Below are 57,671 nucleotides of genomic sequence, written 5' to 3' on the forward strand. Positions count from 1 at the left end.
ATCCGCGTCGGCAACGAACGCCACGACACGGTCGAGGCCAACAGCTACAGCGAATTCAAGGCCGAGGAACACCACACCGTGCACGCCGACCGCAAGGTCGAAGCCCGCGCCAGCGACCACCTCACCGTGGGCGTGAACCAGCACATCAAGATCGGTACTGGGCAGTTCATCGAGGCGGGGCAGGAAATACATTTCGACAGCGGGCTGAAAATCGTCCTCGAAGCCGGCAGTGAACTCACCCTCAAAGGCGGCGGCAGCTTCGTCAAGATCGATGCCAGTGGCGTGACCCTGAGCGGCCCGGTGGTAAACGTAAACTCCGGCGGCGCACCCGGTAGCGGCAGCGGAGCAGCGCCGTTGCGGCCTGGGCTGTTGCAGCAGGCGGATACGGATAAGGCCGGGCAATTGCTGATATCAGCGCAACGGCAGGCGTTGATGCAGAAGAAACCGATTTGTGCGATTTGCGAAGCCGCCAAACTGGCTGCACAGAAGGGCGAGAAATAACATGATCGAATTCCCTCCGCTTCCGATTGATCTACCGTGGAACCTACCCACCTATCTGCTGCTGGACGGTGTCAGCGTTCCCAATCTGGCCAAACACCTGCACAAATGGGATAACCCGGCCTACAACCTTTACCAGACCACGCGCTGGCAGGATCTTTCGGACATCTCACCCTATTTGATCGCTCTAAAAGGCGCAAACGATCCACTTCTGTCGTACTTCCGGGAACATGCGGCCCAAGAATGGGGCTATCTGTTATTCAGTAATGCCAATGTTCAGACGCTATGGGACCACTGGCGCCATCTGCTCACCGTGAAACACCCAAGTGACGTGGAGGTCATGCCACGAATTGCCGACCCAGCGGTAATGCATCAACTGTTCGGCCTTGCGGAACAAGCCAGTAGTGCCCGCTGGTTTGGCCCGTTTGCGCACGTTTGCCTACCTGATGGGGTGGAAACCACTTGGTGGCAACACAAGCGTCCCGATCCGGCCATTGCTGAACCAGAGACCTATCGACTGAGCGACCAGGAACTCACAGCCCTGGGGGAAGTCGAGTTTCGCAACTTCGTCTCAGGTTTGAGTGAGCACTTGCAAACATACTTCCCAGATTTCATGACAACTTTTACGGAGCCCGAACGTCGTCGGTATGCACAGAAGGTCGCGGATGATGCTTATCAACAAGGCTTTGCCTCTGAACAGGAAATCACTCTCTACGCGAATGTTTTCGGCTATCTGGCCGGGCAACCTGTGACGGAGCACCCCGACATCCTTCAACTGCTGACGTTATCGACGCCGGACGCTCCATTGAAGCGTGTGGAACGCGCCGCCGAACTGGCAGAAAGCCGTGCCGCTGATCGACAAGGAAGCCTACTGTGACTGCTCAACAACCGCCAAAAACCACTGCCAACACGGCAGCCATGGCTAAAAGCGCCAAGGGTACCCGCGTCCCCATGGGGACGTGTCAATTGATGAACAAGAAAGTGCAGTTGCTGCCGCTGCGTTATGGGCTGGTCCAGCACCTCGATCCGGCTTCAGAACTGCCCATGCCGTTCAAAACAAAAAGCCAGCCACTGGGTATCCGATTACTACGTGATGGCTACCTGTACATCATCAACGGCACCACCGGTTACCTACACGAATACCGCATCGAAAAAGGCCAAATCACCAAACTGCTGTGGAACAGTCAGGAGGTGTCGGGCGACACGCGAACCAACTCAGTTGGCGAGCCGCATCTGGTGTTCACACGCAAGCACACTTTGTATGCCAGCTACTCGGAAATTCAGTGGACGGCCCTCAAATGCTCGCAAGTACTCAAGTCCAGGGACGAACGCAAACGCTTGATGCAATCGGTCGATCTGGCCAGTGCCTGCCCGGAGAAAGGCGGCGAGAATTTACTGAGCAAACAACAAGCGGAAAACTGGCTGGCCGAAGTAGCGGAAAATGCTTCAAAACCGGACTCAGAAGGCGTCACCAATCTACCGCCGTCCAAAGCCTTTCCCGAGGGAGCCAATCCCGAAGAAGAAAAGGCATATCACTGGGAAGATCAGCCGCTATTTCTAGATACCGCGATTGAAACTCTGACCAGCAAAGTACAAGGCCCATACAAGGATGATTACCTGTTTCTGGTGCTACGCGACGATATTGGCGTCATGCGAGATCTGGCCAGAGCCCAACTGAAAGTGGCTGACTGGATCGAGCAATGGAGTGCGGATGACAAGTGCCAGGCACAGTATCTCAGCGGCTCTTACATCCAGTCTTTATACGACGTCAACAGCTCACGCCTGGAGGCCTTGAGCAAAACGGATCCGCAAGTTCAGGCACTGAAGAACGACACAAACGAGCAGCAACAATCGAAAATTTATGAGTTCCTGAAGGTTCGTCGCGACCATAAGGACCCCGGCATTTTTGGCCCTGAAGCGGATTGGCGACGAGCTGCAAAAGTGAATATCTATGCTCGGTCCTTCATGGACATGCAGGATTCTCTGGGAACAGAGCTTTATCAAAAGCACCGAAGCACCATCAACACGCTCAGCCTGCAGAGTTGGCAAACGCTGCATGGTAAGGAACTAGGGCAGCGCGGCATCGACGATCTGGTCAACCGGACAGAAATGGAGGCCTTTGTCCTGGATCAGCAAAATCTGCTGAGCCATTGGCACAGTCGACTGCAAAACATCCGCGAAGACCGCATAAATATGTTCACAGGCGGCCTCTTTCACCGTGCTGCCTGGTATTACGATTTCAAGCTCGATGCACAAATCAAACATCGCCTGGAAACCGAATTTGTCTGCGTGGCAGCCATGTGTGCGGATCAAAAAGCGGTTGAAAAACTGGCCGCGTACATGGAGGCAAACCTGCTGACTGTGGTGCCGGGACTTGATACTTTGACCCTGGCGGCACAAATCGATGTCGCGAAGAAACTGGCCGATCTGAGCAGCTTCACGATCAATGTGATCTCAGCCAAAGAAAACCTTGCCAATGTCAACGTGCTGACCAACCAGTTCCACAGCCTGATGACCGAACGCTTGCCGAACTACGCCAAGCTGAACACTCAGTTCATAGGCCTGCAAAGCATGCTGGACGAGGCCTACAATCCGGCACGTCAGCTGAGGGTGGCCGATCAACTGGACAGGGCACACCAAGCTTTCACGCACGCGCAACACATTGATCCCAACAACTACATCCGCAATATCGGAGCACCGGCGCGCCTGCAACTGCTTCGCGAATTCTCCCGTCAGGGGCTGACCTTGCGTGCGGCATCCGTCTCTGAAATCGCGGCATTCAACCTGGCCCGAGACCAGTCGCTGAACTTGCGCAGCCAGTTGAAGGAAACCTACAAACTGCGCAATCGGGAATTGATGCGGCAAGCCACAGGCTCTTCGGCAGCGGGTAGCGAAACGCTCCATAACCAACGTATCACCCAGCTGAAAAACGCATTGGTCCCGCTGGAAGATAAGCTCAGCGATGCCTTGACTGTCGGAGGGGACAGCCCGGCGAAAATTGGCACGGTGATCGATGGTCTGGACCCGCAGTTGCGCGCGGAGATGGGCAGAACCGCGCGCGATTTCCGGGCTACGGGGACGTTTAACAAGCCGCTGGCGGGTGTCCTGAAATCGAAGGGGGACGGAATTGCATTTGCGTTGTTTGTGATTCAGGGACAGAAGTTTATTGAGGCAATGAACAATCTTGCCAAAAAGCCTGATCGTTCTTTGTCAGATTGGGGCGCTGCCGGGGAGTCTCTCATCGGTATGTCGGCTGCCGGGTTTGCAGCGGTACAAGGATTATCAGTAACAATATTTCAAGCTCATATCGAGCAAATGGAAAGTGCTACTGGCAAACTAAATACTATAAGCCGTCTGGGGCGCTGGAGCGGAATTGCAGGATTTGGCGCTTTCATATTTGGTGGTATAGCCGCAACGGTCGACTTAGGCAAACACTCTCTCCAATGGGGAAAAGCCTTGGCTGAAGGCGATTACAAAGGATTGGGAGCCACGACTTTACAAATAAGTGGCGACGCAACACTTGTCGGCACTAATACCTGGGCAGCCAAGCACACAGGCTCTATCGTCAAGAACATCATGAAAACACCGACCGAGCTGCGCGCACTGGCATGGGCCGAGGCCAGCCCACGACTTTTGGCCATTGGTGCACGCGCCAACCTGATAGGCTTGATCGCCACCGCCCTGCAACTGGTGGGTGAAGGCCTGTACAACTATTTCAATCTGGACGATTTGCAAAAATGGATGGAGAGCAGTGTCTGGGGGAATAAGTCCAAGCAACGCAGCGTACAGGATGAGTGGAATGAACTGGCGAAAGTCGTGCAGAAACCGACTTGTGAACTGATCCACGATGACAAGAAAAAAACTTATCTGAAACTGATACTGCCCGGTATCAGCACACAGGAAATGGACAGCCGTAAATTACAGCTACAGGCCTATCAAAAAACCCGGGACAAGCCCATCTCACAAGCTTACAGCCCTGGCTTGCTTCCTCTGCGCTGGAAGGAATGCACTGCCACTTGGGCGACTCGTTTCATTGTCGTCAGCAAAGGCAAGGAAGCACTGACGCTCCACTTGCCGATCAGTGACTCTTTGCTCAACCCAGGTTTTGCCTTGGCTTTCAATATCGCCTATCAACTGGAAGCTGAACGCGATGTAATCCACCAAACCTGTTTTTTCCTGCGTGATCTGCACATCATCGATAGCTATGGCGTGCGCATTAAAACGCAAGGCACCTATAAACTCGAACCTGTTGACTCCTTGCCGACCGGCACAGGCAAGTCATCGTTCAGACTATTCAAAAAAGAAGACTTGGCGACTGTTGATGTTTAAGAAACTCTTCAAACGTAAAAACAAGACGGCGGCCACTGAACCTGCACCAGACATCCGCAGCCAGCGCCCCTCTGCCGGGGAAATCCGTGCCCAGGGGTTGAACGAGACCCTGTTCCTCTCGCCTTTGCCGGTTTATACAGGCCAGGCACAAGCATCGGGCCGTAACTTTTGGGAGATGAACGATACTTTTCTTGAGATGGGTGGAAACAATTGGGGGATGGTTGAACAAGGAAAAATATTAGCAGCAGGAATCTGGATGCTCCTATTTCTTGCTTTCATCGCACCGACTCTGATCGTCCTCTATGGGGTGATCTCCTATCCTGAAAATTTCCCCACTCCATTTAAAGATCTAGTGATGAGCATCCAGGTATTTTCTGGAGTTGCTCTTTTGGGTCTTCTACCAGTAGGTGCCTACATCTACGGAATGCTATCCAGCGTCTACGCCGCTGCAAAAACCTACCCCGTCCGTTTCAACCGTCAACGCCGCGAAGTCTGCTACGTCGACAGCAAAACCCATCGTGTCCTGATCGTGCCTTGGGAAAGTGTCGTAGCCTGGGTTGCCAACTCTCAAGGCGTTACCAGCTATGGCGCCACACGCCAATACACCTTGGGCATGGGCCTGGAAGATGAAGAGCAGGACAAGGTGCAGTTTCTGCTGCTGCCACAACCCAGCGATGCGCATGCACTGGGGATGTGGACATCGATACGCAACTACATGGAAGACGGCCAGTTAGTCGACACACCGAACCCGATGCTCAAGGCCTTGGGGCTGATCCCGACCGGGGATCGGTTGAAACCCTACGAAGGGCTGCACACCTTTGAAATCGAACGCGACGATGCTCGCGCCATGGGTTCTTTAGACGATGGCGGAGACGATTTGACCCCGCAGCAGCGCGAACTCTATGGCTACTCCAAGCGATCCCCATGGCCGCTGCGGCGCTGGTACATCTGGCGCGTGCTGAGCTTCTGGAAGATGCCTTACCTGCTCGCGGAATGGGGCCACCGCAAGGGACGCCCCACCCTCCCGGAACAAGTACAAGCCTGGTCACAACCTCTGCCGCCAGAGCAATGGGCAAAACCAAGCACTGCCTTGGTGAAAGCCAATCAGATGGTCAAAACCGCCATGGACAAGAAAGGCGCGACTTTTGTCGAAGCATGTAAAGCTGCTGGTTTGCATTGAGCGTCAAGCTTGGCAACTGGCGCGCCCGTTCTTAGCGACAAGCTGCGCTACGAGTACAACAAGCTCGGCCAGCTCAGCCACTGCCGCCTGCCGACGGCAGCAAGCTCGACTATCGCCATACCCCGGGCGGGCAACTGAGCAGTATCGACCTCAACGGCTCGCGCCTGACCAGCCACCAGTTCACTGCCAGCCGCGAACAGCAGCGTCAGCAAGGCCCTGCTGCTCAGTCAGTATCAGTACGACGAACAAGGCCGCCTACCGGCTCACAGCGTTAGCCAGCAGCGACACGGCCAACATAACCTCTACCGCCGAGCCTATGCCTATGACGCCAACGACAACCTCGCCGGCATCGACGACAGCCATAAGGGCAACCTGCGTTATCACTACGATCCGCTGGATCGCCTGATCAATGTGCGTGGCGCCACGCCAGAAAGCTTCGCCCACAACCCAGTTTATTGATAACGGACCAGTGCCGCTTAGTAGCGATAGGTAGCCTGCACTGAAAAGCCATGGGCACTATTTTCGTAGTCGGCGCTGTATTCCGGTTGAAGTCCGGAGTTGTTCGAATGCGCGACCGAGGCTTTTGAATCCCATAGGTAGCCATAGGCAAAGTCAAACGTCAGATCGTGGTTCGGCGAGTAGGCGCCGCCCAAGGTCACGGCCTGGCGATTCCCGACCGGGACGCGCACGCTGCGATCGGCATTTCCAACGGGCGCCTGATCGTAGGCATAGCCCGCGCGCAGCAACCATTGCGGGTTCAATTGATAGGAGGCGCCAACGGCGGTAGACCACGTGTCGTGCCAGTTCATTTCTTCGACCATGCGCCCCAGGCCAGCAGCCTGGCCCATGGCGGAAACACCGCTGTTGGTCGCTTCGATCTTCTGGATCCGGCTCCAGCGTGTCCAGGTCGCCCCCAGGTATCCGGTCCAGCGATTGTTGAATCGATGAGTGATGGAGGTATCCACTGATTCGGGCATCGTCAGTTCTATCTTGGCGTCATACCTTCCATCCAGCGGGATGACGCTCGGAGAGCCGGAAACTTCTGTATGGCCTTTGAGGTGATAGTCCACCTTCGAGTGATAGGTGATTCCCCACCGGGTTGCCTCGTTAAAGTCCACCAGGAGACCGATGTTGTAGCCAATCGCCGTGTCATCGCCCTTGAGGGTCACCAAGGTGTCCTGGCCATTGTTCAGGGCACCGGTTGCCATGTAGTTCTGAAGCTTTGCATTGAACCGATTCAGGGTTGGCCCGCCACCAATGGACACATAATCATTGATTCGATAGGCAATGGTGGGCTGGAGAGTTATCTCCTTGGTGGTGCTGTAGGAGCCATGGTAGCGGCCCTGGAAAGTGCTCTCGTAATCATTGATCAAACCACTTGGAGCATAAAGACCCAGGCCAATCGACAAGCGATCGTCCAGTGGCGTCGACATATAGGCGAAAGGGATACCCGCCAAAGGCACCGAGTCCCCTTTATTGGTTCCTGGGGCATTGCTCTGCGCATTGCTGATGTCGTCGCTTACCGAAATGACCGCTGCCCCGGCGGAAATCTCACTGCGTTGCAACTTGGTCAAGCCTGCGGGATTTCCATAGATGGTGCTGGCATCCAGCGCGGAAGACGATCTTCCCGCATAGGCAGTTCCCGCACTGCTCGCACTTTGTTCGTTTATGGCGATGCCGTTGGCGCTTGCCACGGTAGAGGCGCTGAGCAGTGCGATGACACTGCCGAATTCGATCCAGGCAGCACACTTACGCCGGCTAGAGAAACACGGGATCACACGGCTAATCAGTTTCATCATCCACCTCTCGTTTATTGTTTTTGTTGACTGCACGCAGGCAAGGCTTCGCCGTCCCGTGCTCTTTTCAGTGCCGGTTGGATTTGATCGAAGTTGCATAAATGGCCCTGGCTGAACAGCGCCAGGGCACGACTGCCGGGATTACGGATTGCGAATCGGAACTTAATTAACCCACTCGGTTTGAAAGCTATAACGCCCCAAGAGCGGAGCCAGGAATTCCTGGGCCGTGCCGGCCCGGATGCGGGCGACATGCCCACGGCGATTGTCCTGCACCACCTCAACAGCAATATCCGAAAGCCCCAGGCGCTCCACTTCCTGGCGGACTACCTTGGCAATCTCGCGCTGCTGCAAGGCGGGCTTGAATATCTTGCCCACGGCGGTCAGAGGCAATGCATCGAGGATCTCAATGCGCTTGGGAACGGCTGCCCGCTCGCTGATGTTGAAATGAGCGAACGCCTCAAGCTCCTTGGCGTTGCAGGTTTGCCCGGGGTGCAGTTGGACGTAGGCCACCGGCACCTCCCCCGAATAGGCGTCGGGGCTGCCGATTGCAGCGGCCAGGGCGACCGCAGGATGCGCCTGGAGAACCTCCTCGATCTGCTTGGGATCGATGTTGTGGCCGCCGCGAATGATCAATTCCTTCTTGCGCCCGGTCAGCCAGAAATAACCCTGCGCATCCTGGCGCCCCAGGTCCCCCGTATTCAGCCAGCGCTGGCCGTCGATATCGATCCAGAGGCCCTGGTTATGACGTTCTTCCAGATAGCCCTCGAAGAGGTTCGGTCCACTGATCGTGATGAGGCCGATCTCATCCACGTTGGCGTCGCGCAGGTATTCTCCCGAATCGTTGAGCAAGACCGCACGCATATTCTGATAAGCGATCCGTATCCCGATGGAGCCGATATGGCGCTCGCCATGGGGCGGATTGATTGAGGAGACGCAGGCGCCCTCAGTGAGGCCGTAACCTTCGAGGATTTTCACTCCGGTGCGGTTCTCGAACTCTCGGAAAAGCTCAGCCGGCATTGGTGCGGCGCCACACATGGCAAAGCGAAGACTGGACAGGTCACGGCCCTGCCATTCATTTTGCAGAAGTGCGGCATAGACAGTAGGCACGCCGGAAAAGAGGTTGATACCGAAGTGCTCGACCATTTCCCAGAATCGTGGGATCACCCCTTCGCCACGATACCCCTGGGGCGTCCCGAGGATCACATGGTCGCCTTGAGTCCAAGGCATCAGTCCGGTCACCAGTTGCCCATTGACATGAAATAGCGGCAGGCCACAAAAGATAATTTGGCCCCCACTGCGTGGCTGCAAGTGGGCGGCAACGGCCCATGCGTTGAAGACTTCAGAGCCATGGGTACGCGCGGCAATCTTGGGCAGTCCGGTGGTGCCCCCAGTACAAATGTAAGAAGAACACTCATCCTGGCGGATTTGACGATCGCTCTTGAGGTGTGTGTGCGGCTGAGCACTCATCAGCGATCGCCAATCGTGAATCGCGATACCGCTGTGTGAGTCTCGCTCCTTCAGTGCCGCGGCTTTCAGAGCCTCACGCACAGGTTCGGCGACATAGGGTTCCATGCTGACCCAGACGACAGACCTGACCGTGGGTAACTGATCCAGCTGCGAAGCCAGTTTGGGCCACAGATCGCTGCCTGGAGTCGGCGCGAGTGTCACCACCACGGATGCCTTCGCGGCATTCAACAAGCCCGCCATCTGCTTGGCTTCAAGCAGAGGATTGATTGCCATGACGATCCCCGCCGCCTCACCGCCCCATATCGTGAAATGGGTTTCCGGTAGGTTGGGAAGGATGAAGGCAATCACCTCGCCCGGTTTTATGCCCAGGTTATGGAAGGCATTTGCCGCGCGGGTGATATCCGCGAAGAGCTGGGAATAGTTCCACTCATGGGTGCGCTTGAAATCGGTGGCATCGGCGAAGAAGCTCAGCGCCGGGGCCTGAGGGCTGCGCTCGGCCGCCTGACGCAGCGCTTCATAGGTGCTGCAAGCCAGGCCGCGCTCCGACAAGGGGACTCGTTCGAGACTTTCGATGTCATTCAGGTTCTGCACGACCATCAGGCTTCCCCCACGACTCGGTTGCGTTGTACGCCGAGGTCGATCACACCATCGGCACTGCGAATACGCGCCTCGACCAGGTCACCTGGCTTGAGGTATTGCGTCCGGCCTTCCTGGGCCTTGAGGAAAAGCTTCCACTTGGTGGCTTCGGGCATCAGGGCCGCAAGACGCTGTTTGGCGGGCGAAGGTACCGTTAGCGCACAGCCGGCAGGCGTACCGGTGGCGATCAGGTCTCCCGCAGCGAGATCTTGCAGGGTGGAAAGTTCGCTCAGGGTTTCAGCGGGGCCATAAACCAGATTGGCGGTGCTGTCATCCTGTCGCACCTGGTCGTTGACCGTCAGGCGCAGCTGCAGCGCTTTCAAATAATGAATGTTGGTGGCATCCAGAAGGCAGAGGTATGGGCCGACCGGGCCGAATGTGCGAAAGCTCTTGCCCTTGTAGAACTGCATCTGGGGAATCTGAATGTCACGAGCCGAGTAGTCATTGACAATGACGGCGCCTGCAATGAACTCATGCAGATTGGCGTCGGTGACAGCGACAGCGCCGGTGATCGCGCGCTTCATCACAAGGCCCAGCTCGATCTCGTAGTCAAGGAAGCGCACGTGGCGCGGCTTGATCAGGTCGCTGTCAGCCGCCACCAGGCAACTCGTCGCCTTGGTGAAGATCATGTTGAATTTCTTCGCATCCGGGTCCATGCCCGACTCGATCATGTGCTGGCGGTAGTTGGCGCCCTGGCAGACAAACTGCTGGTTACGGGTCACCGGCGACAGCAGTTTCACTTCGCCCTCATCCAGCTCCTCGCCTGTCAGTCGCGCGAGGTCGTCGATACGGTTCTGGTCGATGAAATCACCGGTGGTTGCAAAAGTCCCCGGGACCACCGTGATACGGCCCCGGCGCAGCACGCCCCAGTGGATACCGTTCTGAAATTCGAAGCGGACTACATGTACAGCAGACATTGAAGGTACTCCTGGAGCGGCGTTTGCCCCGCGCTCGGCGGCGCGAGGACTGAGGTGTTGTTCTTCTAACAAGGGGCTGGCAAAGCGGTAGGCCAGCGAGCCGCCGGCGATCAACGCGCCGGCCTTGAGCACATGCCGACGGCCATAGCGGATTGGGGTATCCGACATGACGGCGTCACCCGAACAACCGCATGAGGGTTACCAACTTGCGGATGCTCAAGTCCGGGCTGCGTCGCAGGTTGAGCAATAGCGCATACAGATTGGCCAGGCTCATCTTGGGCTTGGTAAACCGCTTGGGCATGCGCTGCCCCCACTGCGCCATTGCCTCGGGGCTCACCAGATGAATGCCCGTAGGCTGTGCGGCGGTGAAGATATCCCCGTCGCAGTAATGCTCGTGCTTATCGCCCCAAGGGTCTTGCCAGTAATCGAAGATCTGGCTGCCCAGAATGTGTCGACCGATGCCCCACGAGTGCTTCCACCCCCGCTCCCGCAGGACGCGCTGTCCCATTCCCACGGCATCGGCATCCACGACTTCATAGGCGCTATGGCTATAGGTCGCCATGAACCCCTGCGCTATCGCGAGCGTATGGTGAGCCGCGGGAACGTCGCCGAGATCCAGGCGCATGAAGGTGACTATGGGTGTGCCATCGGGAAGCACTTGTACGTCGCTGGGAATGAACCCGAAATGCTTCGTATACCAGGCACAGGTTGCCTGGTAGTCCGCCACTTCGATGACGATATGCCCCAGCTTGAGGACCTCAGGCGGAGCAATCGGCGGACGCTGCGTGGCGTTGATGCGCGGCTGCTCCTGCGCCAGATTCCAGGACAGCGGAGCCCTGTGCTCACGCCGTTTACCGGGAGCCTGCTCACAGACGGCCTCCACAATAAAACCGGAAGGGTCGGTCAGCCTGACACAATACCCGCCACCGGGACGCTCCGACTTCTCGACCGGTGAGGCGCCTGGGATTCGCGCCAGCTTTTCCAATTCCCTGAGCGAATGGACTGCCAGTCCAAAGCCGATAAAACGTGCCTGTTCGGCAAGGTGGACGCGGTAGCAGTATGACGTGGCGTCGGTGGCGCGCAGGTAAAGCGTATCGGCTTCCTGCCGGGCTACCGTCAGGCCGAAGTCAGTCAAAAAACGCGCCGCCTCATTCAGGTCCGGCCGTTGAAAGATCAGGTGAGTCAGGTCCAGAGCCTTCACTGTCGGTTGCGGATGCCGGGCGGGCTGCGGTGTGGCTAGCCAGGGCAATACATTTGGGTCAGTCATTATTCTTGTTTCCCAGTTTTTTTAGGGTAAAGCCGTCCCCGCACCCCTGAAAATCCAGGGATGTCCGGTTGAATCGGCTAACTCACTCAGTCGATGGAAGGAAGTGCCGGCAACTCGGTGGTCGCCAGCGCACGCGCCTCCCCTGGAGATACACCCAATGCTCGCAGCACCAACTCGGCGGTGTCAGAGCCCGAATCGCGCCATGTTCTGTGGCCTTCCAGGACCAGGAAAATCGAGCCTAGGACGCTGCTCGATATCAGTGTCAGTACCGAGAGCAATTGCTCCTTTTCAAAGGTGTACCGGCCACTGGACAGCCCGCTCAGAAGATCCGTCGTCGCTTGGCTGCTAAACATTTCGCGCAACGAAGAATTGCTCATGGCGAACTTATGGATGAATGCCCCCCATTGGGAGTCTTCGTGCGCTCGGCGAATGAACAGTCGAATGCCATTGGCAAGACGCTGAGCCGGATCGGCAAGGGAATCAAAGCTCTTGCCGACGCGCTCATGCATCTCCTTCGCGAGACGGCTGGCAACCGCCTCGAACAGGGTTTCCATGCTCTCGATGTTGCTATAGACCGTTCCGCGCGCCACGCCTGCCTCTTGGGCGAGATCGAGAATGTTCACCTGTGAGGTGCCTCTCTCAGCGAACAGGCGAAAGGCGGCTTGATGGATGCGGCGCTGTGTTGGATTCAGGGATTCCACGGTTCTATCTCCAGAATTACCTCATGACTCAATTGAACACACATGTTCAATTTGCGTCAATACAGTTTTTCCGTAGCCGATGAAAAACCTGATTAATTTCGCTGAACAGCTGGATAACCTGCTAAATCATGGCAAAAGATGATTCTAAAGAGGCATTCACACCTCATGAAATTGAACAAACATGTTCATTTCAGCAAAATAATGCCACGCCGCTGATAGCCAGCGGCGGCGGGGATGAAAAAAGCAGGGTTGCGGAGCGTGGTGGGCGGCTCGATGTCGATCGTGGTTTGCCACCGCATTGGCCGACGGATCGAGGACGATGCCCGGGACTAAGGCAACGGCTTGGTCGCGATTTTCCTGGCTTTGGCAGGTGTTACGCCCAAAGCCTTGAGAATCATCTCGGCAACCTTCTGGTCGTGCGCCACCACCCCCCGCCCCTCGACCACCGAGCGCATGGCTCCGGTTGTGCAGGCCACGACCATGTCCAGGGCGATCCCTTCGTCCTCGTAAGCCAACGCCCCCGCGCGCAGCCCTTCGCGCAAGTCGTCCAGCACATGAGCCGCCAAGCGTGAGCGCATGGTTTGATCGGAATGGATGATGCGCAGCAGAGCATTGGCCCATTGATGCTCATACGCCGCCCGGTGGATGAACATGCGCACGCCAATCGAAAGCCGCTGCGCACCGCAGTGGACGTTCGAACTCAAGGCGGAAATGGCATCGGAGAATTCGCTCGCCATGGCGATGCCAACTGCCTCGAGGACTTCGTCGCGGGTTCGAAAATAGTTGTAGACAGTGCCGTTGGATACCGCGGCCTCTGAGGCGACATCGAGCAATGCAATCTCCCCCACCTCCTTACGGGCGACCAGACGCAAAGCCGCGTCCACCAGGCCGCGACGGGTGCGTTCACGCTTCTTGTGGCCTCGAGTGAGAGGTTCTTGCTCAGTTGCTGCTGAAGGAAAAGTGGGGGAAGGCATCTTCACGCTCTTAATCGAGGAGGCTCGTTGATGGTAATGGAAAGGTTGTCGGCAGTGGAATCTACGCTCCCCATCAGGATCAGGCAGTCTCGAACCAGGCGGCCCGCCTCGGTGCCCGGAGCGTGGTGCATGATGATGCGGTCGGGACGGATCGCGACGAGCGTGCCTTTGGCAGCCAGCGGCAGCAGGCCGTGGTTCAGGTCTTCGATAAAATCGCAGGCGCTGTCGGCGCGCTGACCGCAGGGCCCTATCTGCAGGAAGTGACCGCCCATTTTTATCCAGGAGAACACCTCGGCAGCGCTCAGCAGCGACAACGGGTTAACCCCGAACCCGACCAGGCTCAGGCTGTGTCCAAGCGCATCGTCGCTCAGCTGGATCTGCTGTTGCGTGTTGCGAACCCAGGCTTGGGGAAACAGGCTGCCTCGGACCAGCTTGTCGCCACGCTGATGGCGCACGAACAGACCGTTCTTGAAGATGTTTTTCGGCTTGATGTCCAGTTGCTCGAAGTACTTCCTGGTAGCGGGAGCCAGCGCCAGCAAGCGCATCAGGCCATGGATGAAGAAGGCCACGATCTTGTTCCTCGGCATTACCAGGCGGCCCATGAACTTTGCCAGGTCAATCATCGCCTGGGCATGGGGGCGGCGCTCTATGTCATAGGTGTCGAGTATTGAAGGCGCGGCTTGAGAGCGAAGGACCCAGGCCAGTTTCCAGGCAAGGTTGGCACCGTCTCGAAGCCCCGCTACGAGCCCCTGTCCGACAAAGGGCGGGGTAATGTGCGCCGCATCCCCCGCCAGGAAGACTCGCCCCTTGCTGAAACTGTTGCAGCAGCGGGCATGGAACCGATACACCGCCTTGCGCTCGACTTCCAGCTCCTGCGGATCGATCCATGATGCGATCAGCCGGGCGATGCTCTCAGGGCTTTCCAGCTCTTCCCGGGACTCCCCCGGGCGCAGCATGAACTCCCAGCGCTCCCTGCCGCCGGGAGCGGGCATGTGCGGCGTGGGGCGCCGCGGGTCGCAGATAAACTCAACGTGATCAATGGCCGATTGGTGCCGGTTCCTGGCGTCGACGATCAGCCAATCCTCTGCGTAGGTTTGCCCTTCGAACTCCTGGCCAATCAGGGCCCTGACCCTGGAGCTTGCACCATCCGCACCGACCAGATATCGGGCGCGAACCGAATGCAGGCGGCCGTCCTGGTCCCGCACGAAGGCGACGACAGCATCCGATTCCTCGACCAGATGCTCGAGTTCAAAACCACCCAGGCTGGTCACCGACTTCAGCCCGCAAACCTGGTTTCGCATCGCGTGTTCGAGGTCGGGTTGATAGAACGTCACCAGCTTGGGATGGCCGTCGATGCACCCCGCGGTATTGGCCCGGCTGAATTGCCCGAGGACCGGGGAATGCATCTTCACTTCAGGAATAACAATCTTCTCAAAAGCATCTTCCGACAATCCGGCGAGCTGCAGGATGCGAAGCGCCTCATTGTCCAGAGCAATGGCGCGAGGCATCAGCACGACCTCATGGACCTTGTCCAATACCAGCGTCTTTACCCCATAGCGGCCGAGCAGCGCCGCAATTGTCGCCCCTACCGGGCCGTTACCGACGACCAGCACATCGACGGCAGAGGGAGGCAGTTCGGTACCTTTCTTGTTGTTCATCTCGAGCCCTTGTTGTGATTGAAATCGTGAGACGTGGGAGATCAGGCAAGGTGAACTTAAGCAAAATTGAGACATTTTTCAATATTGATATTTTTGTCACTATCTCCAGAAAGGGATACCCTCCTCCGGATTGAGGCCAAATGTGCCGTGCCGAAGCGGTCAGGAAGGGCTTGCACAGTCGCAGCGCTTGATTGAATTGTCCCGCGCGGGGCAGCGCCCGCACCGATTTCCGACGGGCGAGGCCTGGCTGACGAGTGCCGTTGGGCGTTGTGACGGGAGTCATGACCCAGCGCTAGAACGCCTTATCAGGCTGCTGTGCGCTCGCTGGTAAAACTGCCAGAGTGGCACCGTTTGGGGAGGTCGATATGCACCGCTCCCACCCATTGACACCTTGATCGTGGAGAGTGAATGAAAAGACTAGTCCGTGGATGTTTCTTCGTAGTGTTGGCTGTTCTGGTCGGGTGTGCAAAAGCGGAACCGCGCTGTGAGGACGTCCTCGCGAAACTCAGCGATAAACCTGGATTTGTAGAGTTTCTAGAATGCACTCAAGACAACGAGATACAGGGCAAACCTTTTGTTGCTCGCTACCGCGTGAAAGGCTCGGATGCACTTGAAGCGGAACAGTTCATGAGCCAGAGCTTCGGCATGCCAAAACTTCAGCACATCTGCTGCGGCTGGGATTCAACACCTCATTTTTATCGCGATAAAAGAACACGCCTGGGATACAGGCTAGGCATGGGGTCCGAGGAAACACTCATCGATGAACGGAGTTCGTGGCCACGGATAAAGTTCTTCTACATTACTGCGTCCTTATTTACTGAGGATCCGTGAGTACGCGTTCGCCCAAGTCAAATACCACTATCAATAACGGAGAGAGTAATAAGCCTACTGCCTCCCTTATTAATGGGACTTTCCACAACACTTGGGACAGGTCATTGGACAACCACTGGTCTGAACTTAATTCTTTTACCAGAACTGGATCTTGACTTTACAAAAAACACCAAGCAGAGCAGAAAAACACTTACTTACCTCATGCGGGGCAACCGCTCATCCACTGCCTCCAAACCACTCAAGATTATTATTTGACTCCGCAATTGCTGGACCTATAGTCAATTTGCAAACTGCTTCACAAGAAGTAACTCATTGCTTATTGAGCCTCTATAGCCCAGACGAAGGAGAGTCATAATGGGAACTATCGTTGATGTACTTACCGTTGTAGACGTAGACACCATCATTCAGCATTACAGCGAGAAAGGACGCCCAGACATCAGTACCAACCGCAAGCAGCCGACAATGCTTAGTTATGAACTGGCGCAAAAAACAATCCATATGCTTGCCAAGTTCAGCAACGGCCTCCAACACCAAGGAACGGGCAATTTATATCTTCCGGTAAGCGCGGGTGACGTCATTCGGTGGCGCGCAACAGATATCTCGAAGAACCTTGGTAACGCGGTAATACTCGATCGCTTCAAGATCCTTGCTTCTAACCCTCAGGGCATCATTGATCATCCTAGACTACAGCCCGTCACTGATAACGTGTCCTCGCTCAATCCCAGCAATCCGGATGGACCACCGATCCCCCAGATGATTACTACCAATGCATGGGAAGCTACCGCGGGGGCCAGAGGCACCGTCACATATACCTGGTCTTTTATCATCGTCGACAGGCATAACAAAGTCATTGGATGCTGCGAGTGGGATCCGACACTCAACATCGATTAACTTGGAAAACCATTAGGTAGCAAGACTCTCGCCCAACATAAATCGGGCGAGAGTCACCGTGCCGTCATTGCCATGCTCGCCGCCGCCATCTGGCGAACAGAGGGCCTGCATGCACCACCCTTTCAAGCCCAAGACTGCCAGTTCTCATCAATGAAAATTGACAGCCTCTCTCTGCAAGAAGGGGAACAGGCTCCACATACAAAAAGCCCAGCACTCTGGCCGGGCTTTGATTATTTTCTACATGCCATCATCTTGTCGGCGAGAGTTTTGGCTCTTTCGATCAACAGGTTCTGCCTGTCTTCATGAGTGGCCTCTCCTACGACCGGTGCAGTCAGATTGCTTTCGGCAATCAACGCAGCGCAGAAATATTGATCCCAGACTCTTTGCTCCGACGCCTGTTTGCTTACTTGGTCGGCGATCATATGGGGGCTCCTTTTGACGAGGTAGCACCGCCATTTTACGCCTCAATCGCCAGCAACCCCTGGGTTAACGGATAGCCGGCAAACGGCGCGGGCCGGTTGGGCAGCGCAGGCTTGCGGCGTCGCCCGGCTGCTATCTCACGCCAATATCCTGGGCAAAACGAAGCAGATAACCATCAGGGTCCAGGACCAGGAAATTCTTTTGCCCGAACTGTCGGGCATGGCTGCGGTACCACCGTTCCTCGACGGGCCGCCTGATCGGGCAACCGGCGGCCTCGAGCGCCGAAACCAGGGCCTGTACATCCGGACATTCGATGGAAAGGTTCATGCCCCGGCCGTAGGGCGGTTCCAGCGGGCCGACGCACCAGGGCGAATCGTCATGCCAATCCTGCTCCAGCATGATCTGGCTGCGGCCAAAGGAGAGGAAGGCGAACTTGTCCTCCGGTCGGTCGTACTCGAGCTTGAAACCCAATACATCGCAATAGAAATAAAGACTCTGTTGCAGGTCCGAAACGATCAATTCCGGCACCAGGGCGTTCAACTTGAACATTGCGTTGCATCCATTCAATTCCGTGGCCGGCCACTGTAGCTGATTTGCAGTGATTGCCGGCCTGTGCAGCGCTCGGGCTCACCGGTTATTGAGCCTGCTGGTCATTGCCGATTTTCTTGGCCCGGTCGATGCCCCACTCAAAGGCGTCTTCCATGTCCAGGCCATCCGGCGCCAGGTCGTTGTCTTCGAGTACAACACTGCCGTCCGGCTTGTAGATCCCGATGAACATCTTGAGCGAGCCATCTCTGAGGATTTCCGATCTCACCTTGATCCTGCACCCATTTGAAAGCGTTTCGCTGTGATTCAAATGACGCTCAGTCATGGCCGTATCCCTCGGTAAATGAACCCCGAGTAAGGCACAGCCGGTTGATTCACGCCAGTCGACGGGCAGTGCCTCCAGGGGCCAGCGCCAGCAGGCCGGATTTTTCCACGGGCAATAAAAAGCCCCGCCCGGTGGCGAGGCCGTCCTGCCGTCGGTCAGGGCCTTATCCGATTGATTTAAGCCACGTCCGGGGGGCCATGACGTAACGCGACATCAGGTAGGCAACCAGGCCGCCCAACGCCGCGCCCGACGCGTCGGCCAGGAACATTGCCAGTTGAGAAGCCGAGTGCTGGTAGACCTTGCACATCTCCACCCAGGCATTTTCGGTAAAGCCGGTGACCCAGTCCCAGCCGCAGGGGTAGACCATCAGGAAAGCCAGCCCGGCGAAAGTTACCCAGGCGGACGCCCGGGACGGGGTCTGCGCGAAAACGAACCGGGCCATCTGGCACATGCCGACAAAAAGCCAGGCTGCCAGCAGGCTTCTCATGAACTGGTCGAACAACTCAAAAAAGGCCATGACAACGTACGCTCAAAAGATGATGAGCGATGATAGCCATTTGCTAACTTATAAAAAACCCGCCGCATTAGTCAGGTTTTTCCGTTGCGAACCCTGCGGCTGGTTCCATAAGCCCGGGCCGGCACCAGGCCCCGTTATCCGGCGGTGGCCTGGTGAGTGGTGGTGGCGCCCTGCTCCCCTGCTCCACCTGTGACCTGGACCAGGGCTTCCAGCAGGGCCTCGGTGTGGTTGATCGATTCCCGGATCTCATCAAAAGCATCTTCCAGATCGCGCACCCTCGCTGTCGCTGAAGCGCCGCACAGGGCTTCCTGGATCTGGAATTCATCCTGCTTGAATTGCAGGACATTGGCCCGCAGGCCTTCGATCCGAAGGGATAACTGTGTGATGTGGTTGCGGCGACGCTGAACCATTTCAGTACTCCTTTCAAACCCTCTTACTTATTCAGATCGTTGCACGCCAACAGATGTTCAGCTGTTCCTGACCAAAGGCATGGCGCCTTTTGCAAGCCAAATGGCCAACCGCGGGGGCCTTCAAAGCTTGCTGTCCAGTGCCGCCAGCAAGGCCGCGTCGCGCCCGTAGATGTCCGGGGCGTAGGACAATTGGCCATGGCTGTCAGCCTGCGCCGTCCAATAAGTGAGCAGGATCGGCACCGGCGTCGACAGCCGGAACTCATGAGTGAGCCCGGTGCTCAGCAACTCATCGGTGCGCACCCGCTCCGCCGGGCTCACCAGCAGGTCGCGCAGTTGCAACGCGTGCTCGACACGCACGCAACCCGAACTGAAGGCCCTGGGCCCCTTGTTGAACAGCGACTGGCTGGGGGTGTCATGCAGGTACACCGAGAACGGGTTGGGGAAACGGATCGCCATCTGCCCCAGCGGGTTCCGGGGCCCGGCGTCCTGGCGCAGGAGGATATTGCCGGGGTTGTCCCAGTCGATATCTTCCACCGCCAGCGGATGCCCCTCGCTATCGAGCACTTGCAGGTTCTGCCGATTGAGGAAGGACAGGTCACGGCGAATTTCCGGCAGCTTGTCTTCGCGGAAAATGGTCGGCGGGACCGTCCAGGTCGGGTTCAGGGTCAGGCGCGTGACCCGGGATTTCAGCAAGGGCGTCTGGCGCTCGGCACGCCCTACCTGGGTGCGGGTCTGCCAGACCGGCACTCCGTCCTGATAGACGATCAGCTGCGCCGCGGCCAGGTTGACCAGCAAGCTGTCGGGCTCCATGTCCTGCGCCAGCCAGCGAAAGCGCTCGAGGTTGATGCGCAACTGTTCACGACGCATCTGCGGACTGATGTTCAATTCATTCAGGGTTCCCGCGCCGACCACCCCGTCGGCCTGCAGCGCATGGCTCAGCTGGAACCTCTTCACCGCGCTCACCAACTCGTCGCTGTACAGGATATCGACCTCATTGGCGAGGGTGCTCAGGTAACCCTCGCTGAACAGCCGACGCGCCAACTCCGGGACCCGCGCATCGTGCATCTGCGGGCGCAGCAATGGCCCGCCGGGCAGTGGTTGCCAATGGGGCAACGCCAGCTGGCGCTGCTGGGCATACAGCTCGCGCAGGTTCTGATACTGCTCAAGGCTCGGCCGGGCCTGGGCAAACGCGGCGGGGATGTCCAGCAGGCCGGGCCCGGCGATGGCCAGCACCTGCGACTGGCGATCCAGCGGCAAGGGCTCGGCGTGCCACATCGGCTCGAAGCGGGCTTGCGACAGACGGCCGAAATGCAGGTCATGCAAGGCTTGCAAGTAATGCTGGCTGAAGCTCAGGTCGGCGCACAGCGGGTCGTTGGCCAGCGCATTGGCCGGCAAGCGGTAGTCGGCGGGTTCCAGGCCATCGTCGGCCAATTGCTGCAATTGCGCCTGCAATGCCTCCAAACGTAAGGCCGATGACCAGATCGGCTGGTTGCCCTGCTGTTGATAAAACGCCAGCAACAGGCTCTGGGCGGGGATATCCAGGTGGGCCGCCAAGCCCGGACAGGCGGTGGGCAATTGGGTGAATACCCGTTGCACGGGGTTTTCAAGATCGACTGATACATCTTCGGCAGTCGCGACCAACGGCGCAGCGAGCAGGAAAACGCTCAAGTAACATGCGTGTTTTTTGAACAACTGCTTTACTCCAATCATGGCCATCAAATGTGATGGTCAACTTCGGCAGTGGCTGTGAAACCCTCCAACCACCTTTAACCAGAACTGCCAGGAGAGCGACAGGACGTCAGGAGCCAAAGCGACTGTGGGGACACTTTAGAATGCCGACCTTTTTGTGCCGACTCTGTCTGGCAATGACCACCCTAGGCGCGATCTGCAGCGCCGCGCTCGCCGCCAACAACACGACTCCGCCGCTTTACAACAGCCTCGCGCACGCCGCTCCAGAACTCAATCCCCAAGTGCTGAAAAGTGCCCTCCGCGCCGTGCAATGCGCGGTCAGCAGCGGTGCCAGGCAAGCCCGGCACCTGGCGGTCATCGACTATTCGCAACCTTCCACCGCCCGCCGCCTGTGGATCTTCGACCTGAGTAAAAGAACCCTGGTGCTGCGCGACCTGGTCGCCCACGGGCAGAAATCCGGGGAAAACTTCGCCACCCAGTTTTCCAATCGCATGGGCAGTTACCAGTCCAGCCTCGGCCTGTTCCGCACCCAGGAAAGCTATGAAGGCAGCCACGGTTATTCGCTGCGCATGGACGGCCTGGAGCCGGGTTTCAACGACCTCGCCCGCGACCGGGACATCGTGATTCACGCCGCCGACTATGTGAGCCCCCTGTGGAGCCGGCGCCAGGGCCGCATCGGCCGCAGCCTGGGTTGCCCGGCAGTGCGCCCGCAAGTCGCGCGCCAGGTGATCGACCGCCTCAAGGACGGCCAGTTCATGTTTTCCTGGTACCCGGACCAGCGGTGGCTGAAATCGTCGCCCTACCTCAATTGCCAGCCACGCCAGGTGGCCAGCATCGTCGCCGCCAGCGACGGCTGACCCCGACCTTCAAGCGGTGGCCGAAGCCACCGTTTCCGGCTCTTCGGGGATTTTGACGAAGATGCTGTATTTCGCCCCCTCCATCGCTTCAAAGGCGATGAGCTTGTCCACCAGCGGGCCGCTCAGCACCTTGCCGGCGTTGAGCAGCAGCATGCCGTTGTCGGCGTTCAGGTTGCGCGCCAGGGTCATGCCGGGTTCCAGGTCGCGCGTGGTCAAGACCTTGACCGTCGGATCGGCCAGGGTGACATCGCTCTGGTAAGCCGCGCAGACACCGACGAAGTCCTCCACCAGGTCGGGGTCGTAGAGCTTGCCCGCGTATTTGCGAATGAACAGCAGCGCCTCATCGCTGTTCATCTGCCGTTCGAGGATCAGCCCGCGTTGCAGCTCGATGAAATCCACGGCCAGCTTGAGCCAGCGTGAACCCAGCGGAATTGCCTCGCCCTTGAGGTGATCGGGAAAGCCGCTGCCATCCCAGCGTTCCTGGTGATGCAGGATAATGCGCGCCGCATCCTTCATCGGCTCCAGGGTCATCAGCAGCGACTCGCTCTGTTTCGGGTAGGCCCGGTACAGGTCGCGCTCGTTGTGGTGCAGCAGGTCCGCGGGCGCGGTCATCATGCTGTCGGTCCAGCTCAGCTTGCCAATGTTGTACAGCGCGGCGGCCATGGTCATGTTGCGGCTGTCGGCTTCATCCAGGCCATGGGTGATGCAATAGACGCGAATCAGCTCGATGATCTGCCGGTTGGTCTGCTTGGCCTTGGGCAGGCGCAGGTTGGCCAGCAGCGAAAACACCTCGGTGCCGGTCACGTAGCTGCGCTTGAGCTCTTCATACGCCAGGTCGAGCATGTCGGCGGTCTGCTGCAGCTCGGCGGTGCGCGCCGCCACGTGCTTTTCCAGGGTCGAATTGAGGGTTTTCAGTTGCTCGTTCTGCTGCCGGGTCAGGGCTTCCAGGCGCAGGCGCTCGCTTTCGGAATGGTGATGGGCCAGGGCCTGGCGCAGCGTTACCAGCATGTCCTCGTCGTTCCAGGGCTTGCTGATGTAACGATGAATCTGCCCTTCGTTGATGGCCTTGGCGATCAGGTTCATGTCGGCATAGCCGGTGAGCAGGATGCGCAGCGTCGACGGGTAGCGCTGATGGATCTGGGCCAGCAGGGTCGCGCCGTCCATGCCCGGCATGCGCGCATCGCTCATGACCACGTCGACCGGCCGTTGCTCGAGGATCTCCAGGGCCTTGGCGCCACTGTCGGCCAGCAGGATGTCGTAGGGCTGGCCGCGCAGCAGCCGGCGAAGGCTATTGAGAATCGACTCCTCATCGTCGACCAGCAGCACCGTCGATCTGCCCTGGGCTACGCCCGCTGTAGCTTCATCCATGTCTCCCCTCCTCCCTCGTTGACGTCGATCGGACGTGCCTTTCGGGACAGGCTAGATGACTTATAGCGTTTCGACATGAATTTGCTGTCGGCTGATTAGCGCATACAGGGGAGCCTGACTATGCTCAAGCCCACAATGGATTGCTTGTCCAGCAGCAGGGAGGGAAGCCCGATGAGCTTATGCACAAGGTCCCCGCGTTGGGTTGGAGCACGACGATGAAGCCATCGGCGGAGCAGACCAACCGACGCATCCTGATCGTCGACGACACGGCGTCGATCCACGAGGATTTTCGCAAGATCCTTGCCTCCGGGGAGGCTTCCCAGGACAGCCTCAGCGATACCGAAGCCGCCCTGTTCGGGACGCCCGTCAGCGCCTCGCTGGTGCAGTTTGTCCTCGACTCGGCGTTCCAGGGCCACGAGGCGCTGGACAAGGTGCAAGCGGCGCTGGACCGTGGCGCGCCCTATGCCATGGCGTTCATCGACATGCGCATGCCCCCCGGCTGGGACGGCCTGGAAACCATCGAGCGGCTGTGGCAGGTCGACCCCAAGCTGCAAATTGCCCTGTGCACCGCCTACTCCGACTATTCCTGGGAAGACATCGCCGAACGCCTGGAGCTGGGCGATCGCCTGCTGATCCTGAAAAAACCCTTCGATGCCATCGAGATCCGCCAGATGGCCAGCGCCCTGACGGTCAAATGGCAGATGACCGAAGACGCGGCGCTGAAAATGGACCAGCTGGAACAGGCGGTCGAGGAACGCACCCGCGAGCTGGCCGACGCCAACATCATCGTGCAGAACAGCCCCACCATCCTTTATCGCCTGCGAGGCGAGCCTTCGTTCAGCCTGATGTACATTTCCCACAACATCACCAAGTTCGGCCATGTGGCGGCGCAACTGGTGGGTTCGGCAGGCTGGGCCCAGGCCCTGATCCACCCCGAGGACCAGGCCAAGGTCGAGAGCGCCATGCTGCGGATCCTCGACCGGGACGTCGCGGGCGCCTCCATCGAGTTCCGCCTGCGCACCGGCGACGGCGCCTTTCGCTGGGTGGAAAACCGCTATATCCCGGTGCGCAACGACCAGGGGCAGTTGGTCGAGGTGGAAGGCATCATCCTCGACATCACCGAACGCAAGCTGGCCGAAGAAAAGATGTCGCTGATGGCCCGCACCGACGGCCTGACCGGGCTGGCCAACCGCGCCACCCTGATCGAGCGGCTGTACCAGGCCTTCGCCGCAGCCCGGCGAGGCGCCACGCCCTTTGCCATGTTTTACCTGGACCTGGACCACTTCAAGCGCATCAACGACACCCTCGGCCACCCCATTGGCGACCTTCTATTGCAGGAAGTGGCCCGGCGCATCAGATCCTGCACCCGGGAAAACGACGTGGTGGCGCGCCTGGGCGGCGACGAGTTCGCGATCCTGCAACTGGACGTCGAGGAGGCCACGCATTGCGCGGCGCTGGCGGCGAAAATCCGCGACATCCTGCTGCTCCCCTACTCCCTGGAAGGCAATGAGGTGCGCATCTCGGTGAGCATCGGCATCAGCCTCTACAGCCCGCAGACCCTGAGCGCCGACAGCCTGATGGCGCAGTCGGACATGGCGCTGTATCGCTCCAAGGACAAGGGCCGCAACCAGTTCCATTTCCACAGCGAGGAAATCAACCAGGAAGTCACGGACCGGGTAACCCTGGCCAACGATCTGAAGCTGGCCCTGGAGCGCGGCGAACTGCACCTGCATTACCTGCCGGAAGTCGACCTCGGCACCGGCGGCATCCTCGGCATGGCCACCCAGGTGCGCTGGCTGCACCCGCAACGCGGCTGGCTGGAGGCCGACGACTTCATGCCCGCGGCCGAGAAGACCGGCATCGTCATCGCCCTCGGCCATTGGCTGCTGGACCAGGCCTGCCGGCAGATGCGCATCTGGCGCGACCAGAACATGGCACCGCCGCTGATTGCGATTCGCCTGTCGCTGGTCCAGCTCAAGACCGGCCCGGAACTGATCTACGACGTGCTGCGCACCACCGCGCGCTGGAACCTGTGCCCGTGGGACCTGAGATTCGACGTGACCGAGGGCACCCTGGCCCAGACCAAGTGGACCCACAACGACATCCTGCCCAGGCTGTGCGAGCTGGGCGTGAAGATCGCCATCGACGATTTCGGCACCGAGTATTCCTCGTTCGACTACCTCAAGACCTACAGGGTCAACCACCTCAAGCTTGCCCAACGCTTTCTCGACAGCGCCAGCAGCGACCCGGACAACGCCATGACGCTGCGGGCCATTCTCAATTTCGCCCGCGAGGTCGGTATCGGGGTCACCGCTGAAGGAGTGGAAACCCAGGAGCAGCGCACGACCCTGATATCCAGCGGCACGCCACTGGGGCACTCGCCCGGCACGGCAGTCGACAGCGACCAGGCTGGCGAACTGCTCAAGGCCAGGTCAGCCATTGTGGAGGGCAGCGCCTGGTCGGTGGATCCGACGTCGGAGGATTTCAGGTGACCCCGTTATCCGTGGCGCCCAATCGGCGGATTCTGATCATCGACGACACGCCCGCGATCCATCAGGATTTTCGCAAGATCCTCAGTCCCGAAGACGAAGGTCTGCTGGGCAGCACCGAACCCTTGCTGTTCGGCGTCAACAGCAGGCCCCACCAGCACTTCCAGCTCGACTCCGCCTACCAGGGCAAAGAAGCCGTGGAACTGGTCAAGCGCGCCCAGGCCGAAGGCCGGCCGTATGCCCTGGCCTTTATCGACATGCGCATGCCTCCCGGCTGGGATGGCCTGCAGACCATCGAACACCTGTGGAAAACCGACCCGCAGTTGCAGGTCGCCTTATGCACCGCATTCTCCGATTACTCATGGGAAGCCATGGCCGAACGGATCGAATTCGGCGACCAGTTGCTGATCCTGAAAAAGCCCTTCGACAGCTTGGAGATCCGCCAGATGGCCAGTGCCCTGACCTGGAAATGGCAGCTGGCACAGGACGTGGCGAGCAAGATGCGCAACCTCGAACGGACCATCGAGGAACGGGTCCAGGAACTGCTGAGGGTGTCGCACCTGCTGCATTACGACGTGCTCACCGGGCTGCCCAACAGCACCCTGCTGGGCGACCGCCTGACCCAGCACTTGTCCCAGTCGCGCCGTCATGACCGCAGGCTGGCGGTGATGTTCATCGGCCTGGACCGGTTCAAACGCATCAACAACGCCCTGGGGCACCCGGCGGGAGACGAAATGCTCAAGCTCGTCGCCCAGAGCCTGGCGCTCACGGTACGCCAATCCGACTCGGTGTTTCGCTACGGCTCGGACGAGTTCGTGGTGATTCTCGGCGACATCCTGCATCCGCAGCAGACCCGCGGGGTGGCCGAGAAACTCCTTGCAGCGGTCAATACCCCCCACGCCGTGGCGGGCCACGACCTGACGGTTACCGCCAGCCTGGGCATCAGCATCTACCCCGACGACGGCACCGACGCGATCACGCTGATCAAGAAGGCCGAGACCGCGATGCGCAACGTCAAGGACTGCGGCCCCAACGACTTCAGCTTTTTCATCGAAGACATGAACCTACGCGCGCGCCAGCAGCAAACCCTGGAAACCGGCCTGCGCCTGGCCCTGCAGCGCGAAGAGTTCATCCTGCACTACCAGCCCAAGCTGGACCTGGTCCGGGGCACGGTGGTCGGTGCCGAGGCGCTGGTGCGCTGGAACCGCCCCGGCCATGGCTGCGTGTTCCCCTCGGAGTTCATCCCGGTGGCCGAAGACAGCGGGCTGATCGTCGCTCTCAGTCAATGGGTGCTGCGCCATGCCTGCCTGCAATCGCAGGCCTGGCAGAAGCAGGGCCTGCCACCCGTCTGCATGTCGGTGAATGTCTCGGCCATCGATTTTCGCCAGCGCGACTACGTCGAACGCCTTACCCGCACACTGAGCGAGACCGGGCTCGACCCGACGCTGCTCGAACTGGAAATCACCGAAAGCGTGCTGATGCAGAACGTCGACGCCACCATCGCCGCGCTCCGCGCCATCAAGCAGTTGGGCGTGCGCCTGGCCATCGATGACTTTGGCACCGGCTACTCGAGCTTGAGTTACCTGCAGAAGTTTCCCGTCGACGTGCTGAAGATCGATCAGTCGTTCGTGCGCGACCTGGGCACCGACAGCAATGACGCAAAACTGGTCAGCAGCATCATCGACCTGGGTAAAAGCCTCAACCTGAGCATCATCGCCGAAGGGGTCGAGACCCTAGAGCAGCTGGACTTTCTCAAGCGCCACCGGTGCGAGGAAGGCCAGGGCTTCTACTTCAGCAAGGCGGTGGAGGCCGATGCCTTCGCCCGTTTTCTAGTCAACTCACAGCAACCTCACCTGCCCCATCCATGAAGTTGTGTCTGGTAAGGAAACCAAACCATGTCGTCACTTGCATTACTTCTTTCGACTGGCTTGCTGTTCGCTCAAGGCGCCGACGCCGCGCCATTGGAAGGACCGCTCAAACCCCTACCCGCCGTGCCGGTGCTGGACAGCAGACGGGTCGAACTGGGTCGACGATTGTTCAATGATCCACGCTTGTCGGTGAATAACAGCCTGTCGTGTGCCAGTTGCCATCGTTTCGACCGGGGCGGTGCCGATACCGTCTCGCATTCCCTGGGTTTCGACGGCAAGCCCGTGGCGGTCAACACCCCGAGCGTGTTCAACGCCAGCCTGAACTTCCATCAGTTCTGGGACGGCCGCGGCGAAACCCTGGAAGACCAGGTACATATCGTGGTGCAGAGCCCCAGTGAAATGGGCAGCGACTGGAAAGTCGTGGTGCAACGCATCGCCGACGACCCGGCCTACCGCACCGCCTTCGCCGATGCCTACCCCGGCGGCGTGACCCAGGCCAACATCCAGGGCGCCCTGGCCGACTACGAACGCACCTTGCTCAGCACCAACTCGCGCTTCGACCAATACCTGGCGGGCAACACTGAAATTCTCGATATCGAGGAAAAATACGGCTACCAGCGCTTCCAGGAATATGGCTGCATCGCCTGCCACCAGGGGGTGAATATCGGCGGCAACATGTTCCAGAAGTTCGGCGTGCTCGGCGACTATTTCGCCACCCGGGGCAACCTGACCGAGGCTGACCTGGGGCGCTTCAACGTCACGGGCGAAGAAGACGACCGCAATGTGTTCAAGGTGCCGAGCCTGCGCAACGTCGCGGTCACCGCGCCGTACTTCCACGACGGTTCGCAAGCCACCCTCGAAGGCGCCGTGACAGTGATGTTCAAGTACCAGCTGGGACGCACCCCGTCCGAGGAAGACAAACGCCTGATCGTCAAATTCCTCAAGACCCTGACCGGTGAATGGGAAGGCAAGCCCCTATGAAAGTATCCCGTCGCGTAAGCATCCTGTTGCTGGCTGCCCTGGCGGTATTGATGGCTTCGGTGCTGTTGTTTCTCTACCTCAAGTTCGTGTCCGACCAGACCGTGACCTACACCGAATCCCGCGACCTGATCCGCCAGATCAAGCAGCAGGATTCGCTGTGGGAGAACGAAATACTCAAGGCCAGGGTGGCCATCACCCATAACTACGACCCGCTGGTTACGCCGCTGGGGGAAATGACGCGCCTGTGGAAGCAGTTCGATTCGATGGAGGCACAGAACCAGCGCTACGATTCGCCGCTGTGGCGCAACGCCCATGACGGCTACCTCAACGCAATAAAGGAAAAGACCCGGCTGGTTGAACAGTTCAAGTCGCACAACTCCGTGCTGCGCAACTCTCTGGCCTTCCTGCCGACCGCCGAGGACGACATCCAGCTGGAGCTGGCCCAACTGCACGACGCGGACAAATTGCAGCTGCAGAACATCGCCACCGATACCTACGACCTGTTGCTCAGCAGCCTGGAGTTCGCCCAGGTCACCTCCGCCGAAAGGGCCGCGGAGATCCTGGTGGGCCTGAACAAGCTGGCGGTCAACAAGGAACGCTTGCCCACGGAATTTCATGACCTGATCGACACCTTGAGCAACCACATCGGGCTGATCCTGCGCGAGCAGCCCAAGGTCAATCGCCTGCTCGAAGAAATAGAAGCGGTGCCGGTCGACGGACGCCTGGACGACATCACCGTCCTGCTCAACCGCGACCAGCAGCAGGCCGAGACGGTCGACCAGCGATACCATTTCTACCTGCTGCTGTTTTCCGCGCTGCTGGTGTTGCTGCTGATCTGGCTGGGTATTCGCCTGATCCGCAGTTTTGCCGAGATCAACCAGATGAACCGCGCCCTGGTGGCCGCCAACGACGAACTCGAGCAACGGGTCGAAGAACGCACGCGCCAGCTCAAGGACACCCAGAGCGAGCTGCTCGCCACTGCCCGCCAGGCCGGCATGGCGGAAATCGCCACCAATGTGCTGCACAACGTCGGCAATGTGCTCAACAGCGTGAACATCTCCGCCGACCTGGTCAGCCGCAAGCTGCGCAACAGCAAGGCCCAGGGGCTGGGCAAGGCGATGCAGTTGATCAACGAACACAAGCAGGACCTGGGCAGCTATCTCACCGAGGACGAAAAGGGCAAGTTGCTGCCCGGCTACCTGAACCAGCTGGTCGAAGCCATCGACCTGGAACAGCAAGGCATGGCCGATGAACTGAACCAACTGAGCAAAAGCGTCGACCACATCAAGGACATCGTCGCCACCCAGCAATCCTATGCGGGCGCCAGCAGCCTGCTGGAACCGCTGTCGGTCAGCGAGCTGCTCGAAGACGCGCTGCGCATGAACTCCGGCGCCCTCACCCGCCACCATGTGACCGTGCGCAAGGAATACGCCGACGTACCACTGATCATGGGCGACAAGCACCGGCTGCTGCTGATCCTGATCAACCTGATCAGCAACGCCAAGTACGCGATGTCCGATCAGTCCAACCAGACGCGCAACATGACCCTGGCCGCAGCGGTGATCGACGACGAGACCTTGCAGATCAGCGTGCGCGACGAAGGCGAAGGCATCGCCCCGGAAAACATGACCCGCATCTTTGCCCACGGCTTTACCACCCGCAAGGAAGGCCACGGGTTCGGCCTGCACAGTTGCGCCCTGGCCGCCATCGAGATGAACGGCCACCTGACCGCCCATAGCGACGGCCCGGGCAAAGGCGCGCTGTTCGTCCTGGAGATTCCCCTGATCCCCGCCGAGGTCGAGGCATGAGCAATCCGATAAACCGGCGCGTGCTGCTGATCGACGACACCCCGGCGATCCACGACGATTTCCGCAAGATCCTCACGCCCAAGACCGGCGACAGCGCCGACCTCGATGCGATGGAAAGCGCGCTGTTTGGCAGCGCGCCGAAAACCGCCGCCACGGTGTTCGAACTGGATTCGGCCTACGGTGGCCAGGAAGGCCTGGGCAAGCTGCTGGAAGCGGCGGACAAGGGACAACCCTATGCGCTGGCCTTCGTCGACATGCGCATGCCCGATGGCTGGGACGGCGCGCAAACCATCGAAGAACTGTGGAAGCACGACCCGTTGCTGCAGGTGGTGGTGTGCACCGCCTATTCCGATTATTCCTGGGACGAGCTGCTCGATCGCTTGAACGGCCACGACCGCCTGCTGATCCTGAAAAAGCCCTTCGACAATATCGAAGTCCAGCAGATGGCCAACACCCTCACCACCAAGTGGGAAATGACCTCGCGCGCGCAGCTGCAAATGAGCGAGCTGGAAGAACGGGTGGAGCAACGCACCCTGGCCTTCAAGCAGGCCAGCGCCGCGCTGCAACGGGAGATCGACGAGCGCAAGCTGCTGGAAAGCCAGCTGGTGCAATCGGAAAAGCTCGCCTCCCTGGGCCAGTTGGCCGCCGGGGTCGCCCATGAAATCAACAACCCGATCGGCTTCATTTCCTCCAACCTCGGCGCCCTGGACAACTACTTCAAGCGCCTGCAGGAAATGCTCCAAGCCTACGGCAACGCCGAAGCCGGGATCGGCGCCGGTGAACTGCGCGAGCAGTTGCTACGGCTGCGCACGGACATCGAGCTGGATTTTCTGCTCGAGGACATCCCCCTGCTGATCAAGGAGTCCAAGGACGGCATCGGCCGGGTCAGCCAGATCGTCAAGGACCTCAAGGACTTTTCCCGGGTCGACTCGACCCAGGAATGGCAATGGGCGGACTTGCAACAGGGCATCGACTCGACCCTGAACATCGTCGCCGCCGAGATCAAGTACAAGGCCGACGTGATCAAGGAGTATGCCGAGCTGCCGGAGGTCGAGTGCCTGCCGTCGCAGATCAACCAGGTGGTGATGAACCTGATCGTCAACGCCGCCCAGGCCATGGGTAACGAACGGGGCACCATCACCCTGCGCAATGGCATCGAGGGCGAGAACGTGTGGATCGAAGTGGCCGACAACGGCTCGGGCATCCCGCCGGAGAGCCTGCAGAAAATCTTCGATCCGTTTTTCACCACCAAGCCCGTGGGCCAGGGCACCGGGCTCGGGCTGTCGCTGTCCTACGGCATCGTCAAGAAACACCGGGGCGACATCTCAGTGCGCAGCGAGGTCGGGGTCGGCACCACCTTCCGCGTCGAACTGCCCGTGCACCAGAGCAGAAAAACCGGCTGAGCACCGGCCACAGGCACTGCTCCGCTCTTGTAGGAGCCAAGCTTGCTGGCGAAGCGGCCCACGCGGTATTCCAGGCCAAACACCTTCGCGGGCAAGCCTCGCTCCTACGGCGGGTGCAAGGCTCAACACACCACCAGTCGCCCTCGTAGGAGCCAAGCTTGCTGGCGAAACAGCCCACGCGGTATTCCAGGCCAGACACCTTCGCGGGCAAGCCTCGCTCCTACGGCGGATGCAAGGCTCAACACACCACCGATCGCTCTCGTAGGAGCCAAGCTTGCTGGCGAAGCGACCCACGCGGTATTCCAGGCCAAACACCTTCGCAGGCAAGCCTCGCTCCTACGGCGGATGCAAGGCTCAACACACCACCAATCGCCCTCGTAGGAGCCAAGCTTGCTGGCGAAACAGCCCACGCGGTATTCCAGGCCAGACACCTTCGCGGGCAAGCCTCGCTCCTACGGCGGATGCAAGGCTCAACACACCACCGATCGCTCTCGTAGGAGCCAAGCTTGCTGGCGAAGCGACCCACGCGGTATTCCAGGCCAAACACCTTCGCAGGCAAGCCTCGCTCCTACGGCGGGTGGGGATGCGGGGGGCTTGATCTCTTGTATGATGGCGCGCTTCAAGAATGGGTCGCCGATTTCGTCTTACCAATGACCACCGGAGCACATCCGGCCTGACGCCTTCAGGGCGCGCAGCGCTTCCCCCATATAAAAAACAGCACGACGCTTTCCCGAGCGCGCCAGGGCCTCTATGCCAGGAGTTCGCCTGGCCCGGGATCGCAGCCGTCGAGGAGCTTTTCATGGATATGCTTTACCGGGTTTCCCGCCAGGGGCTGCCCGCCCCGCGGTTCGCGCTGAACCTGTTGAGCCAGGGCCTGGGGCTGAGCCTGCTGCTGGCCAGCGCCACGCCCGCCGCCCAGGCCGCCGACACCGAACTGCCAGCGCTCACCGTGACCGGTGAAGACTCTTCCGGCTATCAGGCCGACAGCGCCGCGGTCGGCGGTTTCGAGGCCGCGCCCCTGCTCGACACCCCAGCCTCGATCGCGGTGATCAACGATGCCTTGATCAAGGACCAGCAGGCCCGCCTGCTCAGCGAAGTGCTGAAGAACGACGCGTCGGTGGGAGAAAGCTATGCGCCGGTCGGCTATTACGAGAACTTCACGGTCCGCGGTTTCTCGCTGAATGCCGCCAACAGCTACCAGATCAACGGCCGCAGCATCACTGGCGAGCAGAACGTCGGCCTGGAGAACAAACAGCAGGTGGAATTGCTCAAGGGGCTGTCCGGGCTGCAGAGCGGTGTCAGCGAACCCGGCGGGCTGATCAACTACGTGACCAAGCGCCCTACCGATGTGCGCTCGGTCACGGTGTCCACCGACGATCGCGGCAGCGGCTATGTGGCCACCGATGTCGGCGGCTGGTTCGGCAGCGAACAGCAGTTCGGCCTGCGTGCCAACCTGGCCCACGAAGATATCCATTCCTACGTCGAACACACCAATGGCCAGCGCGACTTCGCCTCCCTGGCCTTCGACTGGAACATCAGCCCCGACGCCCTGCTGCAACTGGACGTCGAATACCAAACCAAGGAACAGCGCTCGGCCCCGGGCTATCAATTGCTCGGCGGCTCGAGCCTGCCACACCACGCCTCGCCGAAAAAACTCCTGGCGCACCAGAGCGGCTCGAAGCCGGTCAGCACCGACGCGCTGAACCTCAACGGCAACTTCGAGTACCGCTTCAACGAACAATGGAAAGGCAACCTCAGCGCCTCGCGCAGCCGGGTGGTGATCGATGACTACAGCTCGTTCGCCTGGGGCTGCTATGGCGCTGCCAGTTGCGCCGGCGCGGCGGTGCCCAACTACTTCAGCCCCGAGGGCGACTACGACATCTACGACTTCCGCAGCCCGGACGATACCCGGCGCAACGACGAGGTACAGGCGGTCCTCAGCGGCAGCTTCGACACCGGCGGCCTGGGCCACGAACTCAGCGTCGGCAGCAGCGCGTTCCGCCGCGTGGTGGACAAACGCGACCCGATCAACCAGATGATCGGCAGCGCCAACATCGACGGCGAGCCGCAGGATTTCCCGCGTTACGACGGGCCGCTCAACGACTCCTATCGCCGCCTGGACAGCCGCCAGTACGGGCTGTTCTTCAACGACCGGATCAGCTTCAACGAACATTGGCAGACCGTGCTCGGCGGGCGCGAAGTACGCCTGGACGAAGAAACCTTCGACAGCCAGGGCGACACCACCCGGCACACCCAGCGTTATGTGTTCCTGCCCCAGGCCGCGCTGATCTACAAGCCGGTGCAGAACCTGGCGCTGTACACCCGCTACAGCAAGGGCCTGTCCCTGGGCGGCGAAGCGCCGTGGTTCGCCAGCAATGCCTTTGAAATCCTCGCGCCCACCGTGTCGCGGCAGATCGAGGCCGGCATCAAGTATGACTGGCAGCGCATCAGCCTGGCCGCGGCGCTGTTCCAGATCCGCCAGGCCTACCAATACTCCCGGCCGAATGGCGACGGCACGTTCACCTTCACCCAGCAAGGCGAACAGAAGAACACCGGGCTGGAGCTCTCGGCCAATGGCTGGGCCACGCAACGCCTGCAAGTCTCGGCCAGTGTCGCGGCGATCCGCGCACGGGTCACGGGCAGCGATACGCCCGAGTACGAAGGTCATCAGGCGCTCAACGTGCCGACCCTGCGTGCCAGCCTCTACGGCGACTACGCCCTGCCCTGGTTCGACGGCCTGGCGCTGCTCGGCGGCGTGCAGTACAGCGGCCGTAAATACGCCAACCGCGAGGGCGAGGTGCAGACTGGCAGTTATGCGGTGTTCAATATCGGCAGTCGCTACAGCACCCGCATCGACGGCCATGAGACCGTGTTCCGGCTGACCGTGGACAACCTGTTCGACAAGCGCTACTGGCGCGACGCCGGGGAATACATGGGCGACGGCTACCTGTTCCAGGGCGCGCCCCTGACCGCGCGCTTGAGCGCCTCGATCAACTTCTGATCGCCCCGCCTGCCCGGGTGCTCTTCCTGACGAGCGCCCGGCAGCCCCGCGGCAACGGCCTGCGTTACTGGAACGCGTCGACCAGGACGTCGAAGATCATGTGATTCGAGGTCCTGACCAGCAACAGGTCGGAGCCCGCACGCCACCATTGGTAGCCGTCATAACGCGGTAATTGCTGGACCAGCCGGGCGTTCAAGCGTCGTGACTGTGCGGGCATGGTCTTGCCGCGACGGATGTTCTGCCTGGCGTCCGCCGGCAGCGCCGCGGTCGGCCCCCAGTCGCGCCTCGACGCCTGCAACAGCGTTTTCACCTGGTAGTAATTGACCACGGGCAGGCGATCCCAATTGGCATGGTCATTGGAGTATTGGGCACTTGCCTGGGTGCCTGGTGCGGCACCGGCAACCGGCGGGATCGATAGCAGAATCGAGACGATCGGGATTAATGCACCAGCTCTGAACATCGCCTTCTCCAGGCATCATTGCGTCGAGCTTATGGAAAGGAATTTCCCGACATTAGTTCCCTGCCGGTATGGCAACGACGCCACGGTTCGCAACGCGCCATGGGCGCAAGGCCGGTGGGCGGCGCGCGAAGGCAAGCCGCTTGAGCCCGCCGACAAACAAAAACGCCGCTCCTGGGAGCGGCGTTTTTTTAGCCTGGAGCGAATATCCGCTCCAGGTTCCGGCTCGCCCGACAGGGTCGGGCGCGGCCGGTATTACAGGGCCATGTCAGCCGACGGGTTGCTCACTGGCGCCTTTGGCTTTTCAGCCGCAGGTTGCGCAGGGGCAGCGATCTGGCCGATGGCTGGTGGCGGAGTCAACTGCAGCACTTCGCTGGTGTAGGCCCACTCTTGAGCGACACGCTCAGGGCTGCCATTGAGCTGGGTACCGTAGCTCGGCACGATCTGGTGCAGTTTTTCCTGCCAGGCCGCAGTCGCAACCTTGTCCTTGAAGACCTTCTCCAGCACGCTCAGCATGATCGGCGCGGCGGTCGAAGCGCCTGGCGAAGCGCCCAGCAGGCCGGCAATGCTGCCGTCCTTGGCGCTGACGATTTCGGTGCCCAGCTTCAGCACGCCGCCTTGCTGCTCGTCACGCTTGATGATCTGCACGCGCTGGCCAGCCTGCCACAGGCGCCAGTCTTCGGACTTGGCGTTAGGGAAGTACTCTTTCAGGGCGTTCAGGCGATCTTCATCCGACAGCATCAGCTGGCCAGCGAGGTACTCGACCAGCGGGTACTCCTTGATGCCAACCTTGGTCATAGGCCAGATGTTGTGGGTGGTGGTGCTGGTCAGCAGGTCGAGGTACGAACCTTCCTTGAGGAACTTGGTGGAGAAGGTCGCGAACGGGCCAAACAGAATCACGCGCTTGCCATCCAGCACGCGGGTGTCCAGGTGTGGAACCGACATCGGCGGAGCGCCGACCGACGCCTTACCGTAGGCCTTGGCCAGGTGCTGCTCGGCAATCGTTGGGTTCTCGGTCACCAGGAACGAGCCGCCGACAGGGAAACCGGCATATTCCTTGGCTTCAGGAATGCCCGACTTCTGCAGCAGGTGCAGGGCACCGCCGCCCGCGCCGATGAACACGAACTTGGCGTCGGTCTGGGTTTCGGTACCGTCCTTCAGGTTCTTGTACACCACGCGCCAGGAGCCATCTTCGTTACGCTTGATGTCTTCCACTTCGCTCGACAGCTTGAGCGAGAAGTTCGGCTGGGCTTTCAGGTGGCCGACGAACTGGCGGGTGATCTCGCCGAAGTTCACGTCGGTGCCCAGCGGCGACCAGGTGGCGGCGATCTTCTGCTTGGGATCGCGCCCTTCCATCATCAGCGGGACCCACTTCTTGATCTGCTCCGGGTCTTCGGAGTACTGCATGCCGGCGAACAGCGGGCTCGCCTGAAGCGCTTCGTAGCGTTTCTTCAGGAACTGGATGTTGTCATCGCCCCACACGAAGCTCATGTGCGGCGTGGAGTTGATGAACGAACGCGGGTTCTTCAGGACGTTGTTCTTGACCTGCCACGACCAGAACTGGCGGGAAATCTGGAACGCTTCGTTGATTTCGATCGCCTTGGCGATCTCGACCTTGCCGTCCTTGTTTTCCGGGGTGTAGTTCAGTTCCGCCAGGGCAGAGTGACCGGTACCGGCGTTGTTCCAGCCGTTGGAGCTTTCTTCGGCAACGCCGTCGAGGCGCTCGACCATTTCCATCGACCAGCCCGGCTCCAGCTCATTGAGCCAGACACCCAGGGTCGAACTCATGATGCCGCCGCCGATGAGCAGCACATCCACTTTCTTGGTCTCGGCGGCGTACGCGGAGCTGAGCCCCATCGTCATCGCCAAGCCCAGCAGGGCCGTGTTCACTTTTTTCAACATACAGTAGTTCCTACGATAGAACGCCATCCGCCCCCCCATTCCCGATCACCAGCCGCCCCGGCACTGCCATGGGCTCGCATTCGGAAGAACTGAAGGGTGGGCACACAAGGCCGACGTGACAGCATCGACCTCAGTTTATATGTCGCTCCTGCGCTGACTTCTTATTCGCTAATGGCTTCAGCTACTTGAGTGACACTCTTTTGTTGGGGCACCTTCGGACAGCATCGTTCGACGGTCCGAGACGCCCGCTAAAACCACATTCCCATAGAGAGACTAGTCGGGTGTAACCAAAGGAGTGAGTAAACAACACCCGGTACAACGATCGGCCTGTTCAACGCCCTCGATCACCGCCTGACAGCGGCAAGGCCACGGGTATCGCACACAGGGATCGCCCCCAACCCTGGCAGCCCTCCTGCTGAAACGGACAAAATGGCCATCATGGGTGGTGGCTAACGCGCCATTGTCTACTGGACGGATAAAGCCGTCAAAAAAACTGTCAGATTTGTCCTGTTTTTATGCAGAAAAGTACCTTGATGATTCAAGAAACCGCCTAAATGCAGCAAGCAGCCACTTCCGCATAACGCTCGACGAACCCCGGGCACAAAAAACCTGAACGGCCAGGACTTTCCCGCTGCGGGGACTACAGGCAATCCTGTACCGCTTTTTTCAGATCTGCGGACTTGGCCCAGGGAGTGCCCTGGTAGAGGGAGACCAGGCTGCCGTTCTTCGACTTCACCACTTCCACGACCTCATCCGACGCCAGGCTGCCAGGAGCGGTAATCCGATAGCCGTTGGAAATATCCGATTGCGTGGTCCGGGGCGTCTCGCGCTGCCAGGCTGGAAACACACACTGCGCATACTCTTTCGGCGCTTTCTCAGTCAGCTCGCTGACATTCGGCTTGCCCGGTGCCAAGGCCGTGGGCAACGAACACCCGGCCAACAGTCCTATCAACGATGCCCCTAGCCAAACTCGCATATGCCTTCCTCATCCTTAAAAAATCGAGAAATGTATCATTTGCCCGCGCCGATCCGGTAGGAACACCTGAGTCTTTCGCCGGACGGTATCCCCTGCCCCTCGGGCATCACCTGACGCCCGAACCAGAAACGCCAATCCCGTCACGTTCCGCGCAGATAAAAGGCAACGAGCCACGCCAGCTCGATTGGCGGAAAGTTCCCGCTGCCTGGCGCCTGCGCACCTTCTGCGCCCTGGGCCTGCCGGGTAATTTGAGCCCTGCCAACCCATCATTCGGAACATAACCATGACTCATCAAGGCAGTTGCCTGTGCGGCGGCGTCCGCTACGAAATAAACGGAGAACTGACCGATGTACTGAACTGCCATTGCTCCATGTGCAGGAAGCTGCATGCCGCCGCGTTTCGTACCCGCGCCAAGGTCAGGAGCCAGGATTGGAAAACCCTGAGCGGGGAGCAATTGCTGTCCTTTTACGAGTCTTCCCCCGGGGAATGGAAAAGTTTCTGCTCGGTCTGCGGCTCCAGCCTGTTCACCCGTTTTGACGCCAACCCGGACGTGCTCGGTTTTCCCTTGGGAACCCTGGACAGCGACCCGCAGGTCAGTGCAAGCCGCCACGTCTTTGTCGGCAGCAAGGCACCCTGGTTCACCATCACCGATGACCTGGCGCAACACGACACTTATTGACCGCGGAGGCAGCCAGGCGCGCCGTACGGCACAGGAAAATGTCGTGCGGCCGGCGAGCAAATGGCAATTGGCCAGGGTTCGGATGAGTGGTGCAAGCCAACGCCTCCTTTTGGGAATATCTTGGTTTGCCAGTACCTCGATAGCCCAAAGGACGAGGCGATGAACAGCATCAAGACGTTCGAGATCCGCTACTGCTTCGCAGGTTCGCAAAGGACCTTCACTTTCCAGGGCGCGCGATTGAGCGACAGCGATACCTGGTATCTGGCATTCCTGCATTCCGGGTGTCGGATCACTCAGGACACCCCCTGCGGCGGAACCTACCGCACCATGCAGACCTTCGCCGAACGCAGCGGCGTCACGCTGGCGAACTGGCGGGAGCTGTCGAAAAAGACCTAGCCGTGCAACCGTTCGGACGTGACCGCGGCACTGGCGCAAGAAAACGCGTTCGCCCAGCCCAAGGATCAACTTGCGAAAGTCAGAAGCCGCCGGCAAATGCCCGACGCCCCGCCCTGATTTCCGTGCGCAACTCACCGACAAAATTGGCGGCCGCCCGGACATTGTCGAGCTGCTCGGTCGACACCCCGGTAATGAACAGATCGATCCGTCCACTTTCCGGTTCGAACACCTTGATTGCCAGGGAGCCGTCGGGATTGACGGTGCAATGGCAGGAAAGCGGCAAGAAGCCGGACTCCAGGATCTGGCGAAGCTCGTTTATCGAGAGCATGAAGAGTGCTCCTCGGCAAAGCTGCTAGGAAGAATGTGCCGTTGAGAATAGGTCACAACGACGGGGCCCATACCAAGGCATTCGCTGCAAAGTGTTAGCCAGCACTCATTTCTGCATGATCAATCCGCCCAACGGCACGGTCCGCGGATGGCCACATTCATTTGTCGGCGCAGCTCTGCCCAAGGGTGTTTTGACGGCGGATCGGCCAGGCGCTATGGTCGCTGGGCTTGCGCCCCCTGCCACCTGAAAAACTTCCTTCCACGCCACCCGGGATCGACGATGGCCGCACTCGAACAGCCGCATGAAGTAGCGCTGCAGAAGTTTCTCGCGTCGCATCCCGAGATTCGCCAAGAGCTCGACCACCTCAACCCCCTGGCCGCCCGCGCCAGGGGCGAAACCCCGGAACATTACCGTGCGCAACGGCTGCATGAGGCCTTCGAGGCCGAGGCCGAACGCCTGGGCCTGTTTGCCTGGGAACTGAGCTTGCAACTGACCGTGCAGAACGCCGAGGAATTCGCCGCGCGGCGGCTCGACGTGCACCGTGAAGTGGCGCAAATGGCCGGCATGCCCTGGGACGAATATTGCGAGCTGCACGGCCTGCCGCGCGATTGAGACCCGCACCGGACGTCGCTGAAAGATCACTGCCACCATGAGTCAACGCTGATGCTGCCCTCTTCCAACCGCCTGCATAACAACCCCAGCCTGCTGCGCCGCCGGAAATGGCGCGGCCGCATCGGCCTGTGCCTGGTCGCCAGCCTGTCGGTCCTGGCCGGCATGACCGACGCCATCGGCTTTATGGCCACCGGCGACTTTGTCTCCTTCATGAGCGGCAACACCACGCGCCTGGCCGTCGCCATCAGCGATGCCGACCTGGCCCTGACCCTGCATCTGGTGCTGCTGGTCGCCACCTTCATCGCCGGCAATGCGCTGGGCATAGTCGCCAGCCGTTTTGGCGGACGCCGGGCCCTGCCGTTGCTGCTGTGCATTGCCATGCTGCTGTGTGCGGCAGCCGCCTGGCCCTTTGAGGAACGGCTGCCGGCCTTGATGGCCGCGATTATCGCCATGGGCATGCTCAATGCGGCCGTCGAGGAAGTGAATGGCCTGCCCGTGGGCCTGACTTATGTCACCGGCGCCCTGTCGCGCTTTGGCCGGGGCCTGGGCCGCTGGATGCTGGGCGAGCGACGCAATGGCTGGCGCGTCCAGCTGGTGCCCTGGAGCGGCATGTTTGCCGGCGCCGTGCTCGGCGCCATCCTGGAGCAGCACTTCGGCCTCAAGGCGCTGTTCGCCAGCGGTCTGCTGTCAGCGGCACTCGGGCTGTTGTCGCTGAAGATCCCCCATCGCTGGCAACTGGGCTACATGCCGCGCTAAACCCACTTCGCCGGGCCCGGCATAAAGCTTTATCATGGCCTCAGGTTTGCAGACAGAGTTCTTCATGAAGTTCGCCATTGCCCTTTTCTCCGCCGCTCATGCGCCCTCCTCGCGCCGCGCCCTGGCATTCGCCCAGGCGGCGCTGGCCGGCGGCCATGAGATCGTGCGGCTGTTTTTCTATCAGGATGGCGTGCACAGCGCATCGGACAACATCGTCACCCCGCAGGACGAACTGGATCTGCCCGCCCAATGGCGGGCCTTCGTCAGCGAACATCGGCTCGACGGCGTGGTGTGCATTGCCGCGGCGCTGCGCCGTGGGGTGTTGAATCAGGAAGAAGCCGCGCGCTACCAGCGCCCGGCCGTCAACCTGAGCGCGCCCTGGGAGCTTTCCGGGCTCGGCCAGTTGCACGATGCCGTACAGGCCGCCGACCGCCTGATCTGTTTCGGAGGGCCATGAAATGGCGCAATCCTTGTTGATCATCAGCCGCCAGGCGCCCTGGTCCGGCCCCGGCGCCCGCGAAGCACTGGACATCGTCCTGGCCGGTGGCGCCTTCGACCTGCCGATCGGCCTGCTGTTTCTCGACGATGGCGTGTTCCAGCTGGCGCCCGGGCAAACAGCCGCTGCCGTGCAGCAAAAGGATCTCGGCGCCAACCTGCAGGCTCTGTCGCTGTTTGGCGTCGAGCAGTTGTTCGCCTGCGGCGCCAGCGTGGCGGAGCGCGGCCTGGCCCCGGCCGCGCTGAACCTGGACGAGGTGCAAATCCTGGCCCCGGCCGAACTCGTCGGGCTTATTGACCGTTTTGACCAAGTGATCACCCTCTGATGTCGACTTTGCACGTGTTGTCCCACTCGCCTTTCACCGACTCCCGGCTGACCAGTTGCCTGCGCCTGCTCGGCCCGCAGGATGCCATCCTCCTGAGCGGCGATGCGGTGTACGCCCTGCAGCCTGGCAGCGCACCGCTGGCGGCCTTGCAGGCACGCGGCGAGGCGCTGGCGCTCTATGTTTTGGCGGAAGACCACGAGGCGCGCGGCCTGGAGGTTCCAGCCTGGGCCACGAGCGTCGATTACCCGGCGTTCGTCGCGCTGTCGATCCATTACGACAAGGTCAACAGCTGGTTATGAATGCACTGACTGTCGGCGAACGCGCCATCGCCCTGGACAAGGACGGTTACCTGGTGGAACTGGGCGACTGGTCCAACGAGGTGGCCGCAGCCCTGGCCGCGGCGGAGCAGATCGAGCTAACGCCCGAGCACTGGGAAATCCTCGAGCTGTTGCGCGGGTTCTATCAGGAGTTCCAGTTGTCGCCCGCAACCCGCCCACTGATCAAATACACCGCCTTGAAGCTGGGCCCGGAAAAGGGCAACAGCCTGCACCTGAATCAGTTGTTCAAAGGCACTCCTGCCAAACTTGCCGCCAAGCTGGCGGGCCTGCCCAAGCCGACCAATTGCTTATGACCGATTTCGCCCCGCTGACCACCGAAACGCCCGCCGAGCACCCTTTTGCGCAGTTCGTGCGCATTCTCGGCAAGGGCAAACGCGGCGCCCGCAACCTCACCCGCGAAGAAGCCCGGGAAGCCATGGGCATGCTGCTCGACGACAAGGTCGAGGACACCCAGCTTGGCGCCTTCCTGATGCTGTTGCGGCACAAGGAAGAAAGCCCCGAGGAACTGGCAGGCTTTACCCAAGCACTGCGCGAGCGCCTGCAGGCGCCGCCGATCAAGGTCGATCTGGACTGGCCCAGCTACGCCGGCAAAAAGCGCCACTTGCCCTGGTTCCTGCTGGCGGCCAAGTGCCTGGCGCAGAACGGCGTGCGCATCCTGCTGCACGGCGGCGGCGCCCATACCGCCGGCCGGTTGTACAGCGAGCAATTGCTGGAGTCGTTGCAAATTCCGCTGTGCCGCAACTGGCAAGCGGTCGGCGCGGCACTGGACCAGGGCAACCTGGCCTTCATTCCCCTGGGCGACTGGGCGCCACAGCTGCAACGCATGATCGACCTGCGTAACACCCTGGGCCTGCGCTCGCCGATCCACTCGCTGGCGCGCATCCTCAACCCGCTGGGCGCCCGCTGCGGCCTGCAAAGCATCTTCCACCCCGGCTATCAGGGCGTGCACCGCGATGCCAGCGGCCTGCTGGGGGACAACGTCATCGTGATCAAGGGCGACGGCGGCGAAATCGAAATCAACCCGGACAGCGCCAGCCACCTGTACGGCACTACTGGCGGGGTCAGCTGGGATGAAGAATGGCCGGCGCTGTCCAGCCAGCGCCATGTCAAACCGGCCACTCTCGACCCCGAGCACCTGAAAGCCGTCTGGCGCGGCGATGCAGAGGACAGCTACCCGCAACTGGCGCTGATCGCCACCATGGCCCTGGCCCTGCGCGGGCTTGGCACGCCAAGGGAACAGGCTTTCGAGCAGGCCCGCAAATACTGGGACGCTCGAGACAGATCGATTTAACCGATCATAACCGCCCGACTTTTGCGTAATTCGTTCGAACTCCTCGGATTAGACTGCACTCCAATGCACACTGACCGAGGAGTTTTTTATGGGCCTGCTGATTGAAGGACGCTGGCATGACCAGTGGTACGAAAGCAGCAAAGACGGCGCCTTCCAGCGCGAACAGGCGCAACGCCGCAATTGGGTGACCGCTGACGGCAAACCAGGCCCTAGCGGCGAAGGCGGTTTTCGCGCGGAAGCCGGCCGTTATCATCTGTACGTCTCGCTCGCCTGTCCCTGGGCGCACCGCACGCTGATCCTGCGCAAGCTCAAGGGCCTGGAAAACCTGATCGATGTGTCGGTGGTCAGCTGGCTGATGCTGGAGCAGGGCTGGACTTTCGACCCGGCCCTGGGCTCCAGCGGCGACAAGCTCGATCACCTGGATTTCCTGCACCAGCGCTACACCGCCGATACTCCCGACTACACCGGCCGCGTCACCGTGCCCGTGCTCTGGGACAAACAGCAGAAGCGCATCGTCAGCAACGAATCGGCGGAAATCATCCGCATGTTCAACAGCGCGTTCGATGACCTGAGCGGTAACGACCTGGATTTCTACCCGCAACCGCTACGCCATGAAATCGACGAGCTGAACGCACGCATCTACCCCGCAGTGAACAACGGCGTGTATCGCGCAGGCTTCGCCACTTCGCAGCAGGCCTATGACACAGCCTTCGATGATGTGTTCACCGAGCTCGACTGGCTGGAACAGCGCCTGGGCGGCCAGCGTTACCTGGCGGGCGAGTACCTGACGGAAGCCGATATTCGCCTGTTCACCACGCTGATTCGCTTCGACGCGGTGTATTACGGCCACTTCAAATGCAACCTGCGAAGGATTGCCGATTACCCGAACCTGTCGAACTGGCTGCGCGAGCTGTATCAGTGGCCGGGAATCGCCGAAACCGTGGATTTCGCCCATATCAAGGGGCATTACTACGCCAGCCATCGCACCATCAACCCGACCGGCATCGTGCCGAAAGGGCCGGCGCAAGACTTCAATGCCGCGCATGATCGCGAGCGTTTGAGCGGGCGTGGGGTTTGGCAAGGCAACAAGAAATAACTCAGGAGAGCGATCGTTCTTGAGATCGCTATCGCGGGCAAGCCTCGCTCCTACAGAAGAGATTTTCTGTGTAGAAGCGAGGCTTGCCCGCGATGCTTTCAGACCTGCGACTGCGCGCCTTCGAACCAGGCGAGCTTCTCGCGAAGCTGCACCACTTCGCCGACGATCACCAGGGTCGGCGCATGCACTTCATGCTCCGCCACCAGCTTCGGCAGGTCCGCGAGGGTGCCGGTGAACACCCGCTGGTTGGATGTCGTCCCTTGCTGGATCAAGGCAGCCGGCGTATCCGCCGAGCGGCCATGCCGGACCAGTTGCTCGCAGATCACCGGCAAGCCCACCAGGCCCATGTAGAACACCAGGGTCTGTGCGGGTGCGACCAGATCGGCCCAGGGCAGATCGGTGGTGCCATCCTTCAGGTGCCCAGTGACGAAACGCACGGACTGCGCATAATCGCGGTGGGTCAGCGGAATCCCGGCATAGGCGGCACAGCCGCTGGCTGCGGTAATGCCCGGTACCACCTGGAACGGAATGCCCTGGGCCGCCAGCTCTTCGATCTCCTCGCCGCCACGGCCGAAGATGAACGGGTCGCCACCTTTCAATCGCAGCACGCGCTTACCCTGCTTGGCCAGCGTCACCAGTTGCTGGTTGATCTGCTCCTGGGGCAAAGCGTGATCGGCACGGCGCTTGCCGACATACACCCGCTCGGCGTCGCGACGGCACAATTCGAGAATCGCCGGTGCCACCAGGCGGTCGTACAGCACCACATCGGCTTGCTGCATCAGGCGCAGGGCACGGAAGGTCAGCAGGTCCGGATCGCCCGGCCCAGCCCCCACCAGATATACCTCGCCTGGCGCATGGGGCGCTTCGCCAGCGATCTTGGCCTGCAACAGGCGCTCGGCCTCCTCGCCCTGCCCGGCCAGTTGCCGGTCGGCGATAGGCCCCTGGAACACCTCTTCCCAAAACGCCCGACGCTGCTGCACGTCCGGAAACAGGCCTTTGACCTGATTGCGAAAACGCGCGGCCAGACCGGCCAATTGGCCGTAGGTCGAAGGAATCCAGGTTTCCAGCTTGGCCCGGATCAGGCGCGCCAGGACCGGCGCGTCGCCGCCGCTGGAGACGGCAATCACCAGCGGCGAACGATCGACGATCGCCGGGAAAATCACGCTGCACAGCGCCGGCGCGTCCACTACGTTGACCGGGACGCAACGCTGGCGGGCGTCGGCGGAAACCTGGGCATTGAGCGGTTCGTCGTCGGTGGCGGCGATGATCAGCACGCAACCGTCCAGGTCTGCCTCGAGGTAACCACGCAGCAGGCATTCGCCGCCGCTGGCCGTTACCAACTCGCGCAACTGAGGTTCTACTTCAGGTGCAACGACCCGCAGCAGCGCACCGGCATCGGCCAGCAGGCGGGATTTGCGCAAGGCAATTTCCCCGCCGCCGACCACCAACACACGACTGCCGCGCAGGTTATGAAACAGCGGCAGAAATTCCATTTAGCCGATGACCTCGACGCCGCCCATGTAAGGCTTGAGCACCTCAGGCACACGGATCGAACCGTCGGCCTGCTGGTAGTTCTCGAGCACCGCCACCAGGGTACGACCGACCGCCAGCCCGGAACCGTTCAGGGTGTGCACCAGCTCCGGCTTGCCGGTTTCCGGATTACGGAAACGCGCCTGCATGCGACGGGCCTGGAAATCGCCACAGTTGGAGCACGAAGAAATCTCGCGGTACTTGTCCTGGCTCGGGATCCACACTTCCAGGTCGTAGGTCTTGACCGCGCTGAAGCCCATGTCGCCGGTGCACAGCGCCAGGGTGCGATAAGGCAGTTCCAGCAGTTGCAGGACTTTCTCGGCATTGGCGGTCAGGCCTTCCAGGGCATCCATGGAGGTCGATGGCTCGACGATCTGGACCATTTCGACCTTGTCGAACTGGTGCTGGCGGATCATGCCGCGGGTGTCGCGGCCCGACGAACCGGCTTCGCTGCGGAAGCACGGGGTATGGGCGACGAACTTGATCGGCAATTGCTTGGAATCGAGGATTTCGCCAGCCACGATATTGGTCAGCGACACTTCGGCGGTTGGAATCAGGTACAGATCCGCTTCGTTTTCACGGCTGATCTTGAACAGGTCCTCCTCGAACTTCGGCAACTGGCCGGTTCCCATCAGCGCCGGCGCCTGGACCAGGTAAGGGGTGTAGGCCTCCTCGTAACCGTGCTCGCTGGTGTGCAGGTTGATCATGAACTGCGCCAGGGCTCGGTGCAGGCGAGCGATCGGCCCGCGCAGCAAGGCAAAACGCGCACCCGACAGCTTGGCCGCGGTCTCGAAGTCCAGCCAGCCGTGTTTTTCGCCCAAGGCAACATGGTCCAAGACCGGGAAATCGAAAGCGGTCGGCGTACCCCAGCGACGCACTTCGACGTTACCGTCTTCGTCGGCGCCTACAGGCACCGATTCGTGTGGCAGGTTTGGAATGCCTTGCAAGATCGCATCCAGTTCGGTCTGGATGCCTTCCAGCTCGACCTTGCCGCTAGCCAGCTCGTTCCCCATGCGCTCGACGTCAGCCATCAGCGGCGCGATGTCTTCGCCACGCTGCTTGGCCTGACCGATGGACTTGGAGCGCGCGTTACGTTCGGCCTGCAGTTGTTCGGTGCGGGTCTGGACGGTCTTGCGCTGTTCTTCCAGCGCTTCGATGCGTGCTACATCCAGGGCAAAGCCACGGGATGCCAGGCGGTCCGCTACGTCCTGAAGGTTGCTACGTAACAGTTTGGAATCGAGCATGTCGGTCTCTCGTTTATCAAAGTTTGGTCAGGGACAGGCCGGCCCAAGTCGCAAGCAGCCCGCCGAATACGCTGATCGCCGCATAGCCCAGGGCCAGCGGCACCTGTCCGCTTTCCAGCAGACGCACCGTATCCAGTGAAAAGGATGAAAAAGTCGTCAGGCCACCAAGGAAGCCGACAATCAACCCGGCCCGCACCTCGATGGGCACTTCCGGGCGTATCAGAAACAGGCCGTACAACACGCCGATCAACAGGCAGCCCACGATATTAACGGCCAGCGTCGCGGTATAGAAGTACCGCGGCCAATTGGCGTTGATCCAGTTGCCGGTGGCGAAGCGTAACAAGGTTCCGGCAATACCGCCCACCGAGACGGCAACGATCAACGGGATCACGGTTTTCTCCGCTGCTTGGGGCTGGACCGGTCAAGTTCCGCCAGATGCTTGAGCTTCTCGCCGATCTTCAGCTCCAGGCCACGTGGCACGGGCTGATAGAACGGCTGCGGCTCCAGCTCTTCGGGAAAGTAGTCTTCGCCGGCCGCATAGGCATCCGGTTCATCGTGGGCATAGCGGTACTCATCGCCGTAGCCCAGCTGCTTCATAAGCTTGGTCGGCGCATTGCGCAGGTGCAGCGGCACTTCCAGCGAACCATGTTCGGCGGCGCTGCGCATGGCGGCCTTGAAACCCATGTATACGGCGTTGCTTTTCGGCGCGCAGGCCAGGTAGGTGATGGCCTGGGCCACCGCCAGCTCGCCCTCGGGGCTGCCAAGGCGTTCCTGTACATCCCAGGCGGCCAGGCACAGGCTCAGCGCGCGCGGATCGGCGTTGCCGATGTCCTCACTGGCCATGCGCACCACACGCCGCGCCAGGTACAGTGGATCGCAACCTCCGTCGAGCATCCGTGCGAACCAGTACAGGGCCGCGTCCGGGTTGGAGCCGCGGACCGACTTGTGCAGTGCCGATATCTGGTCGTAGAAGGCCTCACCACCCTTGTCGAAACGCCGACGGGTATCGCCCAACAGGCTTTGCAGCAGCTCGACGCCGATTTCCGTGCCGTCTTCTGCAAGGTCGGAAGCATTTTCCAGCAGGTTGAGCAGACGTCGGCCATCGCCATCCGCCGCCGACAGGAGCATCTGGAAACCTTCATCGCTGAGGCTCAGCTGGCGCTTGCCCAGCCCCCGCTCTTCGCTCAATGCGCGCTGCACCAACTTGTGCAGCGCCGCCTCGTCGAGACTCTTGAGCACATACACCCGAGCCCGGGAAAGCAGCGCATTGTTCAGCTCGAAAGACGGGTTCTCGGTGGTCGCGCCAATGAAAATCAGGGTGCCGTCTTCCACATAGGGCAGGAAGGCATCTTGCTGGGACTTGTTGAAACGGTGCACTTCGTCGACGAACAGGATGGTCCGGCGCCCGTACTGGGCCGCCTGCTGCTTAGCGATTTCCACCGCCTGGCGGATCTCCTTGACCCCGGCCAGTACCGCCGAGACGGTTTCGAAGTGCGCATCCGAGACTTTCGCCAGAAGCCGCGCCAGGGTGGTCTTACCCACACCTGGCGGCCCCCAGAAGATCATCGAGTGCAAGGCCCCCTGCTCCAGCGCTTCGCGCAGAGGCTTGCCGCGGGCGAGCACATGTTCCTGACCGACGTACTCGTCCAGGTTGGCCGGGCGCAGACGCGCGGCCAGGGGCTGGGCGATCGGGTCACTGCGAAACAGATCCATGGCGGACGATTGAAACCTCTTGGCGACTTATTCTTGGATCACGTCGGCACCCTTGGGGATGTCGAACTTGAACTTGGAAGCGGCGATCGGCTCGTTGGCCTTGACCCCGGTGAACAGGATATTGGTGCGCTGGCCCACGCTGTCGATCAGTTGCATGTCATTCACCAGGCCGTTGCGGAACGACAAGCGCAGGCTGTCGAACAAGGTGTCCTTGGTTTTCGGCTTGAGAATGAAATCCACCACGCCACCGGCTTCCTTGGAGCTGATGTCGAAGCTTTCGCTGATCTTCGACACGTCGCCCGACAGCAGCAGCGCCGGGGTCTGGGTCAGGCGCTGATCCAGGGTCTTGATGGTGACCTGCTCCAGGTCAGGGTCCCACAGGGAAACCTTCTTACCGTCGGAGACCATCAGTTGTTCTTGTGGCGCATCGGTGTGCCAGTAGAACAGTCCCGGGCGCTTCAGCGCCATGTCGCCAGCGGTTTCCTGCAGTTGCGTGCCGCTGCCGTCGAGGGTCAGCTGTGAGAAACGCGCGGTCAGGGTCTGGGACTTTTCAAGCAACTGAGTCAGGCGCGCCACGTCTTTCTGGTCGGCATGAGCCGACAACGTCGTTAAGGCCAGTACCGGTACCAGCAACATGCGGATAAGACGCATGGGAGTCCTCATTAAATTCGTGGAAAAAACCGGCGGCGCAGGGTTACGCCGCCTGTATCGAGTCATTGCTCAATCGCGCATCGGGCCAGGCGCTATCACTTCGCGGGAGCCGTTGGTGTTCATGGCGGTCACCACCCCGGCCATTTCCATGGCTTCGATCATGCGGGCCGCGCGGTTGTAGCCGATCTTGAGCTTGCGCTGGACCGCGGAGATCGACGCCCGGCGACTCTCGAGGACGAACTGCACCGCTTCGTCGTACAGCGCGTCGGTCTCGGCGTCGTCACCGTCGCCACCGCCACTGCCGCCCTCAAAGCCGCTACCTGCTTCTTCGACACCGTTGAGGATGTCATCGTTGTATTCCGGTGCGCCACGCAGCTTCCAGGCTTCCACCACGCGGTGCACCTCATCGTCGGAGACGAAGGCGCCATGGACGCGGATCGGCAGGCTGGTACCTGGCGGCATGTAGAGCATGTCACCGTGGCCCAGCAGTTGCTCGGCGCCACCCTGGTCGATGATGGTCCGGGAGTCGATCTTGCTCGATACCTGGAACGCCATACGGGTCGGAATGTTGGCCTTGATCAGGCCGGTGATCACGTCCACCGACGGGCGCTGCGTCGCCAGGATCAGGTGGATCCCCGCGGCACGGGCTTTCTGGGCAATCCGCGCGATCAGCTCTTCAACCTTCTTGCCGACGATCATCATCATGTCGGCGAATTCGTCGACCACCACCACGATGGTCGGCAGCTTGGTCAGCAGCGGCGCTTCGTCATGAATGCTTTCGCGGTTGTACAGCGGGTCGCTCAGCGGCGTACCGGCTTCGATCGCTTCCTTGACCTTGGCATTGAAGCCCGACAGGTTACGCACGCCCATCTTGGCCATCAGTTTGTAGCGCCGCTCCATCTCGGCCACGCTCCAGCGCAGGGCGTTGGCGGCATCCTTCATGTCGGTCACCACCGGGCACAACAGGTGCGGGATGCCTTCGTAGATCGACAGCTCGAGCATTTTCGGGTCGATCATGATCAGCTTGGCGTCTTCCGGGCCGGACTTGAACAGGATCGACAGGATCATCGCGTTGACGCCCACCGACTTACCGGAACCGGTGGTACCGGCCACCAGCAGGTGAGGCATCTTGGCCAGGTCGGTGATGATCGGCTTGCCACCGATGTCATGGCCCAGGGCCAGGGTGACCGGCGATTTGAAATTGTCGTATTCCGGGGTCGACAGCACCTCGGAGAAACGCACGATCTGCCGGTCTTCGTTGGGAATCTCGATACCCACGGTGGTCTTGCCGGGAATCACTTCCACCACCCGCACGCTGGTCACCGCCAGCGAACGCGCCAGGTCCTTGGCCAGGTTGGCGATACGGCTGACTTTCACGCCGGCGGCCGGCTGGATTTCGTAACGGGTAATCACCGGCCCCGGGTGGATCGAGTCCACCGACACCTCGACCCCGAACTCCTTAAGCTTGATTTCCAGCAAATGGCCGACGGCGGCCAGCGACTCGGGGGAATAGTTGAGTTGTTTCTTTTCCGCCGGATCGAGAATCGAAATAGGTGGCAAGGTGCCTTCGACCGCGCTGTCGATGAACAGCGGCGCCTGCTTCTCTTTCTGCACGCGCTTGCTTGGCTCGGGCGCTTTTACCGGGGCCGGGGCAATCACCGGCGGCACCTGTTTCTCACGCTCGGACATGTGCTTGCTCAGGGCCTGCTCGCGCTCGATCAAGCGTTCCTTGACCTTGGCCTGCTCACGTTTGTCAGTCACGGTCGGGGCAACCACCTCGTCGACCCGTGCGTCCACTTCGCGCAATTGGGCGACCAGTTGCTTGCGTTCGGTACGCGCTGCCCACCAGCGGTTGGCGGCGCCCTGGAACAACTCGAAGAGGTCGAGGGTGATTTTGCCGGTCACGTCCATGACCTTGAACCAGGAAAGATCGGTGAACACGGTCAGGCCAAACAGGAACAGCGCAATAAACATCAGGGTACTGCCCTGGATGTTCAGCGCGTTCTTCGCCAGGTCGCCCAGGCTTTCACCCAGCGCCCCGCCCGCGCCGGCCGGCAGGCCGGTCGCTGCATGGAAATGGATATGCGCCAACGCGGCACCGGACAGCACCAGGAATACCAGGCCGATCAGGCGCCAGGAAAACAGCCAGCCGCTCCACTGCCATGGTTCATGGCGCTGACGAAAGATCTGATAGGTCTTGATCGCCAATAACAACGGGAAGATATAGGCGAAGTAACCCAACACCATAAACAGGATATCGGCGCTGTAAGAACCGGCAGGACCGCCGAAGTTCTGCACATCTTCGATCTTGCTGTTATGACTCCAGCCCGGATCGTCTTTGCCATATGTCAGCAATGCCATCATCAGGAACAGGCACAGGGCTCCGATGGCAATCAATGCACCTTCCTTGAGCCGGTAGTGCAATTGCTGGCGCCAGAGTGGGACTACTGTTTTAGGTGCAGCGGTGGATTTCTTCAAAACGCGTCTTTTCCTGCGCCATGGGCGCGTCCAACTGTTGATCGACTAAAAAATACTGCCCAATCCGAGCAGGTAAAAAAATTGACGAGTGTAACTGGGGGCTACTTTTAACATTCTGCCCCCGCATTGCGAAACTCTAAGGGCTGCCGCGAGCTACGATCCAGCAATGCCGATGCTTTCCGCTTATGGATACAAATCCGCATTGTACGGGTTTGTTAGCACCGCGCCACGCCGCTCAATACTGGGTGTAGCATATCCAGGAACACTTTACGCAGTATCCAATTTGAGCATGCATTCTCTTTTGTGACAAAGGCTTATGAGGTGTTTTTATGACCGAAGCGAAGCATTCACGCCTGATCATTCTGGGCTCTGGCCCTGCCGGTTACAGCGCTGCCGTTTATGCCGCCCGCGCCAACCTCAAACCAACCCTGATTACCGGCCTGCAAGCGGGCGGCCAGTTGACTACCACTGTCGAGGTCGACAACTGGCCGGGCGACGTAGAAGGCCTGACCGGCCCGGTGCTGATGGAGCGCATGCAAAAACACGCTGAACGCTTCGACACCAAGATCGTCTACGACCATATCCATACCGCGGAGTTGCAACAGCGACCCTTTGTCCTCAAGGGCGACAGCGGCGTCTACAGCTGCGACGCACTGATCATCGCCACTGGCGCGTCGGCCCAATACCTGGGCCTGTCTTCCGAAGAAGCCTTCGCCGGCAAAGGCGTATCCGCTTGCGCCACGTGCGACGGTTTTTTCTATCGCAACCAGGTAGTTGCCGTGATCGGCGGCGGCAACACCGCCGTGGAAGAAGCACTTTATCTTTCCAATATCGCCAAAGAGGTTCACCTGGTGCACCGCCGCGATAAGCTGCGCGCGGAGAAAATCCTCCAGGACAAACTGTTCGAGAAAGCCGCCAAGGGCAATATCCGCCTGCATTGGAACCAGAACCTCGACGAAGTGCTGGGCGATGCCAGCGGCGTCACAGGCGCCCGTCTGCGCGACAGCCTGAGCGGCGACACGGAAGAACTGGCGCTGGCTGGCGTATTCATTGCCATTGGCCACAAGCCAAATACAGACCTGTTCAAGGGCCAGCTGGAAATGCGCGACGGCTATCTGCTGGTCAAGGGCGGCAGCGAAGGCGATGCTACCGCCACCGGCGTGCAGGGCGTATTTGCCGCGGGCGATGTAGCCGACCACGTTTATCGCCAGGCCATTACTTCCGCGGGCGCCGGGTGCATGGCGGCCCTGGACGCAGAGAAATTCCTCGACGACAACTGACCTCCCGACCTACGCTTGCGGCGGGCCTCACAGGCCCGCTACCGCCCTCCCCTTCTGCAAGTCTGAATACCCATGCTGACCTGGTTACAACGCAATACCTTCGAGTTTCCGCCACTGGAAAAGGCCCTGCGCGACCCCAACGGCTTGCTGGCCGCAGGCGGTGACCTGTCGGCCGACCGGCTGATCCAGGCCTATCGCCATGGCTGCTTTCCCTGGTTTTCCGACGGCCAGCCTATTCTCTGGTGGTCACCCGACCCGCGCACGGTGCTATTTCCGGACGAACTGCATATTTCCCGTAGCCTGGGCAAACTGCTGCGCCAGCGCCGCTACCAGGTCACCTTCGACCAGGATTTCCCGGCAGTCATCAGAGCCTGCGCGGCGCCACGCCCCTATGCCGACGGCACCTGGATCACCGAATCGATGCAGAATGCCTACCTTGAGCTGCACAAGCGCGGTTATGCCCATTCGGTCGAAGTCTGGGATCAGGGTTTGCTGGTGGGCGGACTGTATGGGCCGGCAATAGGCCAGCTGTTTTTTGGCGAGTCGATGTTCAGCCGGGCCGACAACGCATCTAAATTCGGCTTCGTCACGCTAGTCCAACATTTACAGGCATGGGGTTTCGCCCTGATCGACTGCCAGATGCCTACCGAGCACCTGCACAGCCTGGGCGCCCGCGCCATCCCGCGCCAGGAGTTCGCCGGCTATCTGCGGCGCCATCTGGACCAGCCCAGCCGCGCCATATGGGTTTCCTAGGCGGGTTTTGCCGGTGTGGCTTACACTTAATTCAAAGCTAATCCCGAGGGTTGATTCATGACCGAGTTGGCGCGTTTGAAGTTCTATGCCACTCAGCCCCACTCTTGCAGCTACCTGCCCGAAGAACAGGCGACCACACTGTTCCTCGACCCTAGTCAGCCCATGGATGTGCATGTCTACGCAGATCTGTCGGAAATGGGTTTCCGCCGCAGTGGCGACCACCTGTACCGGCCGCATTGCCAAAATTGCAATGCCTGCGTTCCGGCGCGCATTCCTGCCGCTCAGTTCATTCCCAATCGCCAGCAAAAACGCATTCTCAAGCGCAATGCCGACCTCAAGGTCCAACCGGTAAAACCAGGGTTCAGCGAAGAGTATTTCGACCTTTACCAGCGTTATATCGAGCAGCGCCATGCCGACGGCGATATGTATCCCCCCAGCCGCGATCAGTTCTCGACATTCCTGGTTCGGGACCTGCCCTTCTCCAGGTTCTATGAATTCCGCCTCGATGGGCGCCTGCTCGCCGTGGCCGTCACCGACCTGCTGCCCAACGGCCTTTCTGCCGTCTACACCTTCTACGAGCCCGACGAAGAGCGCCGCAGCCTCGGCCGCTACGCCATTTTGTGGCAAATCGGCGAAGCCCTGCGCCAAGGCCTGGACGCTGTCTACCTCGGATACTGGATCAAAAACTGCAAAAAAATGAACTACAAGACCCAATATCGGCCCATTGAGCTGCTGATTAACCAGAGATGGGTCATCCTGAACTAGAAGCCCTTGGCTTGAACCCCACTTTTCGGGCACAATGCACGCCGCTTTTGCCTGGCGCAGTTGCACCGGGCCATTCATTGGACACCGAGGGCTTTACTGCATGTCGAAAGAAGACAGCTTCGAAATGGAAGGCACTGTCGTCGACACCCTGCCCAACACCATGTTTCGTGTGGAGTTGGAAAATGGGCACGTCGTAACCGCGCATATCTCCGGCAAGATGCGCAAGAACTACATTCGTATTCTTACCGGTGACAAAGTGCGCGTCGAGCTGACGCCCTATGACTTGAGCAAAGGGCGCATCACCTACCGCGCTCGCTAAGCAAGTCAATACAAAACGCCCGGCCATGCCGGGCGTTTTTGTTTGCCCGCGATTTACCCTGGGCAGCTACAGACAGCTATAAAAAAGGCGCCTTGCGGCGCCTTTTCTGTTGTAGCCAATCAGGCCATTTCTGCAGTGGTCTCGAACTCGAAGGTCAGCTCGCCATCCTTGATGTCGATGTGCACCACACCGCCATGCTCGGCCAGTTCGCCAAAGAGTATCTCTTCCGCCAGCGGACGCTTGATCTTGTCCTGGATCAGGCGCGCCATAGGACGAGCCCCCATGGTCACATCGTAACCACCTGCCGCCAGCCAACTGCGAGCCGCATCGGTAACTTCCAGCTGAACGCGCTTGTCCTCCAGTTGCGCCTGCAGCTCGGTAAGGAACTTGTCCACCACGCTCTTGATAACCTCATGGCTGAGGCGACCAAATTGGATAATGGTGTCCAGACGGTTGCGGAATTCCGGCGTGAAGCTCTTCTTGATCACTTCCATGGCATCGGAAGAATGATCCTGATGAGTGAACCCTATGGAAGCGCGCGCCGCCGTTTCGGCGCCAGCGTTGGTGGTCATGATCACGATCACGTTGCGGAAATCCGCCTTGCGCCCGTTGTTATCGGTCAAGGTGCCGTGGTCCATCACCTGCAGCAGCAGGTTGAAGACTTCAGGGTGCGCCTTCTCGATTTCATCGAGCAGCAATACGCAGTGAGGTTGCTTGGTAATCGCTTCGGTCAGCAAACCGCCCTGGTCGAAACCGACATACCCCGGAGGCGCACCGATCAGACGCGATACGGTATGACGCTCCATGTACTCGGACATGTCGAACCGCACCAACTCGATACCCAGCGCCTTGGCCAACTGCCGCGCCGCCTCGGTTTTACCCACACCGGTAGGCCCGGCGAACAGGAACGAACCAACGGGCTTGTCTGGCGATTTCAGGCCGGCACGGGACAGCTTGATCGCGGTCGACAGCGAGTCGATCGCCGCATCCTGGCCAAAGACCGTCAGCTTCAGGTCACGTTCGAGGTTACGCAGCAGCTCCTTGTCGGAACTGGTGACGTGCTTAGGCGGAATCCGCGCGATTTTCGCCACGATATCCTCGACCTGGGCCACCTCGATGCGCTTCACCCGCTTGTCGGACGGCTGCAGACGCTGATAGGCGCCCGCCTCGTCGATCACGTCGATTGCCTTGTCAGGCATATGCCGATCATTGATATAACGCGACGCCAACTCAGCGGCAGCGCGCAATGCCTCATCGCTATATTCGATACTGTGGTGCAGTTCGAAACGCCCCTTGAGGCCGCGCAGAATGCCAATGGTGTCTTCTACCGAAGGCTCGGACACATCGACTTTCTGGAACCGCCGAGCCAAGGCCCGATCCTTCTCGAAAATGCCACGAAATTCCTGGAAGGTGGTCGAACCGATGCAACGAATGTCGCCCGAAGAAAGCAGCGGCTTGAGCAGGTTCGAAGCATCCATTACCCCACCGGACGCCGCACCGGCGCCAATGATGGTGTGGATTTCGTCGATAAACAGGATCGCCTGCGGCCGCTTCTTCAACTCGCCCAGCAATGCCTTGAAGCGCTTCTCGAAATCACCGCGGTATTTGGTACCCGCCAGCAATGCCCCGAGATCCAGGGAATACACCACGCTATTGGCCAACAGGTCGGGCACTTGGCTATCGACGATACGCTTGGCCAGGCCTTCGGCGATCGCGGTTTTACCCACACCGGCCTCGCCCACCAGCAGCGGGTTATTCTTGCGCCGACGCGCAAGGATCTGCGCTACGCGCTCGACTTCCTGCTCACGCCCGACCAACGGGTCGATACGCCCCTGGCGCGCTAGTTCATTGAGGTTGCTGGCATAAGCATCCAGTGGATTACCTGAAGAGGAAGACTCACCGCCTTCATCGTCCTGCATATCCTGCTCACCTTCAGAATGATCGCCATGCCCTGGCACCTTGGAGATGCCATGGGCGATGTAGTTGACGACATCGATACGGGCAACGCTCTGCTGCTTCAGCAGAAACACTGCCTGACTCTCTTGCTCACTGAAGATCGCAACCAGCACATTGGCGCCGGTCACTTCGCGCTTGCCCGAGCTCTGCACATGAAAGACAGCACGTTGCAGTACACGCTGGAAGCCCAGGGTTGGCTGGGTTTCACGATCCTCGTCATGCACAGGAATCAGCGGCGTGGTGGAGTCGATGAACTCCTGCAAGTCATGCTTGAGTTTGTCGAGGTTTGCTCCGCAGGCACGCAAAACGGTGGCGGCGGCCTCATTATCCAAAAGAGCCAACAAGAGGTGCTCGACGGTCATGAACTCATGACGCTTCGAACGAGCCTCTTTGAAGGCGAGATTGAGGGTGACTTCGAGCTCGCGGTTTAACATAGCTTCACCTCATACCCAAGTGGTCGGCATTAACCGTCCTTCTCGATTTCACAGAGTAGCGGATGCTGG

General features: G+C 60.1%; 52 protein-coding genes and 2 pseudogenes (1 of these 54 running past the window's edge). 28 read left to right on the forward strand and 26 right to left on the reverse strand.

Translation table 11 applies throughout. From position 1 onward, the window contains the following. The 5 genes and pseudogenes from BLV20_RS21355 to BLV20_RS21375 form a co-directional block, all read left to right on the forward strand. Positions 1–501, forward strand: a pseudogene (locus BLV20_RS21355) (type VI secretion system tip protein VgrG); the annotation flags it as partial. A gap of 1 nt (position 502) precedes the next feature. Continuing rightward, a complete protein-coding gene (locus BLV20_RS21360) occupies positions 503–1,375 on the forward strand; it encodes a DUF4123 domain-containing protein (RefSeq protein ID WP_092304458.1) in 873 nt (290 codons plus the stop codon). After that, positions 1,372–4,827, forward strand: a complete 3,456-nt coding sequence (locus tag BLV20_RS21365; protein WP_092304459.1) for a toxin VasX — start codon at positions 1,372–1,374, stop codon at positions 4,825–4,827. Before BLV20_RS21360 ends, BLV20_RS21365 begins: the two co-directional genes overlap by 4 nt. Beyond that, a complete protein-coding gene (locus tag BLV20_RS21370) occupies positions 4,820–6,007 on the forward strand; it encodes a DUF6708 domain-containing protein (RefSeq protein WP_256577857.1) in 1,188 nt (395 codons plus the stop codon). The genes BLV20_RS21365 and BLV20_RS21370 overlap by 8 nt, the downstream gene beginning before the upstream one ends. Before the next feature lie 42 nt (positions 6,008–6,049). Beyond that, a pseudogene (locus BLV20_RS21375) lies at positions 6,050–6,457 on the forward strand (RHS repeat domain-containing protein); the annotation flags it as partial. A 26-nt stretch (positions 6,458–6,483) separates the two neighbouring features. Here BLV20_RS21375 and BLV20_RS21380 read toward each other — a convergent pair. The 7 genes from BLV20_RS21380 to BLV20_RS21410 form a co-directional block, all read right to left on the reverse strand. Then, a complete protein-coding gene (locus BLV20_RS21380) occupies positions 6,484–7,803 on the reverse strand; it encodes an OmpP1/FadL family transporter (protein WP_092304626.1) in 1,320 nt (439 codons plus the stop codon). A 162-nt stretch (positions 7,804–7,965) separates the two neighbouring features. Further along, positions 7,966–9,867 carry an acyl-CoA synthetase gene (locus BLV20_RS21385; protein WP_092304460.1) on the reverse strand — a complete coding sequence of 634 codons (1,902 nt, stop codon included), beginning with the start codon at positions 9,865–9,867 and terminating at the stop codon, positions 7,966–7,968. Continuing rightward, positions 9,867–10,823: a fumarylacetoacetate hydrolase family protein gene (locus tag BLV20_RS21390; RefSeq protein ID WP_092304461.1), complete on the reverse strand. Its 957-nt coding sequence runs from the start codon at positions 10,821–10,823 to the stop codon at positions 9,867–9,869. The genes BLV20_RS21385 and BLV20_RS21390 overlap by 1 nt, the downstream gene beginning before the upstream one ends. A gap of 175 nt (positions 10,824–10,998) precedes the next feature. Next, positions 10,999–12,090 (reverse strand): VOC family protein, encoded by a 1,092-nt coding sequence (locus BLV20_RS21395; protein WP_092304462.1) that lies wholly within the window; start codon positions 12,088–12,090, stop codon positions 10,999–11,001. Positions 12,091–12,176: 86 nt separating this feature from the next. Continuing rightward, complete coding sequence (locus tag BLV20_RS21400; RefSeq protein WP_092304463.1) at positions 12,177–12,791, reverse strand: TetR/AcrR family transcriptional regulator; 615 nt, start codon at positions 12,789–12,791, stop codon at positions 12,177–12,179. A gap of 329 nt (positions 12,792–13,120) precedes the next feature. Next, on the reverse strand, positions 13,121–13,765 hold the full coding sequence (locus BLV20_RS21405; RefSeq protein WP_092304464.1) for a TetR/AcrR family transcriptional regulator: 645 nt from the start codon (positions 13,763–13,765) through the stop codon (positions 13,121–13,123). 2 nt (positions 13,766–13,767) lie between these two features. Further along, on the reverse strand, positions 13,768–15,423 hold the full coding sequence (locus BLV20_RS21410) for a bifunctional 3-(3-hydroxy-phenyl)propionate/3-hydroxycinnamic acid hydroxylase MhpA (RefSeq protein ID WP_092304465.1): 1,656 nt from the start codon (positions 15,421–15,423) through the stop codon (positions 13,768–13,770). A 408-nt stretch (positions 15,424–15,831) separates the two neighbouring features. Between BLV20_RS21410 and BLV20_RS21415 the strand changes: the two genes are divergently transcribed. Then, on the forward strand, positions 15,832–16,254 hold the full coding sequence (locus tag BLV20_RS21415) for a DUF4952 domain-containing protein (protein WP_092304466.1): 423 nt from the start codon (positions 15,832–15,834) through the stop codon (positions 16,252–16,254). Between the two features lie 354 nt (positions 16,255–16,608). After that, positions 16,609–17,145: an AidA/PixA family protein gene (locus tag BLV20_RS21420; RefSeq protein WP_092304467.1), complete on the forward strand. Its 537-nt coding sequence runs from the start codon at positions 16,609–16,611 to the stop codon at positions 17,143–17,145. Positions 17,146–17,375: 230 nt separating this feature from the next. Here the strand turns inward: BLV20_RS21420 and BLV20_RS21425 are convergent, their stop codons facing one another. The 6 genes from BLV20_RS21425 to BLV20_RS21450 form a co-directional block, all read right to left on the reverse strand. Further along, complete coding sequence (locus BLV20_RS21425; RefSeq protein ID WP_007929308.1) at positions 17,376–17,567, reverse strand: hypothetical protein; 192 nt, start codon at positions 17,565–17,567, stop codon at positions 17,376–17,378. Between the two features lie 130 nt (positions 17,568–17,697). Continuing rightward, complete coding sequence (locus tag BLV20_RS21430) at positions 17,698–18,114, reverse strand: bleomycin resistance protein (RefSeq protein ID WP_092304468.1); 417 nt, start codon at positions 18,112–18,114, stop codon at positions 17,698–17,700. An 85-nt stretch (positions 18,115–18,199) separates the two neighbouring features. Beyond that, on the reverse strand, positions 18,200–18,436 hold the full coding sequence (locus BLV20_RS21435) for a hypothetical protein (protein WP_092304469.1): 237 nt from the start codon (positions 18,434–18,436) through the stop codon (positions 18,200–18,202). Between the two features lie 163 nt (positions 18,437–18,599). Next, complete coding sequence (locus tag BLV20_RS21440; RefSeq protein ID WP_092304470.1) at positions 18,600–18,953, reverse strand: hypothetical protein; 354 nt, start codon at positions 18,951–18,953, stop codon at positions 18,600–18,602. A 134-nt stretch (positions 18,954–19,087) separates the two neighbouring features. Further along, positions 19,088–19,363 (reverse strand): hypothetical protein, encoded by a 276-nt coding sequence (locus BLV20_RS21445; protein WP_092304471.1) that lies wholly within the window; start codon positions 19,361–19,363, stop codon positions 19,088–19,090. 120 nt (positions 19,364–19,483) lie between these two features. Continuing rightward, positions 19,484–21,055, reverse strand: coding sequence for a L,D-transpeptidase family protein (locus BLV20_RS21450; protein ID WP_092304472.1), 1,572 nt, complete (start codon positions 21,053–21,055; stop codon positions 19,484–19,486). A gap of 140 nt (positions 21,056–21,195) precedes the next feature. Here BLV20_RS21450 and BLV20_RS21455 point away from each other — a divergent pair, with 140 nt between their 5' ends. Beyond that, positions 21,196–21,909: a murein L,D-transpeptidase catalytic domain family protein gene (locus BLV20_RS21455; protein WP_092304473.1), complete on the forward strand. Its 714-nt coding sequence runs from the start codon at positions 21,196–21,198 to the stop codon at positions 21,907–21,909. A gap of 9 nt (positions 21,910–21,918) precedes the next feature. On the opposite strand, the gene BLV20_RS21460 is transcribed toward BLV20_RS21455, so the two are convergent. Beyond that, positions 21,919–23,277, reverse strand: a complete 1,359-nt coding sequence (locus tag BLV20_RS21460; protein WP_092304474.1) for a response regulator c-di-GMP phosphodiesterase, NosR family — start codon at positions 23,275–23,277, stop codon at positions 21,919–21,921. A gap of 215 nt (positions 23,278–23,492) precedes the next feature. Between BLV20_RS21460 and BLV20_RS21465 the strand changes: the two genes are divergently transcribed. The 6 genes from BLV20_RS21465 (at position 23,493) to BLV20_RS21490 (ending at position 34,827) form a co-directional block, all read left to right on the forward strand. Continuing rightward, the gene (locus tag BLV20_RS21465; protein ID WP_092304475.1) at positions 23,493–25,769 is read left to right on the forward strand and encodes a GGDEF/EAL domain-containing response regulator; all 2,277 of its coding nucleotides are present in this window, start codon (positions 23,493–23,495) and stop codon (positions 25,767–25,769) included. After that, on the forward strand, positions 25,766–27,634 hold the full coding sequence (locus tag BLV20_RS21470; RefSeq protein ID WP_092304476.1) for a GGDEF and EAL domain-containing protein: 1,869 nt from the start codon (positions 25,766–25,768) through the stop codon (positions 27,632–27,634). Before BLV20_RS21465 ends, BLV20_RS21470 begins: the two co-directional genes overlap by 4 nt. Before the next feature lie 27 nt (positions 27,635–27,661). Beyond that, entirely contained in the window at positions 27,662–28,615 is a 954-nt protein-coding gene (locus BLV20_RS21475; protein ID WP_092304477.1) for a cytochrome-c peroxidase, read from the forward strand. Next, positions 28,612–30,423: a DAHL domain-containing protein gene (locus BLV20_RS21480; RefSeq protein WP_092304478.1), complete on the forward strand. Its 1,812-nt coding sequence runs from the start codon at positions 28,612–28,614 to the stop codon at positions 30,421–30,423. The genes BLV20_RS21475 and BLV20_RS21480 overlap by 4 nt, the downstream gene beginning before the upstream one ends. Continuing rightward, a complete protein-coding gene (locus BLV20_RS21485) occupies positions 30,420–31,826 on the forward strand; it encodes an ATP-binding protein (RefSeq protein WP_092304479.1) in 1,407 nt (468 codons plus the stop codon). The genes BLV20_RS21480 and BLV20_RS21485 overlap by 4 nt, the downstream gene beginning before the upstream one ends. A 799-nt stretch (positions 31,827–32,625) precedes the next feature. After that, a complete protein-coding gene (locus BLV20_RS21490) occupies positions 32,626–34,827 on the forward strand; it encodes a TonB-dependent siderophore receptor (protein WP_092304480.1) in 2,202 nt (733 codons plus the stop codon). A 64-nt stretch (positions 34,828–34,891) separates the two neighbouring features. Here BLV20_RS21490 and BLV20_RS21495 read toward each other — a convergent pair whose 3' ends face one another. The 3 genes from BLV20_RS21495 to BLV20_RS21505 all read right to left on the reverse strand — a co-directional run bounded on the left by BLV20_RS21495 (position 34,892) and on the right by BLV20_RS21505 (position 38,162). Beyond that, positions 34,892–35,287: a hypothetical protein gene (locus BLV20_RS21495; RefSeq protein WP_092304481.1), complete on the reverse strand. Its 396-nt coding sequence runs from the start codon at positions 35,285–35,287 to the stop codon at positions 34,892–34,894. 252 nt (positions 35,288–35,539) lie between these two features. Continuing rightward, positions 35,540–37,186 carry a malate dehydrogenase (quinone) gene (mqo, locus tag BLV20_RS21500; protein ID WP_092304482.1) on the reverse strand — a complete coding sequence of 549 codons (1,647 nt, stop codon included), beginning with the start codon at positions 37,184–37,186 and terminating at the stop codon, positions 35,540–35,542. Positions 37,187–37,826: 640 nt separating this feature from the next. Beyond that, positions 37,827–38,162, reverse strand: a complete 336-nt coding sequence (locus tag BLV20_RS21505; RefSeq protein ID WP_092304483.1) for a hypothetical protein — start codon at positions 38,160–38,162, stop codon at positions 37,827–37,829. A gap of 283 nt (positions 38,163–38,445) precedes the next feature. Here BLV20_RS21505 and BLV20_RS21510 point away from each other — a divergent pair, with 283 nt between their 5' ends. Next, complete coding sequence (locus BLV20_RS21510; protein ID WP_092304484.1) at positions 38,446–38,841, forward strand: GFA family protein; 396 nt, start codon at positions 38,446–38,448, stop codon at positions 38,839–38,841. Positions 38,842–39,000: 159 nt separating this feature from the next. Further along, entirely contained in the window at positions 39,001–39,237 is a 237-nt protein-coding gene (locus BLV20_RS21515) for a DUF6555 family protein (RefSeq protein ID WP_092304485.1), read from the forward strand. A 79-nt stretch (positions 39,238–39,316) separates the two neighbouring features. Here the strand turns inward: BLV20_RS21515 and BLV20_RS21520 are convergent, their stop codons facing one another. Next, a complete protein-coding gene (locus BLV20_RS21520; protein WP_092304486.1) occupies positions 39,317–39,565 on the reverse strand; it encodes a DUF1652 domain-containing protein in 249 nt (82 codons plus the stop codon). 279 nt (positions 39,566–39,844) lie between these two features. On the opposite strand from BLV20_RS21520, the gene BLV20_RS21525 reads away from it, so the two are divergent. The 8 genes from BLV20_RS21525 to BLV20_RS21560 all read left to right on the forward strand — a co-directional run bounded on the left by BLV20_RS21525 (position 39,845) and on the right by BLV20_RS21560 (position 44,479). Beyond that, complete coding sequence (locus tag BLV20_RS21525; protein ID WP_092304487.1) at positions 39,845–40,177, forward strand: DUF6388 family protein; 333 nt, start codon at positions 39,845–39,847, stop codon at positions 40,175–40,177. Positions 40,178–40,228: 51 nt separating this feature from the next. After that, complete coding sequence (locus tag BLV20_RS21530; protein WP_092304488.1) at positions 40,229–40,933, forward strand: YoaK family protein; 705 nt, start codon at positions 40,229–40,231, stop codon at positions 40,931–40,933. A 64-nt stretch (positions 40,934–40,997) separates the two neighbouring features. After that, complete coding sequence (gene tusD, locus BLV20_RS21535) at positions 40,998–41,390, forward strand: sulfurtransferase complex subunit TusD (RefSeq protein ID WP_075120526.1); 393 nt, start codon at positions 40,998–41,000, stop codon at positions 41,388–41,390. Between the two features lies 1 nt (position 41,391). Continuing rightward, positions 41,392–41,754: a sulfurtransferase complex subunit TusC gene (gene tusC, locus BLV20_RS21540; protein WP_092304489.1), complete on the forward strand. Its 363-nt coding sequence runs from the start codon at positions 41,392–41,394 to the stop codon at positions 41,752–41,754. Continuing rightward, a complete protein-coding gene (tusB, locus tag BLV20_RS21545; RefSeq protein WP_092304490.1) occupies positions 41,754–42,053 on the forward strand; it encodes a sulfurtransferase complex subunit TusB in 300 nt (99 codons plus the stop codon). Before tusC ends, tusB begins: the two co-directional genes overlap by 1 nt. After that, complete coding sequence (locus tag BLV20_RS21550; RefSeq protein WP_092304491.1) at positions 42,050–42,385, forward strand: TusE/DsrC/DsvC family sulfur relay protein; 336 nt, start codon at positions 42,050–42,052, stop codon at positions 42,383–42,385. The genes tusB and BLV20_RS21550 overlap by 4 nt, the downstream gene beginning before the upstream one ends. Beyond that, positions 42,382–43,383, forward strand: a complete 1,002-nt coding sequence (locus BLV20_RS21555; protein ID WP_092304492.1) for a glycosyl transferase family protein — start codon at positions 42,382–42,384, stop codon at positions 43,381–43,383. Before BLV20_RS21550 ends, BLV20_RS21555 begins: the two co-directional genes overlap by 4 nt. An 88-nt stretch (positions 43,384–43,471) precedes the next feature. Next, complete coding sequence (locus tag BLV20_RS21560) at positions 43,472–44,479, forward strand: glutathione S-transferase family protein (RefSeq protein WP_092304493.1); 1,008 nt, start codon at positions 43,472–43,474, stop codon at positions 44,477–44,479. A gap of 98 nt (positions 44,480–44,577) precedes the next feature. Here the strand turns inward: BLV20_RS21560 and cysG are convergent, their stop codons facing one another. The 6 genes from cysG to ftsK form a co-directional block, all read right to left on the reverse strand. After that, positions 44,578–45,972, reverse strand: coding sequence for a siroheme synthase CysG (gene cysG / locus BLV20_RS21565; RefSeq protein WP_092304494.1), 1,395 nt, complete (start codon positions 45,970–45,972; stop codon positions 44,578–44,580). After that, the gene (serS, locus tag BLV20_RS21570; RefSeq protein ID WP_092304495.1) at positions 45,973–47,253 is read right to left on the reverse strand and encodes a serine--tRNA ligase; all 1,281 of its coding nucleotides are present in this window, start codon (positions 47,251–47,253) and stop codon (positions 45,973–45,975) included. It abuts the gene before it with no gap. Between the two features lie 16 nt (positions 47,254–47,269). Next, on the reverse strand, positions 47,270–47,644 hold the full coding sequence (crcB, locus tag BLV20_RS21575; protein ID WP_092304496.1) for a fluoride efflux transporter CrcB: 375 nt from the start codon (positions 47,642–47,644) through the stop codon (positions 47,270–47,272). Further along, positions 47,641–48,966 carry a replication-associated recombination protein A gene (locus BLV20_RS21580; RefSeq protein WP_092304497.1) on the reverse strand — a complete coding sequence of 442 codons (1,326 nt, stop codon included), beginning with the start codon at positions 48,964–48,966 and terminating at the stop codon, positions 47,641–47,643. Before BLV20_RS21580 ends, crcB begins: the two co-directional genes overlap by 4 nt. A 27-nt stretch (positions 48,967–48,993) precedes the next feature. After that, positions 48,994–49,617, reverse strand: a complete 624-nt coding sequence (gene lolA, locus BLV20_RS21585; RefSeq protein WP_025804691.1) for an outer membrane lipoprotein periplasmic chaperone LolA — start codon at positions 49,615–49,617, stop codon at positions 48,994–48,996. A gap of 69 nt (positions 49,618–49,686) precedes the next feature. Further along, positions 49,687–52,095, reverse strand: a complete 2,409-nt coding sequence (gene ftsK / locus BLV20_RS21590; RefSeq protein ID WP_092304498.1) for a DNA translocase FtsK — start codon at positions 52,093–52,095, stop codon at positions 49,687–49,689. 329 nt (positions 52,096–52,424) lie between these two features. Here ftsK and trxB point away from each other — a divergent pair, with 329 nt between their 5' ends. The 4 genes from trxB to infA all read left to right on the forward strand — a co-directional run bounded on the left by trxB (position 52,425) and on the right by infA (position 55,212). Beyond that, positions 52,425–53,375 carry a thioredoxin-disulfide reductase gene (trxB, locus tag BLV20_RS21595; RefSeq protein WP_092304499.1) on the forward strand — a complete coding sequence of 317 codons (951 nt, stop codon included), beginning with the start codon at positions 52,425–52,427 and terminating at the stop codon, positions 53,373–53,375. Between the two features lie 72 nt (positions 53,376–53,447). Further along, positions 53,448–54,128: a leucyl/phenylalanyl-tRNA--protein transferase gene (gene aat, locus BLV20_RS21600; RefSeq protein WP_092304500.1), complete on the forward strand. Its 681-nt coding sequence runs from the start codon at positions 53,448–53,450 to the stop codon at positions 54,126–54,128. Between the two features lie 57 nt (positions 54,129–54,185). Then, entirely contained in the window at positions 54,186–54,893 is a 708-nt protein-coding gene (locus BLV20_RS21605; RefSeq protein ID WP_092304501.1) for an arginyltransferase, read from the forward strand. A 100-nt stretch (positions 54,894–54,993) separates the two neighbouring features. Further along, entirely contained in the window at positions 54,994–55,212 is a 219-nt protein-coding gene (gene infA, locus BLV20_RS21610; RefSeq protein WP_002553999.1) for a translation initiation factor IF-1, read from the forward strand. Positions 55,213–55,331: 119 nt separating this feature from the next. Here the strand turns inward: infA and clpA are convergent, their stop codons facing one another. Both clpA and clpS read right to left on the reverse strand, forming a co-directional pair. Beyond that, complete coding sequence (clpA, locus tag BLV20_RS21615; RefSeq protein ID WP_023964421.1) at positions 55,332–57,602, reverse strand: ATP-dependent Clp protease ATP-binding subunit ClpA; 2,271 nt, start codon at positions 57,600–57,602, stop codon at positions 55,332–55,334. A gap of 29 nt (positions 57,603–57,631) precedes the next feature. Next, positions 57,632–57,671, reverse strand: partial view of an ATP-dependent Clp protease adapter ClpS gene (gene clpS, locus BLV20_RS21620; RefSeq protein ID WP_009044582.1) — the 3' portion only. Its footprint extends 323 nt past the window's final position; only the last 40 of its 363 coding nucleotides appear in the window; its start codon lies beyond the right edge, outside the window; its stop codon occupies positions 57,632–57,634.

It is taken from the genome of Pseudomonas sp. NFIX28 (genome assembly GCF_900107395.1).
Taxonomy (GTDB): domain Bacteria; phylum Pseudomonadota; class Gammaproteobacteria; order Pseudomonadales; family Pseudomonadaceae; genus Aquipseudomonas.

Coding starts and splice junctions, on each gene's coding strand:
- BLV20_RS21360 (WP_092304458.1), top strand. CDS start 503: ATGATCGAATTCCCTCCGCTTCCGATTGATCTACCGTGGAACCTACCC.
- BLV20_RS21370 (WP_256577857.1), top strand. CDS start 4,820: ATGTTTAAGAAACTCTTCAAACGTAAAAACAAGACGGCGGCCACTGAA.
- BLV20_RS21380 (WP_092304626.1), bottom strand. CDS start 7,803: ATGAAACTGATTAGCCGTGTGATCCCGTGTTTCTCTAGCCGGCGTAAG.
- BLV20_RS21385 (WP_092304460.1), bottom strand. CDS start 9,867: ATGGTCGTGCAGAACCTGAATGACATCGAAAGTCTCGAACGAGTCCCC.
- BLV20_RS21390 (WP_092304461.1), bottom strand. CDS start 10,823: ATGTCTGCTGTACATGTAGTCCGCTTCGAATTTCAGAACGGTATCCAC.
- BLV20_RS21395 (WP_092304462.1), bottom strand. CDS start 12,090: ATGACTGACCCAAATGTATTGCCCTGGCTAGCCACACCGCAGCCCGCC.
- BLV20_RS21405 (WP_092304464.1), bottom strand. CDS start 13,765: ATGCCTTCCCCCACTTTTCCTTCAGCAGCAACTGAGCAAGAACCTCTC.
- BLV20_RS21410 (WP_092304465.1), bottom strand. CDS start 15,423: ATGAACAACAAGAAAGGTACCGAACTGCCTCCCTCTGCCGTCGATGTG.
- BLV20_RS21415 (WP_092304466.1), top strand. CDS start 15,832: ATGAAAAGACTAGTCCGTGGATGTTTCTTCGTAGTGTTGGCTGTTCTG.
- BLV20_RS21420 (WP_092304467.1), top strand. CDS start 16,609: ATGGGAACTATCGTTGATGTACTTACCGTTGTAGACGTAGACACCATC.
- BLV20_RS21425 (WP_007929308.1), bottom strand. CDS start 17,567: ATGATCGCCGACCAAGTAAGCAAACAGGCGTCGGAGCAAAGAGTCTGG.
- BLV20_RS21430 (WP_092304468.1), bottom strand. CDS start 18,114: ATGTTCAAGTTGAACGCCCTGGTGCCGGAATTGATCGTTTCGGACCTG.
- BLV20_RS21435 (WP_092304469.1), bottom strand. CDS start 18,436: ATGACTGAGCGTCATTTGAATCACAGCGAAACGCTTTCAAATGGGTGC.
- BLV20_RS21440 (WP_092304470.1), bottom strand. CDS start 18,953: ATGGCCTTTTTTGAGTTGTTCGACCAGTTCATGAGAAGCCTGCTGGCA.
- BLV20_RS21445 (WP_092304471.1), bottom strand. CDS start 19,363: ATGGTTCAGCGTCGCCGCAACCACATCACACAGTTATCCCTTCGGATC.
- BLV20_RS21455 (WP_092304473.1), top strand. CDS start 21,196: ATGCCGACCTTTTTGTGCCGACTCTGTCTGGCAATGACCACCCTAGGC.
- BLV20_RS21460 (WP_092304474.1), bottom strand. CDS start 23,277: ATGGATGAAGCTACAGCGGGCGTAGCCCAGGGCAGATCGACGGTGCTG.
- BLV20_RS21465 (WP_092304475.1), top strand. CDS start 23,493: ATGAAGCCATCGGCGGAGCAGACCAACCGACGCATCCTGATCGTCGAC.
- BLV20_RS21475 (WP_092304477.1), top strand. CDS start 27,662: ATGTCGTCACTTGCATTACTTCTTTCGACTGGCTTGCTGTTCGCTCAA.
- BLV20_RS21480 (WP_092304478.1), top strand. CDS start 28,612: ATGAAAGTATCCCGTCGCGTAAGCATCCTGTTGCTGGCTGCCCTGGCG.
- BLV20_RS21485 (WP_092304479.1), top strand. CDS start 30,420: ATGAGCAATCCGATAAACCGGCGCGTGCTGCTGATCGACGACACCCCG.
- BLV20_RS21490 (WP_092304480.1), top strand. CDS start 32,626: ATGGATATGCTTTACCGGGTTTCCCGCCAGGGGCTGCCCGCCCCGCGG.
- BLV20_RS21495 (WP_092304481.1), bottom strand. CDS start 35,287: ATGTTCAGAGCTGGTGCATTAATCCCGATCGTCTCGATTCTGCTATCG.
- mqo (WP_092304482.1), bottom strand. CDS start 37,186: ATGTTGAAAAAAGTGAACACGGCCCTGCTGGGCTTGGCGATGACGATG.
- BLV20_RS21505 (WP_092304483.1), bottom strand. CDS start 38,162: ATGCGAGTTTGGCTAGGGGCATCGTTGATAGGACTGTTGGCCGGGTGT.
- BLV20_RS21510 (WP_092304484.1), top strand. CDS start 38,446: ATGACTCATCAAGGCAGTTGCCTGTGCGGCGGCGTCCGCTACGAAATA.
- BLV20_RS21515 (WP_092304485.1), top strand. CDS start 39,001: ATGAACAGCATCAAGACGTTCGAGATCCGCTACTGCTTCGCAGGTTCG.
- BLV20_RS21520 (WP_092304486.1), bottom strand. CDS start 39,565: ATGCTCTCGATAAACGAGCTTCGCCAGATCCTGGAGTCCGGCTTCTTG.
- BLV20_RS21525 (WP_092304487.1), top strand. CDS start 39,845: ATGGCCGCACTCGAACAGCCGCATGAAGTAGCGCTGCAGAAGTTTCTC.
- BLV20_RS21530 (WP_092304488.1), top strand. CDS start 40,229: ATGCTGCCCTCTTCCAACCGCCTGCATAACAACCCCAGCCTGCTGCGC.
- tusD (WP_075120526.1), top strand. CDS start 40,998: ATGAAGTTCGCCATTGCCCTTTTCTCCGCCGCTCATGCGCCCTCCTCG.
- tusC (WP_092304489.1), top strand. CDS start 41,392: ATGGCGCAATCCTTGTTGATCATCAGCCGCCAGGCGCCCTGGTCCGGC.
- tusB (WP_092304490.1), top strand. CDS start 41,754: ATGTCGACTTTGCACGTGTTGTCCCACTCGCCTTTCACCGACTCCCGG.
- BLV20_RS21550 (WP_092304491.1), top strand. CDS start 42,050: ATGAATGCACTGACTGTCGGCGAACGCGCCATCGCCCTGGACAAGGAC.
- BLV20_RS21555 (WP_092304492.1), top strand. CDS start 42,382: ATGACCGATTTCGCCCCGCTGACCACCGAAACGCCCGCCGAGCACCCT.
- BLV20_RS21560 (WP_092304493.1), top strand. CDS start 43,472: ATGGGCCTGCTGATTGAAGGACGCTGGCATGACCAGTGGTACGAAAGC.
- cysG (WP_092304494.1), bottom strand. CDS start 45,972: ATGGAATTTCTGCCGCTGTTTCATAACCTGCGCGGCAGTCGTGTGTTG.
- serS (WP_092304495.1), bottom strand. CDS start 47,253: ATGCTCGATTCCAAACTGTTACGTAGCAACCTTCAGGACGTAGCGGAC.
- BLV20_RS21580 (WP_092304497.1), bottom strand. CDS start 48,966: ATGGATCTGTTTCGCAGTGACCCGATCGCCCAGCCCCTGGCCGCGCGT.
- lolA (WP_025804691.1), bottom strand. CDS start 49,617: ATGCGTCTTATCCGCATGTTGCTGGTACCGGTACTGGCCTTAACGACG.
- trxB (WP_092304499.1), top strand. CDS start 52,425: ATGACCGAAGCGAAGCATTCACGCCTGATCATTCTGGGCTCTGGCCCT.
- aat (WP_092304500.1), top strand. CDS start 53,448: ATGCTGACCTGGTTACAACGCAATACCTTCGAGTTTCCGCCACTGGAA.
- BLV20_RS21605 (WP_092304501.1), top strand. CDS start 54,186: ATGACCGAGTTGGCGCGTTTGAAGTTCTATGCCACTCAGCCCCACTCT.
- infA (WP_002553999.1), top strand. CDS start 54,994: ATGTCGAAAGAAGACAGCTTCGAAATGGAAGGCACTGTCGTCGACACC.
- clpA (WP_023964421.1), bottom strand. CDS start 57,602: ATGTTAAACCGCGAGCTCGAAGTCACCCTCAATCTCGCCTTCAAAGAG.